Source organism: Streptomyces sp. NPDC050211, from assembly GCF_040656035.1.
Lineage (GTDB): Bacteria > Actinomycetota > Actinomycetes > Streptomycetales > Streptomycetaceae > Streptomyces.
Genome location: NZ_JBFALC010000018.1, coordinates 1 through 55602, shown reverse-complemented (window position 1 = coordinate 55602; position 55602 = coordinate 1). Strand labels below are relative to the sequence as shown.

At 70.4% G+C, this 55602-nt stretch carries 56 protein-coding genes (1 of these 56 only partly in view); 16 read left to right on the top strand and 40 right to left on the bottom strand.

Features of this window, described 5'->3' with window-relative positions:
* A protein-coding gene (locus AB0I98_RS20090) for a prolyl oligopeptidase family serine peptidase (protein WP_362943438.1) crosses the window boundary here: on the bottom strand, positions 1–643 show its beginning. The gene continues 1175 nt to the left of window position 1, outside the view; only the first 643 of its 1818 coding nucleotides appear in the window; the start codon lies at positions 641–643; its stop codon lies beyond the left edge, outside the window.
* Between the two features lie 133 nt (positions 644–776).
* On the opposite strand from AB0I98_RS20090, the gene AB0I98_RS20085 reads away from it, so the two are divergent.
* Positions 777–1565 carry an SURF1 family protein gene (locus AB0I98_RS20085; protein WP_362943436.1) on the top strand — a complete coding sequence of 263 codons (789 nt, stop codon included), beginning with the start codon at positions 777–779 and terminating at the stop codon, positions 1563–1565.
* A 12-nt stretch (positions 1566–1577) separates the two neighbouring features.
* On the opposite strand, the gene AB0I98_RS20080 is transcribed toward AB0I98_RS20085, so the two are convergent.
* The 4 genes from AB0I98_RS20080 to AB0I98_RS20065 all read right to left on the bottom strand — a co-directional run bounded on the left by AB0I98_RS20080 (position 1578) and on the right by AB0I98_RS20065 (position 6106).
* Positions 1578–2726 carry a hypothetical protein gene (locus AB0I98_RS20080; RefSeq protein ID WP_362943433.1) on the bottom strand — a complete coding sequence of 383 codons (1149 nt, stop codon included), beginning with the start codon at positions 2724–2726 and terminating at the stop codon, positions 1578–1580.
* Positions 2723–3322 (bottom strand): SigE family RNA polymerase sigma factor, encoded by a 600-nt coding sequence (locus AB0I98_RS20075; RefSeq protein ID WP_210580763.1) that lies wholly within the window; start codon positions 3320–3322, stop codon positions 2723–2725. Before AB0I98_RS20075 ends, AB0I98_RS20080 begins: the two co-directional genes overlap by 4 nt.
* Positions 3323–3779: 457 nt before the next feature.
* Positions 3780–4832, bottom strand: a complete 1053-nt coding sequence (locus AB0I98_RS20070) for an aspartate-semialdehyde dehydrogenase (protein WP_362943430.1) — start codon at positions 4830–4832, stop codon at positions 3780–3782.
* Entirely contained in the window at positions 4829–6106 is a 1278-nt protein-coding gene (locus AB0I98_RS20065) for an aspartate kinase (RefSeq protein WP_301982858.1), read from the bottom strand. Before AB0I98_RS20065 ends, AB0I98_RS20070 begins: the two co-directional genes overlap by 4 nt.
* A gap of 200 nt (positions 6107–6306) precedes the next feature.
* On the opposite strand from AB0I98_RS20065, the gene AB0I98_RS20060 reads away from it, so the two are divergent.
* Positions 6307–6993, top strand: coding sequence for a response regulator transcription factor (locus AB0I98_RS20060; protein WP_362943427.1), 687 nt, complete (start codon positions 6307–6309; stop codon positions 6991–6993).
* Entirely contained in the window at positions 6990–8378 is a 1389-nt protein-coding gene (locus AB0I98_RS20055) for a HAMP domain-containing sensor histidine kinase (protein WP_362943424.1), read from the top strand. Before AB0I98_RS20060 ends, AB0I98_RS20055 begins: the two co-directional genes overlap by 4 nt.
* On the opposite strand, the gene AB0I98_RS20050 is transcribed toward AB0I98_RS20055, so the two are convergent.
* Positions 8344–8841, bottom strand: coding sequence for an SgcJ/EcaC family oxidoreductase (locus AB0I98_RS20050; RefSeq protein ID WP_362943421.1), 498 nt, complete (start codon positions 8839–8841; stop codon positions 8344–8346). The genes AB0I98_RS20055 and AB0I98_RS20050 overlap by 35 nt on opposite strands.
* A 228-nt stretch (positions 8842–9069) precedes the next feature.
* Here AB0I98_RS20050 and AB0I98_RS20045 point away from each other — a divergent pair, with 228 nt between their 5' ends.
* Together AB0I98_RS20045 and AB0I98_RS20040 are read left to right on the top strand one after the other, a co-directional pair.
* Positions 9070–9804 (top strand): sulfite exporter TauE/SafE family protein, encoded by a 735-nt coding sequence (locus AB0I98_RS20045; RefSeq protein WP_362943418.1) that lies wholly within the window; start codon positions 9070–9072, stop codon positions 9802–9804.
* Between the two features lie 23 nt (positions 9805–9827).
* Positions 9828–10697, top strand: a complete 870-nt coding sequence (locus tag AB0I98_RS20040) for a PhzF family phenazine biosynthesis isomerase (RefSeq protein WP_362943415.1) — start codon at positions 9828–9830, stop codon at positions 10695–10697.
* Between the two features lie 40 nt (positions 10698–10737).
* Here the strand turns inward: AB0I98_RS20040 and AB0I98_RS20035 are convergent, their stop codons facing one another.
* From AB0I98_RS20035 to AB0I98_RS20025, 3 genes are all read right to left on the bottom strand, one after another.
* Positions 10738–11433 carry a DUF5063 domain-containing protein gene (locus AB0I98_RS20035; protein ID WP_362943412.1) on the bottom strand — a complete coding sequence of 232 codons (696 nt, stop codon included), beginning with the start codon at positions 11431–11433 and terminating at the stop codon, positions 10738–10740.
* On the bottom strand, positions 11426–12025 hold the full coding sequence (gene recR / locus AB0I98_RS20030; RefSeq protein WP_362943409.1) for a recombination mediator RecR: 600 nt from the start codon (positions 12023–12025) through the stop codon (positions 11426–11428). The genes AB0I98_RS20035 and recR overlap by 8 nt, the downstream gene beginning before the upstream one ends.
* Positions 12026–12115: 90 nt before the next feature.
* Entirely contained in the window at positions 12116–12460 is a 345-nt protein-coding gene (locus AB0I98_RS20025) for a YbaB/EbfC family nucleoid-associated protein (RefSeq protein WP_362943406.1), read from the bottom strand.
* A 270-nt stretch (positions 12461–12730) separates the two neighbouring features.
* Between AB0I98_RS20025 and AB0I98_RS20020 the strand changes: the two genes are divergently transcribed.
* Positions 12731–13483, top strand: coding sequence for an SLATT domain-containing protein (locus AB0I98_RS20020; RefSeq protein WP_362943403.1), 753 nt, complete (start codon positions 12731–12733; stop codon positions 13481–13483).
* A 126-nt stretch (positions 13484–13609) separates the two neighbouring features.
* Here AB0I98_RS20020 and AB0I98_RS20015 read toward each other — a convergent pair whose 3' ends face one another.
* The 5 genes from AB0I98_RS20015 to AB0I98_RS19995 all read right to left on the bottom strand — a co-directional run bounded on the left by AB0I98_RS20015 (position 13610) and on the right by AB0I98_RS19995 (position 19815).
* Positions 13610–15040 carry a M20/M25/M40 family metallo-hydrolase gene (locus tag AB0I98_RS20015; protein WP_362943401.1) on the bottom strand — a complete coding sequence of 477 codons (1431 nt, stop codon included), beginning with the start codon at positions 15038–15040 and terminating at the stop codon, positions 13610–13612.
* A gap of 100 nt (positions 15041–15140) precedes the next feature.
* A complete protein-coding gene (locus tag AB0I98_RS20010; protein ID WP_362943398.1) occupies positions 15141–16688 on the bottom strand; it encodes a substrate-binding domain-containing protein in 1548 nt (515 codons plus the stop codon).
* A 163-nt stretch (positions 16689–16851) separates the two neighbouring features.
* On the bottom strand, positions 16852–18675 hold the full coding sequence (locus tag AB0I98_RS20005; protein ID WP_362943395.1) for a serine/threonine-protein kinase: 1824 nt from the start codon (positions 18673–18675) through the stop codon (positions 16852–16854).
* Positions 18676–18757: 82 nt separating this feature from the next.
* On the bottom strand, positions 18758–19216 hold the full coding sequence (locus AB0I98_RS20000; protein ID WP_362943392.1) for a helix-turn-helix domain-containing protein: 459 nt from the start codon (positions 19214–19216) through the stop codon (positions 18758–18760).
* The gene (locus tag AB0I98_RS19995) at positions 19213–19815 is read right to left on the bottom strand and encodes a type 1 glutamine amidotransferase family protein (protein ID WP_362943389.1); all 603 of its coding nucleotides are present in this window, start codon (positions 19813–19815) and stop codon (positions 19213–19215) included. The genes AB0I98_RS20000 and AB0I98_RS19995 overlap by 4 nt, the downstream gene beginning before the upstream one ends.
* Positions 19816–20012: 197 nt before the next feature.
* Here AB0I98_RS19995 and AB0I98_RS19990 point away from each other — a divergent pair, with 197 nt between their 5' ends.
* The 4 genes from AB0I98_RS19990 to AB0I98_RS19975 all read left to right on the top strand — a co-directional run bounded on the left by AB0I98_RS19990 (position 20013) and on the right by AB0I98_RS19975 (position 25502).
* Positions 20013–21368 (top strand): aspartate aminotransferase family protein, encoded by a 1356-nt coding sequence (locus AB0I98_RS19990; RefSeq protein ID WP_362943386.1) that lies wholly within the window; start codon positions 20013–20015, stop codon positions 21366–21368.
* A gap of 196 nt (positions 21369–21564) precedes the next feature.
* Complete coding sequence (locus AB0I98_RS19985) at positions 21565–22266, top strand: GntR family transcriptional regulator (RefSeq protein ID WP_362943383.1); 702 nt, start codon at positions 21565–21567, stop codon at positions 22264–22266.
* A complete protein-coding gene (locus tag AB0I98_RS19980) occupies positions 22263–24761 on the top strand; it encodes a dolichyl-phosphate beta-glucosyltransferase (RefSeq protein WP_362943380.1) in 2499 nt (832 codons plus the stop codon). The genes AB0I98_RS19985 and AB0I98_RS19980 overlap by 4 nt, the downstream gene beginning before the upstream one ends.
* A gap of 90 nt (positions 24762–24851) precedes the next feature.
* On the top strand, positions 24852–25502 hold the full coding sequence (locus tag AB0I98_RS19975) for a hypothetical protein (protein ID WP_362943377.1): 651 nt from the start codon (positions 24852–24854) through the stop codon (positions 25500–25502).
* A gap of 9 nt (positions 25503–25511) precedes the next feature.
* Here AB0I98_RS19975 and AB0I98_RS19970 read toward each other — a convergent pair whose 3' ends face one another.
* The 6 genes from AB0I98_RS19970 to AB0I98_RS19945 all read right to left on the bottom strand — a co-directional run bounded on the left by AB0I98_RS19970 (position 25512) and on the right by AB0I98_RS19945 (position 29260).
* On the bottom strand, positions 25512–25802 hold the full coding sequence (locus AB0I98_RS19970) for a DUF3303 family protein (protein ID WP_362943374.1): 291 nt from the start codon (positions 25800–25802) through the stop codon (positions 25512–25514).
* 128 nt (positions 25803–25930) lie between these two features.
* Positions 25931–26335: a hypothetical protein gene (locus AB0I98_RS19965; protein ID WP_362943647.1), complete on the bottom strand. Its 405-nt coding sequence runs from the start codon at positions 26333–26335 to the stop codon at positions 25931–25933.
* Between the two features lie 5 nt (positions 26336–26340).
* Positions 26341–26604 carry a hypothetical protein gene (locus AB0I98_RS19960; protein WP_230396234.1) on the bottom strand — a complete coding sequence of 88 codons (264 nt, stop codon included), beginning with the start codon at positions 26602–26604 and terminating at the stop codon, positions 26341–26343.
* Between the two features lie 115 nt (positions 26605–26719).
* On the bottom strand, positions 26720–27133 hold the full coding sequence (locus AB0I98_RS19955) for a hypothetical protein (RefSeq protein WP_362943371.1): 414 nt from the start codon (positions 27131–27133) through the stop codon (positions 26720–26722).
* 560 nt (positions 27134–27693) lie between these two features.
* The gene (locus AB0I98_RS19950) at positions 27694–27909 is read right to left on the bottom strand and encodes a cold shock domain-containing protein (RefSeq protein WP_362943368.1); all 216 of its coding nucleotides are present in this window, start codon (positions 27907–27909) and stop codon (positions 27694–27696) included.
* Positions 27910–27976: 67 nt separating this feature from the next.
* Positions 27977–29260, bottom strand: coding sequence for an adenylosuccinate synthase (locus AB0I98_RS19945; protein WP_362943365.1), 1284 nt, complete (start codon positions 29258–29260; stop codon positions 27977–27979).
* 200 nt (positions 29261–29460) lie between these two features.
* On the opposite strand from AB0I98_RS19945, the gene AB0I98_RS19940 reads away from it, so the two are divergent.
* The 3 genes from AB0I98_RS19940 to AB0I98_RS19930 all read left to right on the top strand — a co-directional run bounded on the left by AB0I98_RS19940 (position 29461) and on the right by AB0I98_RS19930 (position 32532).
* Positions 29461–30357, top strand: a complete 897-nt coding sequence (locus AB0I98_RS19940) for a diacylglycerol kinase family protein (RefSeq protein WP_362943362.1) — start codon at positions 29461–29463, stop codon at positions 30355–30357.
* Positions 30358–30436: 79 nt separating this feature from the next.
* A complete protein-coding gene (locus AB0I98_RS19935) occupies positions 30437–30853 on the top strand; it encodes a DUF6086 family protein (protein WP_362943359.1) in 417 nt (138 codons plus the stop codon).
* A 167-nt stretch (positions 30854–31020) separates the two neighbouring features.
* Positions 31021–32532 carry an APC family permease gene (locus tag AB0I98_RS19930; RefSeq protein WP_362943356.1) on the top strand — a complete coding sequence of 504 codons (1512 nt, stop codon included), beginning with the start codon at positions 31021–31023 and terminating at the stop codon, positions 32530–32532.
* A gap of 9 nt (positions 32533–32541) precedes the next feature.
* On the opposite strand, the gene AB0I98_RS19925 is transcribed toward AB0I98_RS19930, so the two are convergent.
* Both AB0I98_RS19925 and AB0I98_RS19920 read right to left on the bottom strand, forming a co-directional pair.
* Positions 32542–33108 (bottom strand): hypothetical protein, encoded by a 567-nt coding sequence (locus AB0I98_RS19925; RefSeq protein WP_362943353.1) that lies wholly within the window; start codon positions 33106–33108, stop codon positions 32542–32544.
* 116 nt (positions 33109–33224) lie between these two features.
* Positions 33225–33731, bottom strand: a complete 507-nt coding sequence (locus AB0I98_RS19920) for a MarR family transcriptional regulator (protein ID WP_362943350.1) — start codon at positions 33729–33731, stop codon at positions 33225–33227.
* A gap of 74 nt (positions 33732–33805) precedes the next feature.
* On the opposite strand from AB0I98_RS19920, the gene AB0I98_RS19915 reads away from it, so the two are divergent.
* Entirely contained in the window at positions 33806–34726 is a 921-nt protein-coding gene (locus tag AB0I98_RS19915) for an ABC transporter ATP-binding protein (RefSeq protein ID WP_362943347.1), read from the top strand.
* On the top strand, positions 34723–36339 hold the full coding sequence (locus tag AB0I98_RS19910; protein WP_362943344.1) for an ABC transporter permease: 1617 nt from the start codon (positions 34723–34725) through the stop codon (positions 36337–36339). Before AB0I98_RS19915 ends, AB0I98_RS19910 begins: the two co-directional genes overlap by 4 nt.
* A gap of 9 nt (positions 36340–36348) precedes the next feature.
* Here AB0I98_RS19910 and AB0I98_RS19905 read toward each other — a convergent pair whose 3' ends face one another.
* From AB0I98_RS19905 to AB0I98_RS19890, 4 genes are all read right to left on the bottom strand, one after another.
* A complete protein-coding gene (locus AB0I98_RS19905) occupies positions 36349–36948 on the bottom strand; it encodes a Uma2 family endonuclease (RefSeq protein WP_362943341.1) in 600 nt (199 codons plus the stop codon).
* A gap of 87 nt (positions 36949–37035) precedes the next feature.
* Entirely contained in the window at positions 37036–38256 is a 1221-nt protein-coding gene (locus tag AB0I98_RS19900; RefSeq protein WP_362943338.1) for a cytochrome P450, read from the bottom strand.
* 146 nt (positions 38257–38402) lie between these two features.
* Positions 38403–38837 carry a VOC family protein gene (locus AB0I98_RS19895; RefSeq protein ID WP_362943335.1) on the bottom strand — a complete coding sequence of 145 codons (435 nt, stop codon included), beginning with the start codon at positions 38835–38837 and terminating at the stop codon, positions 38403–38405.
* Between the two features lie 15 nt (positions 38838–38852).
* The gene (locus tag AB0I98_RS19890; RefSeq protein WP_328360026.1) at positions 38853–39230 is read right to left on the bottom strand and encodes a MerR family transcriptional regulator; all 378 of its coding nucleotides are present in this window, start codon (positions 39228–39230) and stop codon (positions 38853–38855) included.
* Positions 39231–39346: 116 nt separating this feature from the next.
* Here AB0I98_RS19890 and AB0I98_RS19885 point away from each other — a divergent pair, with 116 nt between their 5' ends.
* Positions 39347–40420, top strand: a complete 1074-nt coding sequence (locus AB0I98_RS19885; protein WP_362943332.1) for an alkene reductase — start codon at positions 39347–39349, stop codon at positions 40418–40420.
* Positions 40421–40490: 70 nt separating this feature from the next.
* Here AB0I98_RS19885 and AB0I98_RS19880 read toward each other — a convergent pair whose 3' ends face one another.
* The 14 genes from AB0I98_RS19880 to AB0I98_RS19815 all read right to left on the bottom strand — a co-directional run bounded on the left by AB0I98_RS19880 (position 40491) and on the right by AB0I98_RS19815 (position 55364).
* On the bottom strand, positions 40491–41156 hold the full coding sequence (locus AB0I98_RS19880; protein ID WP_210580566.1) for a response regulator transcription factor: 666 nt from the start codon (positions 41154–41156) through the stop codon (positions 40491–40493).
* On the bottom strand, positions 41153–42493 hold the full coding sequence (locus AB0I98_RS19875) for a histidine kinase (RefSeq protein ID WP_362943329.1): 1341 nt from the start codon (positions 42491–42493) through the stop codon (positions 41153–41155). The genes AB0I98_RS19880 and AB0I98_RS19875 overlap by 4 nt, the downstream gene beginning before the upstream one ends.
* A gap of 123 nt (positions 42494–42616) precedes the next feature.
* Positions 42617–43291, bottom strand: a complete 675-nt coding sequence (locus AB0I98_RS19870; RefSeq protein WP_362943326.1) for a response regulator transcription factor — start codon at positions 43289–43291, stop codon at positions 42617–42619.
* Positions 43288–44673, bottom strand: coding sequence for a sensor histidine kinase (locus AB0I98_RS19865; RefSeq protein WP_362943644.1), 1386 nt, complete (start codon positions 44671–44673; stop codon positions 43288–43290). Before AB0I98_RS19865 ends, AB0I98_RS19870 begins: the two co-directional genes overlap by 4 nt.
* Positions 44674–44761: 88 nt before the next feature.
* Positions 44762–45940: an acyltransferase gene (locus AB0I98_RS19860; RefSeq protein WP_362943641.1), complete on the bottom strand. Its 1179-nt coding sequence runs from the start codon at positions 45938–45940 to the stop codon at positions 44762–44764.
* Positions 45941–46016: 76 nt separating this feature from the next.
* Complete coding sequence (locus AB0I98_RS19855) at positions 46017–47051, bottom strand: alpha/beta hydrolase (protein WP_362943318.1); 1035 nt, start codon at positions 47049–47051, stop codon at positions 46017–46019.
* A gap of 244 nt (positions 47052–47295) precedes the next feature.
* On the bottom strand, positions 47296–48252 hold the full coding sequence (locus AB0I98_RS19850) for an alpha/beta hydrolase (protein WP_362943315.1): 957 nt from the start codon (positions 48250–48252) through the stop codon (positions 47296–47298).
* Positions 48253–48483: 231 nt separating this feature from the next.
* Complete coding sequence (kynU, locus tag AB0I98_RS19845; protein ID WP_362943312.1) at positions 48484–49677, bottom strand: kynureninase; 1194 nt, start codon at positions 49675–49677, stop codon at positions 48484–48486.
* A complete protein-coding gene (locus tag AB0I98_RS19840; protein WP_362943309.1) occupies positions 49670–50509 on the bottom strand; it encodes a tryptophan 2,3-dioxygenase family protein in 840 nt (279 codons plus the stop codon). The genes kynU and AB0I98_RS19840 overlap by 8 nt, the downstream gene beginning before the upstream one ends.
* Before the next feature lie 148 nt (positions 50510–50657).
* Positions 50658–51071 carry a DUF3151 domain-containing protein gene (locus tag AB0I98_RS19835; RefSeq protein WP_362943306.1) on the bottom strand — a complete coding sequence of 138 codons (414 nt, stop codon included), beginning with the start codon at positions 51069–51071 and terminating at the stop codon, positions 50658–50660.
* A gap of 247 nt (positions 51072–51318) precedes the next feature.
* Positions 51319–52785 (bottom strand): MFS transporter, encoded by a 1467-nt coding sequence (locus AB0I98_RS19830; protein WP_362943303.1) that lies wholly within the window; start codon positions 52783–52785, stop codon positions 51319–51321.
* Between the two features lie 67 nt (positions 52786–52852).
* Positions 52853–53884, bottom strand: coding sequence for a class II fructose-bisphosphate aldolase (fbaA, locus tag AB0I98_RS19825; protein WP_362943300.1), 1032 nt, complete (start codon positions 53882–53884; stop codon positions 52853–52855).
* Positions 53885–54001: 117 nt separating this feature from the next.
* A complete protein-coding gene (pyrE, locus tag AB0I98_RS19820) occupies positions 54002–54553 on the bottom strand; it encodes an orotate phosphoribosyltransferase (RefSeq protein WP_362943297.1) in 552 nt (183 codons plus the stop codon).
* Between the two features lie 10 nt (positions 54554–54563).
* Entirely contained in the window at positions 54564–55364 is an 801-nt protein-coding gene (locus AB0I98_RS19815) for an aldose 1-epimerase (RefSeq protein ID WP_362943294.1), read from the bottom strand.
* Positions 55365–55602 lie beyond the last annotated feature (238 nt).

Here is a 55602-nt window from a genome sequence, read left to right as displayed (position 1 = left end):
GCTCGACGGTGCCGCCCTTGGTGTCGTCGAGCTCGGCGACCGCCGTGCCGTCGGGGCGTACCACACGCAGCGCCGAGTGCATCGCGTCGCCGTGCTCGGTGTGCTCGACGGCGATCAGTGAGCCGTCGCGCGAGAGGTCGCCGACGCCCGCCGACTCGCGGTGCCGGTAGATCTCCACCGGGTCCTCGCTCGCGCGCGCGAGATGGATCGTCGTACCGTCCTCGTCGGTCGAGCGGCCCACGACCGCCGTACGCCCGTCCCGGCCGAGAGCGAGGCCCGCCGGGTAGGACGGCTCCAGGCCGGGGACGGCGGTCTCGTCCGCTCCGCCGCCGAAGGGCTGGCGGCGCCAGACGCCGAACTCGTCGCCGTCCTTGTCGTCGAACCACCAGATCCACGCGCCGTCCGGGGAGAGCACACCGTCCGTCGTGCCGTTCGGCCGGTCGGTGACCTGGCGCTGCTCGTCCGTCGCACGGTCCCAGGCGTACAACTCGTACGTCCCCGTCGCGTTCGACACGAACAGGGAACGATCCGGTGCGTCCTCCGCCCAGTCGGGCAGCGACACCCGGGGCGCCCGGAAGCGCTTCTCCCAGTCCGGCATCTCTTCTTTCCGCTCCGGAGAGTCGGACCCGTTGCTCTCAGTCATGGATCCATACTGCCCGCTCCCTGTGACAATCCGCTGGCCAGCTCCCCAGCCTGTGGATAACTCCACGATCGCTCCACCGGAGGTACTGACCCCGCGCCCCTGCCCGCCGCAGCCGCCCCGTACCGTTGAGGGCGTGTACCGGTTCCTGCTGACCCCCCGCTGGTGGGGAATCAACCTCTTCGTGCTGCTCGCCATCCCCTTCTGCGTCTTCATGGGGTCCTGGCAGCTGAGCCGGTTCGAGGAGCGGGTGGACAGCCACCAGGTCGCGGAGGACAAGGCGGCCTCGGACAAGCAGCAGGCGGCCCGGCCGCTGGCCGAGTTGCTGCCCGTGGACAAGGAGACCTCCGGCGAGCAGACCACCGCGACCGGACGGTACGTCAAGCAACTCCTCGTGCCGGACCGGGAGCTGGACGGCAAGCGCGGCTTCTATGTGCTGACGTTGCTGCGCACCGACGACGGCAAGGCGCTGCCGGTCGTACGCGGCTGGCTGCCGGGTGACGCCGACGCCGCGAAGGCGCCCGCCGCGCCCTCCGGCGAGGTCACCGTCACCGGTGCGCTCCAGGCGTCCGAGACACCCGGGGACAACGGGGTCAGTGCGCGGGGCGGGCTGCCGGCCGGGCAGACCGCGGCGATCAGCGCGGCCTCGCTGATCAACCTCGTGCCGTACGACGTGTACGACGCCTGGGTCACCCTCAACACCGGTGACGCGGGGATGAAGACGGTGCCGGCGACCGCCGCGCAGGACACCGGGCTGGACCTGAAGGCCTTCCAGAACCTCGGCTACACCGGCGAGTGGTTCGTCTTCGCCGGGTTCGTGGTCTTCATGTGGTTCCGGCTGCTGCGCCGCGAGGTGGAGTCCATACGGGATGCGCAGCTGGGGCTGGTGGACGAGGAGCAAGAGCGGGATCCCGTTTCCGCGTAGCCCCTGCGGCGGCTACGACGCCGCCAGCAACCCCGTCCAGTACACCTTCCCCGCGCACGCGCCCGACACCGTCGCCGAGACCGTAGGTGCCGCGGGCTCTGCCGTGTAGGACACGACCACGCTGCCGTCCGCCGTGCCGTCCTCCGTCATCAGCTGGGTCGATGTGCCGGTGTCGGTGCCGGTGGTCGTCCCCGTGGTCGAACCGCTGGTGTCCGGGGAGTTCGTCGGGTCGGGCGTCGGTTCGCCCGTGCTGCCGCCGTTGCTGTCGCCGGCGGGCGGGCAGGTTTCCGAGGGCACCCAGGCGAACTTGACCTCGTACGCAGCGCCGGGCTTCAGCAGCAGCTCGGGGGCCTCGAGGGACGGGTCGGGCAGGGAGGCCGCCTCGTCTCCGGCGACGTGCCGCAGGGTGGAGATCTTGGTGGCGTCGGCGGCGCCCTGGGGGGTCGTGCCGACCGTGCCGGGGCTGGTGACCGTGCAGTCGGTGGTGGAGACGTTGGTGACGCGGAAGCTGCCGTAGACCGCGCCGACGGTGTCGGCGGCGGCGGTGGTCGGGATGTCGGCGCCGAGCTGCGCGGCGGTGCACAGGGGGGCGCCCACCGCGGTCGTGGCCGTGGGGTCGGCGCCCGTGGTGGCGCCGGTGGAGCCGGGCCCGGTGCTGTTGCCCTTCTCGTCCTCCTTCTTGCCGCCGTCCTCGCCCTGTTCCGCGGACTGGCCGCCGGTGCCGCCGGAGGTGCCCGACCCGCCGTCCGGGCCCTTCTCCTGCCCCGCGCCGCCTTGAGCCTGGGACGCGTGGCCGGCGTTGGAGGTGTTGGCGGCGGAGCCGGTGGCGTTGGAGACGTGCAGGGCGGCGGGGACCGCGGTGCCGATGAACAGGGCGGCCGCGGCCATCCCGACGAGGGCCTGGCGCTTGCGGGCCCGCCGTGCGGGCACCGCCCGCCGCAGGTGGTCCAGCGTGCCGTCGCGCGGCTCCATCTCCTGGACCGCGTCGTGCAGCATCCTGCGCAGTGCCAGCTCGTCCGAGTCGAGCCCGGGGAGGCTCTGGTCGTCGGGGCCGTGGTTCACAGTTCCGTTCCCAGCGTGCGATTGCTTCGGGTCGTGCGGGTCGGCCGACTCTGTCGGCTCGTGCCACTCATAGGGCTCGTGCGGTTTTCCGTCCGTCATGCCGGCGCCTCCATGGCGATGCGCAGCGCCGCGATGCCGCGCGAGCCGTAGGCCTTCACGGAGCCCAGCGATATGCCGAGCGTCGCGGCGACCTGCGCCTCGGTCATGTCGGCGAAGTAGCGCAGGACGAGGACCTCGCGCTGCCTGCGCTGGAGGCCCTTCATCGCCTTGATCAGCGAGTCCCGCTCCAGCTGGTCGTACGCGCCCTCTTCGGCGCTCGCCATGTCGGGCATCGGCTTCGACAGCAGCTTCAGGCCGAGGATGCGGCGGCGCAGGGCGGAACGCGAGAGGTTGACGACCGTCTGCCGCAGATAGGCGAGGGTCTTCTCGGGGTCGCGGACGCGTTTGCGTGCCGAGTGGACGCGGATGAAGGCCTCCTGGACGACGTCCTCGCAGGAGGCGGTGTCGTCGAGGAGGAGCGCCGCGAGGCCCAGCAGGGAGCGGTAGTGGGCGCGGTAGGTCTCGGTGAGGTGGTCGACGGTGGTACCGGCGGCCACTGTGTCGACTTCGTCGCCGTCACGCGGGCTGGGTATGCGGGCGGGCCGCGCTGCGGGCATGGGCGCGATCACCGGCATGCCGCCGGGCGTGCCGGGCATGCGGGGTCGGCGGGGACGCAGGACTGTGCCATGCGTCGCCGCGGTGAAATCGAGTACCTCTGCCACGCCAGTTGGACACGCGTCCCCCCATGAGGGTTGTACGTGCCGGGCGTCACGTTCACGCCAGGCGCCGTTCTCTCCTCAGGCAGCCCCACTGAAGGTGCCTCACAAGCCCTCATGCGTCCCGCTCTTCCCCTATGTCCCATATGAACCGAACGTCCCCACGCTCGACTCACGGCGTCCCCACGCCGACCACATCGCGTCTCCACGCCCCAGGGAGGGCGACCGCAAAGACGCTCCCCGCCCTCCGCACGGTTGCGGAGGGCGGGGAGGAAATCTTCGAACGCCGAAGGGGCCCGGTACAAGTGGTCCGGACCATCATCCAGCTCACATGTCGTACATAGATTCTACAAACGCTTTCTGCAACGCCAGAGCATTTTCCTGTGGGCGGAAGAAATCACCGGAACTCGGCCGCCACCAGCTCGGCGATCTGCGCGGTGTTGAGCGCGGCGCCCTTGCGCAAGTTGTCCCCGCAGACGAAGAGTTCGAGCGCCGTGGGGTCGTCCAGCGCCCGCCGCACGCGCCCCACCCAGGTCGGATCGGTGCCGACCACATCGGCGGGCGTGGGGAACTCCCCCGCGGCCGGGTTGTCGAAGAGCACGACACCGGGCGCCGTCGCCAGAAGTTCGCGGACGCCCTCGACGGTGACCTCGCCCTCGAAACGGGCGTGCACGGTCAGGGCGTGCGTGGTGATAACCGGCACCCTGACGCACGTCACGGCGACGGGCAGCCGCGGCAGTCCGAGGATCTTGCGGGACTCGTCCCGCACCTTCATCTCCTCCGACGACCAGCCGTCCTCCCGCAAGGACCCGGCCCACGGTACGACGTTCAGCGCTACCGGCTCCGGGAACGGCCCGGTGTCGTCGCCGACGGCCCGCCGTACGTCACCAGGGCTGGTCCCCAGCTCCGTACCCGCCACCAGGGACAGTTGCCGGCGCAGCGTCTCGACGCCGGTCCGCCCGGCCCCGCTGACCGCCTGATACGACGACACCACCAGCTCACGCAGCCCGTACTCGGCATGCAGCGCGCCCAGGGCGACGATCATCGACAGCGTCGTGCAGTTCGGGTTGGCGATGATCCCGCGCGGCCGGACACGTGCCGCGTGCGGATTGACCTCGGGCACGACGAGCGGCACATCGGGGTCCATCCGGAAGGCGCCCGAATTGTCCACCACCACGGCGCCCTTGGCGGCGGCGATGGGAGCCCACTGCGCCGCGACCTCGTCCGGTACGTCGAACATGGCGACGTCGACGCCGTCGAAGGCCTCCTCGGTGAGCGCCACCACCTCGACCTCCTCGCCGCGCACGGCCAGCTTGCGGCCGGCCGAGCGCTGCGAGGCGATCAGACGGATCTCGCCCCAGATGTCCGCGTGCTGGGACAGGATCTGGAGCATGACCGTGCCGACGGCTCCGGTCGCACCCACGACCGCGAGCGTCGGTCGTACGGTCATCGGCCGGTGCCTCCGTAGACAACGGCCTCGTCGCTGTCGGAGTCGAGCCCGAAGGCGGTGTGCACGGCGGTCACGGCCTCCTTGACGTCGTCGGCGCGGGTGACCACGGAGATACGGATCTCGGAGGTCGAGATCAGCTCGATGTTCACGCCGGCGTCGGACAGCGCCGTGAAGAAGTCGGCCGTGACGCCCGGGTTGGTCTTCATGCCGGCGCCGACGAGCGAGATCTTGCCGATCTGGTCGTCGTAGCGCAGCGATTCGTAGCCGATGCCGTGCTTGTTCTTCTCCAGGGCGTCGATGGCCTTGCGGCCGTCGGTCTTGGGGAGCGTGAACGAGATGTCCGTCAGGCCGGTGGAGGCGGCGGACACGTTCTGCACGATCATGTCGATGTTGATCTCGGCGTCCGAGATCGTGCGGAAGATCGCGGCGGCCTCGCCCGGCTTGTCCGGCACGCCGACAACCGTGATCTTGGCCTCGGAGGTGTCGTGCGCGACACCCGAGATGATGGCCTGCTCCACCTTGTTGTCCCCTTGCTCAATCGGCTCGCTGCTGACCCAGGTGCCCTGCAGTCCGCTGAAGCTGGACCGGACATGGATCGGGATGTTGTAGCGGCGGGCGTACTCCACACAGCGGTGGAGCAGCACCTTCGAGCCGGACGCGGCCAGCTCCAGCATGTCCTCGAAGGAGATCCAGTCGATCTTCTTCGCCTTCTTCACCACGCGCGGGTCGGCGGTGAACACGCCGTCGACGTCGGTGTAGATCTCGCACACCTCGGCGTCGAGGGCGGCGGCCAGGGCGACGGCCGTCGTGTCGGACCCACCGCGCCCCAGCGTGGTGATGTCCTTCTTGTCCTGGGAGACACCCTGGAACCCGGCCACGATGGCGATGTTGCCCTCGTCCAGCGCGGTCCGGATGCGGCCCGGCGTGACGTCGATGATCCGGGCTTTGTTGTGGACCGAGTCGGTGATGACGCCTGCCTGGCTGCCGGTGAACGACTGGGCCTCGTGCCCCAGGTTTTTGATCGCCATGGCCAGCAGTGCCATGGAGATCCGCTCTCCGGCGGTCAGCAGCATGTCGAACTCACGCCCGGCAGGCATCGGTGATACCTCTCCGGCGAGATCGATCAGCTCGTCCGTCGTGTCGCCCATCGCGGAAACGACGACGACCACCTGGTGGCCGTTCTTCTTCGCTTCCACGATCCGCTTGGCGACGCGCTTGATGCCCTCGGCATCGGCTACGGAGGAGCCTCCGTACTTCTGCACGACAAGGCCCACGTGCGCTCCTCGCTCAGTCCGTGTGTGTCGGCTCAGTTTACCGAGCGCCCGAATTTCCCCTCCGGAATACCGCATGGTGAGATCTCCGGCCGCTCGTTCTCGGACTGCACATGCCCTGCATACGGCGAAGGCACGCGGAAAAGTGCCACGGGTCACAAGCGGCCTCTGTGCATCAATTTTCAAGCACTAAGGTTCCGCCTGTGCAGGTACTTCTGGTGGAAGACGATGAGCCGGTGGCGGAGTCCCTCCGGCGCGGCCTGATCCGCTACGGCTTCGAGGTGGAGTGGGTGACCACGGGCGGCGCGGCGCTCGCGTACGAGGGGCCGTACGACGTCGTCCTCCTCGACCTCGGTCTGCCCGACACCGACGGCCTCGACGTCTGCAAGGCGCTGCGCGAGCGCGGCGACGTGCCGATCATCGTGATCAGCGCACGCAGCGACGAGACGGACCGGGTGGTCGGCCTGGAGCTGGGCGCCGACGACTATGTGTCCAAGCCGTTCGGGGTGCGGGAGGTCATCGCGCGGATACGGGCGGTGATGCGGCGCCTCCAGCCCCGTACGACCGCGGAGTCCGGCCCTGACCGCTACGGCCCGCGCCTGACGATCGACCGCAAGGCGGCCCGCGTCCGGCTGGACGGCGAGGAGGTGCCCCTCGCCCCCAAGGAGTACGACCTGCTGGCCTTCCTCACCGAGGAGCCCGGCGCGCTGATGTCGCGCGAGCAGATCATGGAGGCGGTCTGGGACGCGAACTGGTTCGGCCCGACCAAGACACTCGACGTGCATGTGGCGGCGCTGCGGCGGAAGTTCGCGGGCGCGATCACGATCGAGGCGGTACGGGGCGTCGGCTTCCGGCTGGAGATCGTGGACGGCGGTACGAGCGCACCATGATCCGTCAGCTCATCCGCAGTTACGTCGGTCTCACCGCCGTCGCCATCGCCCTGTTCACCGTGCCGGTGGCCTTCACGCTCACGGACCAGCTGCGGGGCGACACCGCGGACTCGGTCCGGCGGGAGGCCGACACCATGGCCCTGCTGCTCGGCAACGGAGACGCCCCGTCGTGCGCGGCGCTGGGCGAGATGGCGGCGGCGTACGCCGGCCAGACCGACGGCAAGGTCGAGGTGACCGGGAGCTGCGCCGAGACGGGTCTGCCGAAGCCGGCCCGGGACGCGGACCTGGCCAAGGTCCTGAAGACGGGCGAGCCCGCGACCGACTGGGGCTCCTCCTTCATCTGGGGCCCGGAACTGGTGATCACGGTGCCCGCGCAGGAGAGTGCGGTGCCCGGAGACGGGCGCAACAGGGGCGAGGTCATCGGCGCCGTACGCATCGTGTACCAGACCGACGCCCTGACCAGCCGGCTGTGGCAGATCTGGGGCTTCCGCGCGGGCCTCGCGGTCGCCGTCCTCGTCGTGGCCGCCGTGATCGGCGCCGCGGCGGCACGGCGCATCACCCGCCCCCTGCGCCAGCTCAACGACATGGCGCGCAAGTTCAGCGACGGCGACCTGACGGCGCGGTCGACGGTGACGGGACCGTCGGAGACACAGACGCTGGCGCGCACGCTCAACCAGGCGGGCGAGCGCCTCGACACCCTCATCGCCTCGCAGCGCATCTTCGTGGCCGACGCCTCCCATCAACTCCGCACGCCTCTCACGGCGTTGCGCCTGTCCCTGGACAACATCGCGGACGGCGTGGACGACGACTTCGTACGGGAGGACGTGGAGCAGGCGACGGCGGAGGTCGTCCGCATGAGCCGCCTGGTGAACGGCCTGCTGGTCCTCGCCCGGGCGGAGGCGAAGGTGTCGGCGGCCGAACCGCTGCCCCTGTGGGACATCGTCCGGGAACGCCTCTCGGTGTGGAGGCCGGCCGCCGACGAGCGCGGAGTCACCATCGCGCTCAGGGGGAGTGCCGACGACCGGCTGCTCGTCCTGTCCAGCCCCGGCCATCTGGACCAGGTCCTGGACAACGTGCTCTCGAACGCCCTGGAGGTCTCACCGGACGGCGGCACGATCACCGTACGGGTGGAGCAGCGGGGCGACGAAGTGGTGCTGTCCGTGTCGGACGGGGGCCCCGGCATGTCGGACGCGGAGAAGTCCCGCGCCTTCGACCGCTTCTGGCGGGGCCAGGGCCTCACCGGACGCGCGGGATCGGGCCTGGGGCTCGCCGTCGTCAAGCAACTGGTGACCGACGACGGCGGCACGGTGACCCTGAAGGACGCGCCCGGCGGCGGGCTGAGCGTGGAGATCAGCCTTCGGGCATCGCAGAAGAGTGGTGGTTGACGATCTTCCACTCTCCGTTGCGCTTCTCGTACTCGTACGTGTAGCGGGCCTTGACGACGCGCTTCTCGCCGGTCTCGTGGTCCGTCAGCGCGAACTGGTAAGTCCCCGTGTCGATGGCCGAGTTGGAGTCGAGAACGTTGACCACGGTCTGCATCTTCGTGCCGACCGGCTTGTTCGCCAGGAAGTGCTCGAAGTAGTCGACGATTCCGGCCCGGTCCGTACGGACCTTGTTGGAGACGGTGGGGAGCAGGACGGCGTCCTTGGCGTACAGGTCGGCGACCTTCTCCGCGTCACCCGTCTGCAGCGCGGCGTTCCACGTGTCGAACAGCGAGGCGACCTGCGCCTTGCTCGGCTTGCCGACCGCCACGGGCCCGGCCGTCGCGGCGCCGGCGGCGAAGGTGCCTGCGGCGACGACAGCGGCGGCGGTGACGACGGCGGCGCGTATACGGGTCTTGCGGGTCATCGCAACTCCAGTGCGTGTCAGGGGCCTTGTGCTTCCCTCCGCGTTCGCTGCGGTGGAAGTGACTCCAGACTCGCTTTCCGCCGGTTAGCGCCTATGCAGCCGACGTACAGGGGACAGCCAAGACGCGTGCAACCTACGTAGGGTCACCGGACGGTCATGTGCAGTCGCCATGCCGTCCGCCCATGTCAGGCGTTGACCCTTCTGTGCCCGGCCGCGAGGATCCCACCCATGACAGCCGATCTCCTGCTGGGCGCCGTCGTGCTGGTCGCCTCCTGCGTCCAGTGGCTCACCGGCATGGGGTTCGCGCTGGTCGCCGTACCCGCGCTCGTGCTGCTGCTCGGGCCGGGTGAGGGGGTGGCGCTGGTCAACTGTGCGGCCGGGGTCATCTGTGTCGTGGGGCTTGCCGTGGGGTGGCGGCGGGTGCGGGTGGGGGCGATGGTGCCGTTGTGTGCCGCGGCGGTGTGCACCGTGCCTGTGGGGACGTGGGTCACCCGTCAACTGCCCGAAGCCGCACTGATGTTGGTCATGGGCGGGCTGGTGACCGTCGCCGTCCTGCTCGTCATGCGGGGCGCCCGTGTGGCCGCGCTGCGGGGCACGGGAGGCGCGGTCGCGGCCGGTGCGGTGGGTGGGTTCATGAACTCGGCGGCCGGGGTGGGCGGGCCGCCTATGTCCCTGTATGCCGTCAACGCGGGGTGGGCCGTGCGGGACTTCGTGCCGAACGCGCTGTTCTACGGCGTTGTCGTCAACGCCTTCTCCGTGGCCGCGAACGGAGTGCCGCGGATGGATCGGGCGCAGTGGGCCGTCGTGGCTGTCGCGATGGTCGTGGGTGCGGTGGCCGGGTGGGGGCTCGCCGGGCGGGTGCCGGAGCGGCGGGTTCGGGCGCTCGTGCTGGTGCTGGCTCTGGCGGGTGGGGTCGGGGCGGTGGGGAAAGGGGTGTGGAGTTATTGGGGTGGCCTTCCGTAGCGCGTCTCGTTACCGTCGGCCAAATGGAGATCTTGCGCTATACGGCGTTCACGACCGACCCGGCCGGCGGCAACCCCGCGGGTGTCGTTCTCGATGCCACCGGGCTCGACGACGCGGCGATGCTGGCGGTGGCGGCTGAAGTGGGTTATTCGGAGACGGCGTTCATGGTGCCGGCGGACGATGGGGGGCTGGATGTGCGGTACTTCAGTCCGCTCGCCGAGGTGCCGTTCTGTGGTCATGCGACGATCGCGACGGCGGTCGCGTATGCGGAGCGGCATGGGCCGGGGTCCTTGGTGTTGCGCACGAAGGCGGGGACGGTGCGTGTCACGGCGGAACGGGCGGAGGACGGTTCCGTGGTGGCCTCGCTGACCAGTGTCGAGCCTCGTACGGCGGACTTGTCCGACGCCGATCAGGCCGAACTGCTCGACGCCCTGCGCTGGTCCGCCGAGGATCTCGATCCGGCGCTGCCGCCGCGCGTCGCCTATGCCGGGGCCTGGCATCCGGTGATCGCGGCCGGCACCCGCAGCCGCCTGGCGGACCTGGCGTACGACATGTCCGCGCTCAGCGCGCTCATGCGCCGCAAGGAGTGGACGACCGTCGATCTGGTCTGGCGGGAGTCGCCCACGGTGTTCCACGCCCGCAATCCCTTCCCGCCGGGTGGTGTCGTCGAGGACCCCGCCACCGGAGCGGCGGCTGCCGCGTTCGGTGGGTATCTCAGGGAGCTGCAACTCATCGCCGTACCGGCCGCCTTGACGATCCACCAGGGTGTGGACATGGGGCGGCCGAGCACGATCTGGGTGTCGGTGCCGGACGCCCCGAGCAGCGGCATCGGCGTCACCGGCGCCGCCGTACGCCTCGGAGCGGACCTCACGCCAGACCCCGCCCAGCAGTGAGGTTCCGGACCCTCGGCCCCTGACGCCGACGGCGCCCTGGCTACTTGGACTTTGCCTTGGACTTGGGCTTGGGCTTGGCCTTCGCCTTGCCCAGGCCCAGCGGGCCCGCGATCTCCTCCGCCATGACCTTCCCGGCCTCGAACTCGAGCGTGTCGTCGCCCATGGCCTGGTCCGTGTCGAGGCCGTCGAGTTCCTCGAGGGGCTGGTTCAGGCGCACGTGCGCCAGGACGGACTGCAGGGCCCGCAGGGTCGCCGAAGCGGTGGCGCCCCAGTTGGAGAAGTAGGAGAACTGCCACCACCACAGGGCCTCGGTGGTGCGGCCCGCGCGGTAGTGGGCCATGCCGTGGCGGAGGTCGGTGATGACGTCGGTGAGGTCGTCGGAGATACGGGCGGGGACCGGCGCCTTGCGGGGCTCGTACGGGTCGAAGACCTCCGAGTAGACGTCGACCGGCTCGAGGAGCCGGGCGAGGTTCTCGCGGAGGTCGTCCACGTCCGGCTCGGGGCCGGGGTCGGGCTCGTACCGGTCCTCGGGCACCAGGTCCTCGTGCGCGCCGAGGCGGCCCCCGGCGAGCAGCAGCTGGGAGACCTCCAGCAGGAGGAAGGGGATCGCCGATTCCGGCTCGTCGCCCTTCGCCACCTCGGTGACCGCAACGAGGAAGCTCTCTACCTGGTCCGCGATCTGGACCGCGAAGTCGTCCGGGTCCTGCGTGGTCGCGTGCAGCGTGGCGTCAGACATCTAGGAGTCGTCTCCCCTCGAAGGCGCGGCCGAGGGTCACCTCGTCCGCGTATTCCAGGTCGCCACCCACCGGGAGGCCGCTGGCCAGGCGGGTGACCTTGAGGCCCATGGGCTTGATCATGCGGGCGAGGTACGTGGCCGTGGCCTCGCCTTCCAGATTCGGGTCCGTGGCCAGGATCAGTTCCGTTACCGTCCCGTCGGCCAACCGCGCGAGAAGTTCTCGTATACGCAGGTCGTCCGGACCGACACCCTCGATCGGGCTGATCGCGCCGCCGAGGACGTGGTAGCGGCCGCGGAACTCACGGGTGCGCTCGATCGCGACGACGTCCTTCGGCTCCTCCACCACGCAGATGACGGCGGGGTCGCGGCGGGTGTCGCGGCAGATGTTGCAGTTCTCCTCCTGCGCGATGTTCCCGCAGATCGCGCAGAAGCGGACCTTGGCCTTGACCTCCATGAGGGCCTGCGCAAGGCGCCGGACATCCGTCGGTTCGGCCTGGAGGATGTGGAAGGCGATCCGCTGCGCGCTCTTGGGACCGACGCCGGGGAGCCGCCCCAGTTCGTCGATGAGGTCCTGGACCACGCCTTCGTACACGGACTGCCCGCCTTCCTGGTGTTCTCTCAGTTCGTACGGTAGTTGCCGGACGCCCGCCGCAGTAAGGCAGGTCCGGTCACAGAACAGGTGTCAGAACGGCAGGCCGGGGATACCGCTGCCGCCGCCCAGACCCTGCGCCAGCGGACCCAGCTTCTGCTGCTGGAGCGTCTGCGCGTTCTCGTTGGCCGCGTGGACGGCCGCGATGATCAGGTCGGCGAGCGTCTCGGTGTCTTCGGGGTCCACCGCCTTCGGGTCGATCTTGAGGGCGCGCAGCTCACCGGCGCCGGTGACGGTGGCCGTCACCAGGCCGCCGCCGGCCTGGCCGTCGACCTCCGTCTGCGCCAGTTCCTCCTGCGCTTGCGCCAGGTCCTGCTGCATCTTCTGGGCCTGCTGCAGCAGCTGCTGCATATTGGGCTGGCCACCACCGGGGATCACGATCAGCTCCTCTTCGGGTACGGGTTTTTCCCGCTCGTTTTTCCCGCTCGGCACGAGCCTACGTGGTCCGCGCAGCCGTCGCCCTAGCACTCTTTCGAGTGAGTCGGTCGTGAGTCCTATACCTGATCAAGGCCCACTTCCGGGCGGAAAAGAGACGAAAACCGGGTCTTCGCCACCCATTGGGCGGTAGGAAGGATGCGGCGCGTCAGCATCAGATCTCACGTGAGCGCCAGGCAGGCGTCACGCACCGTGATCAGTAGGGAGTGCCGGGTGGGTCAGCCGGAGATGCAGCCCGAGGGTCGGCCTCAGGACGGGCGCGGCAAGGAGGCCGCCGGGCTGCGGCCGGGCGATCTGGCCGGGCGGACGTTTCCGCTCGGGGACTGGGCGGAGCCGGCGGAGCGGCTGGACGAGCTGTACCGGTGGGTGGAGCGCGGGGCGCTGGACACCGCGTCCTGGTATCTCGCCGACCGGGTGTGGAAGCGGCGGGGGGCGCGGGGGCTGCGGGCGGGTGCCGCGGTGGGGGCGGTGGCGGGGGGTGCGTTGCCCTTGCTGGATCTGACGGGGGTGCTGGTCGGGGCGGCCGCGTGGGGGTATCTGGCGCTGCTGCTCGGGGCGGCGTGTGTGGCGGTCGACCGGTGCTTCGGGGTGACGTCCGGGTGGATAAGGGACGTCGCGACTGCGCAGGCTGTGCAGCGGCGGCTTCAGGTGCTGCAGTTCGACTGGGCCTCGGAGAGTGTGCGGGAGGTGCTGGGGCCGGCGGAGGGCACGGCGAGTGAGGCTGCGGAGCGGTGTCTGGGGGTGCTGCGGAGGTTCTCCGAGGACGTGACGGAGTTGGTGCGGGCGGAGACGGCGGACTGGATGGTGGAGTTCCGGACGGGGTCCGCGCCGATGGGGATTCAGTCGGCGGTGTCCGGAGGCGGTCGGGGGGAGGGGGCTGTGGTGCAGGGGCGGTTTCCCATGTCGCCGGGGGCTGGTGGTACACGGCCCAACATGCCTCGGCAGCGGCCGCCGGAACCAAGGTGACCCGGGGTTGGCGCGGGGGTGGGTGGGTCGCGCAGCCCGGCGCTGACGGGGTGCCGCCTGCGCCCACCCGTGCCGCCCCAGGCGGCACGCATGCCCGCAGCTTGGCGGGACGCCGCAGCTCAGCGGCTAGGCCTGCGGGGCCGGAAATGCCACCGGGCTCCTGAGTCCCGTCCTGTTCACCGCTCTCACCCCGAAGAACACGTTGTCCTTCGACAGGTCGACCTCGTGGGTCGTCACGTCGCCCACCGGGATCACGTGGGTCCACTCCGGGGATGTCGTCTCGCGCCAGACGACCTCGTAGCCGGCGAGGTCGGGTTCCGTGCCGCGCGTCCACACCAGCTCGGTCGAGTTGGCCAGGGTGGCGGTGAGGATCTTGGCGCCTCGAGGGGTGCCCGGGGCCTGGGCCAGGGTCCACAGGGTCGCCGCGTTCACCTTCGCCACCCTCGTGATGAACGGGAAGTCGCAGAACTCGGGCAGGTCGCCGTACTGCTTGCCCGTTTCGTCGATGCGTACGTCCTGGTGCTGATGGGCGTAGTCCTCGGTCGGCTCGGTGAAGCGGGCGGCGGGATAGGCGCGTTCGAGGAAGGGGATGTGGTCGCCGCCGCGGCGGTAGCGGTCCCGGCGGTAGATGACGCGGACGCGCATGCCGGTCGCGTCGTTCTCCGCCACGTCCCGCACGAAGCGGGCCAGCTGACGGGTCGCGGAGTCGTTCTCGCCGCCCACCGAGCGCCGGGTCGCCGCCTGCTCCGGCGTCTCCGAGGACGGCACGCCCTCCGCGAAGAGGCGGATGGTGTACGGGTCCACCGTGCCGTCGTCCGCCTTCGGGCTGCCGACGATGTCGTTGGTGAACATGCCCTGCACATCCGTCCCGGCCGCCCGGTACTGCTGCGCCATGTGCGCCGCCCCGTACAGGCCCTGCTCCTCCCCCGCCACCGCGGCGAACACGATCGTCGCGGCGGGCCTGCGCCTCGCCATCACCCGGGCCAGTTCCATCGCCACCGCCACCCCCGACGCGTCGTCGTCCGCGCCCGGCGAGTCCGAGGTGGCGTCCATGACGTCCGTGACGCGGGAGTCGTAGTGGCCCGAGACGACGTACACGCGCTCCGGCGTCACCGAGCCGCGCAGGGTCGCCACCACGTTGGTGATGCGGGTCGCGACCGGGATGCGGGGCGCCGGTTCCTGGACGTACGACTGGAGCTCCACCGTCATACGGCCGCCCGACTTCTCGGCGTACGTGCGCAGCTCCGCCGCGATCCAGTCCCGGGCCGCGCCGATGCCGCGATTCGGGTCGTCCTGGGTGGAGAGGGTGTGGCGGGTGCCGAAGGACGCCAGTTTGCGGACCGTCGCCTCGATGCGGGACTCGGATATCTCCCGTAGCAGGGCGCGTAGTTCGCGGCTCGGGCGCTGGGACGTCGCCGGGCCGCCGCCACCAGCCACCGGATCACCGGCCGCCGCGTCCCTCGCTGGCGCCGCCTCCGCCCCGCCCCCCGTCCCCACCACCGCCGCGCTCGCCGCCGTAGCGGTGAGGACCGTTCTTCTGGAGGGGCTGGGGCGCATGTCGTCTCCCGTGGCCGATGCGAACGAACCGTCACCCATGGTTGTGGACGCGTCAAGAACAGCGCAAGGGGGCCTGCGATACGGCGAGTTGAGAGGGGCCTCAGTCGTCGTCGCGGCAGAGCCGGTCCCCCGCCTCCGTCGAGCACGGCACATGGCCGTGGCTGCGGATGACGTTCTGGCCGTTCCCCCGGATGTAGTTGAGGAAGCTCCCGGCGAGGGAGCCGGCGGGCGGGGCGCCGTAGGTGTAGGCGTACTCCACGCCGCGATACGGGTAGGGGCTGCCGTCGTTCTCGATGGCCTCGACGTCGGCGAGGTCGCCGTTGAGGGCGACGAGCTTGACGCCCTTCTCGCCGTTCGCCTGGTTGAGTTCGCTGAAGCCGAGGGCGCCCGGGGTCGAGGCGACCTTCTTCAGCACGTCCGCCGTGGAGTTGAGCTCGCAGCGCACGGGGGCGGACTTGTCGACCGCGAGATCGCAGTCCAGGGAGGTGCTGGGCACGCCCTCCCACCTCCCGTCGAGCACCCGGTCCTGGAAGATCTGCCGGGTGCCGGAGTCGGCGTTCCGGCTGACCAGGACGACCCGCCGGTGCGGCAGCGAGGGGTCGAGCTCGTCCCAGTGGCCGAACTCCCCGGAGTAGAGGCGCCGGACCTGCGTGAGGGTCAGACCCTCCGGAAGGCCGAGGCCCTTGTTGGAGACCAGGGTGAAGACGGACAGGGCCATGGGGTCGGCCTCCAGCGTGGTGCCCGCCCGTGAGCTGCGGCCGTCGGAAAACGCGATCACGGACGCCTGGCTCTTCTTCGACTTGCCCTTCAGATCGGCGAGTTCACCGACGCCGGCCGAACTGCCGCGTGCTTCCACCGCGATCTCGGAACCCTCGCAGTCCCTCTCGTACACCTTGGCCAGTTCCTCCACCACGGGCGCGAAGGCGGTGGAGCCGGTGACCGTGAGCTTGCCCTTCTCGCAGCCCAGCGGGGGCGGGTTGTCGTCGCGGGCGATGATGATGGTCGAGAGGGTGAGGACGGAGGCGATGAGGGCGATGGTGATCACCCGGGCCTCCTGTCCGAACATGGGCGGCTTGTCGTCCGGCAGCGCGCCACGGTTGGGACGCACCTCACCGTCCCGGATGCCGCCGACGAGCTTGATCTCGCGGCCCACGTCACCGCCCGACAGCAGCACCAGCAGCTTGAAGTACTCGCCGCGGTTGAGCGGGACGCGCGGGAGGCGCAGCTTGTTGCCGTTCTCGTCGTAGCCGAAGCCCGAGTGCGGGGTGAAGTGGCTCATCAGGTGGTCGGTGCCTTGCGGCTGGGTGACCGACACACCGTGGATGGTCCGGTCGGTGAACTCCACGGTGAGGCCGTTGAGTTCACGACTCGTGTAGTCGTCGAGCCCGATGCTCTTCGAGCCGTCGTTCTCGATGCGCAGCAGGACGAGTGTCCCGTTGGCCATGTTGGGCGCGTCGAACGAACCGAGCCGGACGTTCGGGCGGCCCGACTGGACGTCGTCCCCTATCGGGTTGTCCATCTGGACGCGGTAACCGATCCGCTTACGCTGCGGTATGTGGCGCTCGTACCACACCATGGCGATCGCGGCCCCGATACCCATGACCGACGTCGCGACGGCAACGACATTCTCTGCGCTCAGCCACTCCACTGGGTGCCCCCGCAACTCCCAGAACCCGACAGTGTCCGGTCACTGTACGGTCGCGGGCTGTGATACTCCGTTTCCGTCCGCAGAAGTTCGCTTGAGATTCAACTACCGCGCGGGACCTTCAACGGGCAGGCACATAGGGGGACTTGGTCACGGGGGGACTTGGTCACTCCCGGGTGTAGGCCAGCTTCTCCCCGCTGCTCGCGTTCACCCGCTCCAGACGGCCGTCCGGCAGCAGCGTCAGCTCGGTGGCGGCGCCCGGGGTGCAGGAGGAGGCCGGCTCACCGACGGTGACGGTGGACGGGCCGATGTTCAACGGCCCCTCCGCGCCCGGCTCTTCGGCCAGCTGCGCCCGGAACACACAGTGATAGGCCGGGCCGTCGGCCACCAGCGAGAGCACCGTGTCACCCACCTCGCCCTGCTGGAGGGTGAGTCGACGGCTGTGGTTCCCGGCGTCGTTAGAGATGGTCGCGGACCACGTGCCCAGGAACGCCGTCGGAATCGCACCGCCGGCGGGCGCCGAGGGGGCCGGGGAGGACTCCGGCGCCGTCGTCGGCCCGGACGAGGCGGAGGCGCTCGCGCTCGGCGACGCGGTGGACGTGCCGTCACCCTTGCCGTCGTTCTTCTCGTCCCCCGAGCCGTTCATGAGCGCGTACACCGAACCGCCGGCGGCCAGCGCCACGACCAGCGCGATCACGACGAGCAGCACCGTGGAGCGGCCGCTTTGGCGCGGCGGTTCTTGGGGTGCGCCGGGCCCGTACGGCGGGGTCGCGCCGAGGCTGCCGTACGGGTTGTACTGCTGGCCGTACGGCGGCGCCCCGGCCCCCGACTGCGGCGGGTACCCGTACCCGGCCGGCTGCGGGTGCTGCTGGGGATAGCCGTACGCCGGGTGCGGCGCCGGGGCGGGCGGCGGGGCCTGGGGGCCCTGGCCCGAGACCATGGTGGGCAGGTGGTTCAAGGGGGCACCGCCACCCGGCTGTCCGGGCGGAGGCGGCGCCTGTACGGCCGTAGGAGCGTCGTCGTCCGCGGCCGACGCATGCTCCGGGGACGCCTCGACAGCCGCTGCGTCCTCAGGGTCTTCCGTCTCCAGCAACTGCACGGCGTGCCGCCCGAGTTGGGCCACCAGCGTGCCGGGCAGCCACGGATCCCGCGAGCGCCCGTCCGAGACGGTCGCGTCGGCGCCCGTACGCTCCAGGATCTCGTCGAGCGTCGGCCGCGCCGCCGGATCCTTGCGCAGACAATGCCGTACGAGATCGGCGATCCCCTCCGGTACGCCCTCCAGGTCGGGTTCCTCCTGGGCGATGCGGAACATCAGGGCGTGCACCCCGCTGTTGGTGGCGCCGAAGGGGAGGTTGCCGGTGGCGGCGTAGGCAAGGACGGAACCCAGGCAGAAGACGTCGCACGCCGGGGTGATCCGGTCGCCGCGCACCTGCTCGGGCGCCATGAAGCCGGGCGAGCCGACGAGCGCACCCGTCCGGGTCAGCCCGCCGTCGGTCACGGTCTCCAGGGCACGGGCGATTCCGAAGTCGATGACCCGGGGCCCGTCGATGGTGACCAGCACATTGGACGGCTTCAGATCCCGGTGGATGATCCCGGCCGCGTGAATGTCCTTCAGCGCATACGCGAGCCCGGCCGCGAGGATGCGCACGGACCGCTCGGGCAGCGCACCGTGATCACGGCCGACGACCTGCTGAAGGCTGGGCCCGGCGACATACCCGGTGGCGACCCAGGGCACCGCGGCCTCGGTGTCGGCGTCCAGCACCGGCGCGGTCCAGTCCCCGCCGACCTGCCGCGCGGCCTGCACCTCCTGCCGGAACCGCGCCCGGAACTCCTCCTGCGCGGCCAGCTCCTCCCGCACCAGCTTGACCGCGACGGTCCGCCCCCGGTCGGACCGGGCCACATACACCTGCCCCATCCCACCCGCACCCAGCCGCGCCAGCAGCCGATACGCCCCGATCCGCGGTGGATCCCCGGCCCCCAGTTTCTCCATCGCCGCGCCGCCCTCCCCCGATACGCGCTGTGCAATGGATCGAGGATAGTGCGGGGATACGGCGAGGTGAGCGGGGCGGTGTCTACGGTTCCGTAACAGGGAGCCCCACTTGCTCCAGGACCTTCGACAGCCGTTCCAGGGTTCGTACGGCGTCCAGGAGTTCGTCCTCCCCGAAGGCCTCCGCGAGCCTGTCCGCGAACACGGCGTGCCCGGGATTGATCCGGCGGACCGCCGCAAGCCCCTCCTCCGTCGGTGCGAGGAGCTTGGCGCGGCGGTGGGCGGGGTTGGGTCGGTACTCGGCGAGCCCTCGCTCCACCAGCAGATCGGCGATGCGCTGGACGCTCTGCCGCGTGATGCCCATCTCCCGTGCGATCCCGGAGACCGGCAACGGCTCCCGCAGTACCGCGCCGAGCACCTGCCACCAGGCGGCGGTGAGTCCGGCGGGACGCGCCAACTCCTCTGCCACGGCGAGGAATTGACCGTTCAGCCGGAAGACGCCGAGGGCGCTGCGGCTGAGCAGATCCTGACGCTCCCTGCTCACTCCGCCGCCCCCTGAAGGACGGCGTACGCCTCCGCGTCCGAGTCGTGGAACAGCCTGTACCAGGCGTCGAGCATCTCACCCTCGTACACCCCGAGCAGCCGGAAGATCTCCCGCGCGAAGGCGACGGGCTCGGTGGGACCGGCCGTGACGAGGTTGCCGTCGGTCACGGCGTCCGCGTCGACGTACCGGTCGCCGCCCTTGTATCCGGTGGCCGCGAGATAGAAGGAGACGGCGCTGGTGTGGTCGCGGTCGTCGAGCAGGCCCTCGCGGGCGAGCCCCGCGGTGCCTCCGCAGATCGCGGCGACGGGGACACCGGCGTCGAGGAACTCCCGCGCCTTGCGGGCGAACGGCGCGAGATCGTCGCTCGTGTCCCACAGATCGGCGCCCGGCAGGATCAGCAGCGAGCTGTCTTCGGGGCGTACGTCGTCCAGGGCGAGGTCGGGCTGGATGCGGAGCCCGCCGATGCTGGTGACGGGGTCGAGGGTGGGGCCGGCGGTGCGGATCGGGTACCCGGCGCGGGCGAGGTGGGCGGTCGCGTGGCCGGTCTCCCAGTCGGCGAGGGTGTTGTAGACGGCGAGGTGTACGGGCTGGTGGCTCATGGTTCCTCCTGGACTCGGACTCTTTGAGCTCTTTGAGATGATGACAGAATGCTGTCATAAATGCAGCATGCTGTCAATGTCTGAGCGGGAGACGGGAGGCGGGATCGGTCGTTGTCGACAACCTGTCGCGGAAAGCGTCATCCCACAGACAGGACGCCGATACCGCTTCCGCATCGCGGACATTTACGCTCGCCCGCATGACCCCTCAGCCAAATCCCGAGGTCGGCGCCGCCGTGAAGGCCGCGGACCGTGCGCATGTGTTCCACTCCTGGTCCGCGCAGGAGCTCATCGACCCGCTCGCCGTCGCCGGCGCGGAGGGGTCGTACTTCTGGGACTACGACGGCAAGCGCTACCTCGACTTCACCAGCGGGCTCGTCTACACGAACATCGGATACCAGCACCCGAAGGTCGTCGCCGCGATCCAGGAGCAGGCGGCGAGGATGACGACGTTCGCGCCCGCGTTCGCGGTCGAGGCGCGGTCGGAGGCGGCGCGGCTGATCGCAGAGCGGACGCCGGGTGACCTGGACAAGATCTTCTTCACCAACGGCGGGGCGGACGCGATCGAGCACGCGGCACGGATGGCCCGGCTGCACACGGGCCGGCCGAAGGTGCTGTCGGCGTACCGCTCCTACCACGGTGGTACGCAGCAGGCGGTGAACATCACGGGTGACCCGCGGCGCTGGGCGTCGGACGCCGGTTCCGCCGGGGTCGTGCACTTCTGGGCGCCGTTCCTGTACCGCTCCCGCTTCTACGCGGAGACGGAGGAGCAGGAGTGCGAGCGGGCTCTCGAGCACCTGGAGACGACGATCGCCTTCGAGGGGCCGTCGACCGTCGCCGCGATCATCCTGGAGACGATTCCGGGGACTGCGGGGATCATGGTGCCGCCGCCGGGCTATCTGGCGGGCGTCCGTGAGATCTGCGACAAGTACGGGATCGTCTTCGTGCTGGACGAGGTCATGGCCGGGTTCGGGCGGACGGGCGAGTGGTTCGCGTCGGACCTGTCCGGCGTCGTACCTGACCTGCTGACCTTCGCGAAGGGCGTGAACTCCGGGTATGTGCCGCTGGGCGGGGTCGCGATCTCCGGGGCGATCGCGGAGACCTTCGGTCAGCGGGCCTATCCGGGCGGACTGACCTACTCCGGGCATCCCCTGGCCTGCGCCGCCGCCGTCGCGACGATCAACGTGATGGCCGAGGAGGGCGTCATCGAGAACGCGGCGAAGCTCGGCACGGCCGTCGTGGAACCGGCGCTGCGGGAGCTGGCCGAGCGTCACGCGTGCGTGGGCGAGGTGCGGGGCGTCGGCATGTTCTGGGCGCTGGAACTCGTAAAGAACAAGGAGACCCGCGAGCCACTGGTCCCGTACAACGCGTCCGGCGCTGCGAACGCCCCCATGACCGCGCTCGGCTCCGCCGCGAAGGCCAACGGCATCTGGCCGTTCATCAACATGAACCGCACGCACGTCGTACCGCCGTGCAACGTGAGTGAGGCGGAATTGAAGGAGGGCCTCGCGGCACTGGACGCTGCGCTGACCGTGGCCGACGAGTTCGTGGAGTAAACGCGACTCCCAGCCGCACAGGCCTTTGAGGGGCGGGGGTCCAGGGGGCGGATCTCCTTGGCGGGGCCGAAAAACACCGCGGTTTTCGCTCCCCCCGCCGGGACGGCGACCCCTGCAAGCCGAACGCGTAAGGTGGCGTGCTCGTAGACATATGCGAGCACGCCACCCCATCGCGACGTAGGGAGACGCCCCGACCATGCCCGGCACCAGCGGCAACGGCGCCGTGACCCGCAGCACCCTGCGGCAGCAGATCGCCGAAGCGCTTCGCGACGAGGTGCTGGCGGGACGGCTGCAGCCGGGTCAGGAGTTCACGGTGAAGGAGATCGCCGAGCAGTACGGCGTCTCCGCCACCCCCGTACGCGAGGCCCTGGTCGATCTCTCCGCGCAGGGCCTCCTCGACGCCGACCAGCACCGCGGCTTCCACGTCCACGAGTACTCCGTAGCGGACTACCGCCGCATCCTCGAGGCCCGCAGCCTGGTCATCGCCGGCATGTTCCAGGCACTGGACAGCAATCACCGGGGCTACCAGAACCCCACGGACGCCCGCTTCGCCGCCGGCCTCGCCGGAGTGCGCCGCCGCGGCGAGGAGGCACAGCGCGCGGCAGCCGCGGGCGACCTCACCGTCCTGATCGGCTACGACCTGCGCTTCTGGAAGGAACTCGGCAACCTCTTCGGCAACCCCTACCTCGCCGACTTCCTGCACCGGCTGCGCGTCCAGTCCTGGGTCTGCGCGGTCCAGCACCTGCGCCGGGTGACCGACCTGCGCGGCCACCTCTGGTCCTGCCACACCGAGCTGGTCGACGCGCTGGCCCGACGCGACACGACGGAGGCACGCGCGATCGTCGCCTCGTACAACACGGACTCCCTGGCCCTCATCGAACGCCTGGCCGCCGGATGAAGGGCCCTGAAACGGCCGTGGACCTCTCCGTCGTCATCCCCGCCTACAACGAAGAACGGCGCCTCGGCCCCACCCTCGACGCCATCGCCGACTATCTCGGCGAGGACGAGGGCCGCTGGGGCGACTGGGAGATAATCGTCGCCGACGACGGCTCCACCGACGGCACCCGTGACCTCGTCACCGAGCGAACCAAGCGGGCCGAGGGAACCGAGCAAGCCGAGCAAGCCGAAGGAACCGAGCGCGCCCAGGGGACCGACGCCCCCGACACCCGCATCCGCCTCGTCACCGCCGACCGCAACCGCGGCAAGGGCGCCGCCCTCCGCCTCGGCGTCGCCGCCTCCCGTGGCCGCCGCGTGCTGGTTACGGACGCCGATCTGGCCGCGCCCATCGAGGAGTTGGAGCGGCTCGACAAGGCGCTCAGTGAGGGCTACGCCGCCGCGATCGGCTCCCGTTCCGTCCCCGGCGCGACGATCGGCGACCGCCAGCACCCGGTGCGCGAACTGCTCGGCCGCGCGGGCAACGTACTCATACGCAGGACCGCCGTCCCCGGCATCCGCGACACCCAGTGCGGTTTCAAGCTCTTCGACGGCGACCGCGCCCGCGAGGCCTTCGCCGACTCCCGACTCGACGGCTGGGGCATCGACGTCGAGGTCCTCCAGCACTTCCGCCGCGCCGACTGGCCGCTCGCCGAGGTCCCGGTCCGCTGGTCGCACCAGAGCGGCTCGAAGGTCGGCCCCCTCGACTACGGCCGCGTCCTCGCCGAACTCGCCCGCCTCAAGGCCCGCGCCCTCCGCCCGGCGGACCTCCTGGCCGTAGCCCTCTTCCTCCTCATGTCGGTGGCCCTCTACTCGGGCCGCCTGATCGACCCGAGCAACCGCTATCTGCCGGATTCGCTCCGGGACCAGAACCAGTGGGAGTGGTTCTTCGCGGTGACGGCCGACAACGTCGCCCACCTCCGCAACCCCCTCTTCACCGACCTCCAGGGCTTCCCCGACGGCGTGAACCTCATGGCCAACACGGTCATGCTCGGCCTGTCCGTCCCCTTCGCACCGCTGACCCTGCTCGCGGGCCCGGCGATCTCCCTGAGCGTGGTCATGACGCTGGGCCTCGCGGCCACCGCCGCCGCCTGGTACTGGCTGATCGTGAAACGGGTCGTACGGCAGCGCGCCGCGGCCTTCGTCGGCGCGTCCCTCGCGGCCTTCGCCCCGCCGATGGTCAGCCATGCCAACGCGCACCCGAACTTCATCATCCTGTTCATGATCCCGCTGATCATCGACCGCGCGCTGAGGCTCTGCTCCGGCACCCGGGTCACCCGGGACGGGATCGTGCTGGGCCTGATGGCGGCGTACCAGATCTACCTCGGCGAAGAGCCCCTGCTGCTCGCGGCGATGGGGATGCTGCTGTTCGCCGCCGCGTACGCAGTCGTACGACGGGATGTGGCGAAGGCGTCCTGGCGCCCGCTCGGCAAGGGCCTGCTGATCGGCGCCGCGACCTGTCTCCCCTTGGTCATCTACGCCCTGGCCTGGCAGTTCTACGGCCCGCAGAGCTACCACAGCGTCCTGCACGGCGACAACGCCGGCAACAGCCCGCTGGCCCTGCTCTCCTTCGCGGAACGCTCGCTCATCGCGGGCGACGCGGACACCGCGAACGCCCTCTCCCTCAACCCCACCGAGCAGAACGCCTTCTACGGCTGGCCGCTGGTCGCCCTCGCCTTCGCGATCGTCGTACGGCTGTGGGAGCACGCCCTGGTCAAGGCGCTGGCGTTCACGGCGGTAGCCGCGGCTTTCCTTTCCCTGGGCCCGGAGTTCCGTATCCCGCTGACGGACGTCGTCCTGCCCGGCCCCTGGGCGCTGCTCGCCGAGAAGCCGTTGTTCGAGTCGGTCATCGAGGGCCGCGTGGCGATGGTGTGCGCACCGGCGCTGGGCATGCTGGTGGCGCTGGCGGTGGACAGGCTGGCCGCCACCCGCGCCATGAGCACGCAGTTCGTCGGCTTCCTCGGCATCTGCCTCGCCCTGCTCCCCCTCGTCCCCGCCCCGCTGAAGGCGGTGGACCGGGCGGAGGTGCCGGCGTTCATCGCGGACGGGAGCTGGAAGTCGTACCTCGGAAAGGGCGAGTCGCTCGTCCCGGTCCCGCTGCCGGACCCCGGCAACGCGGAGGCCCTGCACTGGCAGACGGAAGCCGGCATGGGCTTCAAACTCCCCGGCGGCTACTTCAACGGCCCCTACGGCGAGGAGCGCGTCGGCATCTACGGCGCCTCTCCCCGCGACACCTCCAACCTCCTGCGGGAGGTGCGCTATACGGGCAAGATCCCGGAGATCGGTGCGAACTGGCGGACGCTGGCCCGGCACGACTTGGCCTTCTGGAAAGCGGGCGTGCTGGTGCTGGCGCCGCAGCAGAATGACGACAAGCTGCGCGAGACGGTGGAGAAGCTGGTGGGCAGCCCTGGTAAATGGACCGGCGGGGTGTGGGTATGGGATCTGCACGCGGGGAGCTGATGGGCACCACACCGACTACTGTCCTAGTCGTTTCAGAAGTCGCTAGTTACTCAGTTCTGGTCGTTTCTAGTCGTTACGAGGAGACCTCTTTTGGCCTGTGACCTGTGGCTGGTACCGCTCGTCGACGTGTTGTGCCACACGCCCGACAACCCGTTCGCCGAGGAACTCGCGCAATACAACAAGGTGCTGGCCGAGGCCGGGCTGCCGCCGGTGCCGGTGTACCAGTACATGCCGGGCCTGTCCGGCGACGTGGCCCCGGTGGCCGGCTTCGACTACGACGCGCTGCACTTCCTGCGCCGCGCGTACCTGCTCCAGGTCTGCGGACTGCCGGTGACGCCGGTCGACGCACTCGGCGGCGACTACGAACAGCTCCTGGAGATGTTCGAGACAACGGCCCAGCAGTCACACCTGGTCTGGCACTACGACCATGCGGGCGCATACGTCCCCGTGGACTTCCCGCACCCCCTCGCCAACGACGAACTCCTCGCGGGAGGCGGCCCGTTGGGCTCCTCACAGGCCCTTCTGCGCGAGCTGGAATTCGTAGCGCCGGTGATCGGCATCGATCCGGCCAACCCCCCGGCACCACCTCAGCCCCCACTGGCCCCCACCGAGCTGGAGGAACCCGCGGTCCCCGCCCCCTACGACCCCAGCCCCTTCGCCCGCGAGCGGCACGTGTGGCTGGGCCTGCACGCGGCGGCGACGCGCAGTCTGGCGCAGGGGTCGATGATCGTCTTCAGCTGAGGCCGGCACTCACCGGATCTGGGACAGGCCCTTCTGCAGGTCCTCGAGGTTCATCACCGGCTTGAACTCCACCTCGGCGCCGAGCCTCTCGAAGAGCGGCTCGGTGAGCGGTGGCAGCTGGGAGCTGTCCTGCATGTCGAAGACGATGAACATCGTGCGGACCCCGCGGTCGGGGGCGAAGTAGGAGGCCTCCGGCTTGAACGCCTCCATGATCTCCTGCATGACCTGAGGCATCTTGCCACTACGGATGACTTCGTTCGCCTTCTCCGTGTCGACATGGGCCTGAAGCAGCACGCGCATGAGGTACGCCTTTCTCTGATCGGTCCGTACGAGCTCACGCTATGAGCGATATGCGCACTTCGCCCGTCCACAGCTCCATCCGAGCGCGAGGAGGGGAGGGCACCCGGCGGGCGTCCTCCCCTCCATGGTCATCGCCGGCGCGGCAACCTGATGGTCCGCACGAGCGGCATCTCCGCGTACAGGTCGGGTTCGACGGTCAGCACATGACGCCCGTCCGGCCAGTCCGGCGTCGGCCGGGACAGGTGGATCGCATGGCCGAGCCGCCACTCCACCCCGTCACGCAACAGCGCGCCCACGGTGGACGCCCCGGAGAAGTCCAACTCGACGATCTCCACGGCGGGCAGCGCTCCCACATGCTCGGCGAGCCCCTTGCGCATGCCGTCAGCAGCGGCCAGGCACAGCGCCGGAACGTACACGTGCCGGGTGGGCCCGTGCTCGGTGTTCGCGACGAAGTGCGAGGCGAGAGAGTTCCCCGAACCCAGCGCCAGCAGGGCCGACTCGTCGAAGACGACGCCCGTCGAACCCGCCGCCATCGCACTCACAGGCTCTCCACCGGTCGGCCGGCCTCGAGGTCCTGCCAGACCTTCTCGACCCGGTCGTGATCCTCGTCCGTGAACGTCACGCCGAAATGTGTCTCGCAGTACGCCTTCGTCTCCTCGTACCGCTTGCGCAGCTCCTCCTTGGTGGGGGTGGCCCCCGCCAGCTCGGCGATCAGATCGCGCATGGTCATCCCGCGCTCGCGAGCGAGCACCATGAGGCGGTCACGGACAGCGGGGTCGACCTTGACGGTGGTGTCAGCCATGACGGCAGTATACCTGCGGTATACCGTATCGGCCCGCTCAAGCAGTGCGGTCATTTCGTTCCTTTCGGTTGGATCGCCCGGCTCTACGGATGTACGGCCGGGAGTCTGTATGGGCCTACGCGGACACCGGCCACCCACGCCGCAAGCGGTCCTCCACCAGCGCACGCGCCGAGCGCACCGGCTGCGGCGGCCAGCCGTACACCAGCGCCGCCCGCGCCTGATCACTGCTGACGCCCCGCGCCCACCACGCCTCGACAAGCGGCGCGAGCCGTAGTGCCTCGGCGGCGTCGAGGGTGAGCCGGGAATCGATCCGCCCGAGGGAGATGAGCAGTTGCGCGGCGAGTGCGGTCTGCCTGCCCCTCCGCGCCTGCCGATCCCGGACTTTTTCGGTTTCACCCGTTGGTGGCCCGACTTCGCATGGACCGTCGAACACCTCGTGAACGACGGGGACTTGACCCGCACCCCCGCCCCCGCGAACCACCGGCCGCGCATCCCGCCGTTCCTCCAGCTCACACAAGGCGGCGGCCATACGCGCCCGCCTCTCCGGGCACTGCGCGGAGAACGCGCGCAGGGCGACGCGGGCGCCGCCAGGGAGGGTCAATAGGTACGTCAGTGCGCTCACCAGGCACCGGGAGGTGCGCCGGTCGCGGAGAAGGGCGGCGAAGAAGCCTGAAATGACGCGCGCAGGCGTCGTACGATGAAAACGCATCCGGAGGGTCGTCTCCTGGTGTCGAGCCCCCGGGTGTTGGCGCACCGCGGGGGCATTTCTGTTGGCGTGACTCTACGGGTACGCAGAGCGACGAATGCAAGCCGAAACCACCTTTTCCCAGGCGGAAGTTGATGTTCTTCACCCCTCAGAGTGAAGAGCGGTGCGCAGCAGGAGCGTGTGTACGAGGTGGTCGGCGCCCGTCGGGCGGTAGCGCCAACTCAAGGGCCAGGTCAGGTCATTGAGGGCCGGGATCGGGATGTACGAGATCCGGTCCGGACCGGCGGTGAAGCGGGTGACGCCGTCGATCCTGAGGACGTCGAACTGGACGCCTGCCTTGCGGAGTTGGACGCCGGTCGCGGCGAGCCAGCTAATCCCGGGATTCAGTCGGCGACGACAACCCGGACGGCGCGGTACTGATAGCCGTCCTGCTCAACGGCCTCCCATTCCAAGGTGACCTTCTGGCCCGGGGCGAGAGAGCGGAAGCCCGGCATCTCCACGGTGGAGAAGTGGGTCCAGCAACCCCCGGGGGTCTCCCTGGAGTCGAGGACTCCCCAGCCCTGTTCGTCGTCCCACTCGGTGACGGTCGCTTCGATCATGGAGTCATCGTCCTTGGGCCGGTCAGGGATGTCCATGACCGGCCCACTCGGAGATCGAAGACGCGGTTTACAGGAACGAGTTGATCTCGATCGTCTCGTCGCGGCCGGGGCCCACGCCGATCGCGGAGATCGGGGCGCCGGACATGTCCTCCAGGGCCTTGACGTAGTCCTGCGCGTTCTTCGGGAGGTCGGCGAAGGTCTTGGCCTTCGAGATGTCCTCCGACCAGCCGGGCAGCATTTCGTAGACGGGCTTGGCGTGGTGGAAGTCGGACTGGGAGTACGGGAGTTCGTCGACGCGGCGGCCGTCGATCTCGTACGCCACGCAGACCGGGATCTGCTCCCAGCCGGTGAGGACGTCCAGCTTGGTGAGGAAGAAGTCCGTCAGGCCGTTGACGCGGGTGGCGTACCGGGCGATGACCGCGTCGAACCAGCCGCAGCGGCGGTCACGGCCGGTCGTGACGCCCCGCTCGCCGCCGATGCGGCGCAGCGCCTCGCCGTCCGCGTCGAAGAGCTCGGTCGGGAACGGGCCCGCGCCGACGCGGGTCGTGTACGCCTTGAGGATGCCGATGACGCGGCTGATCTTCGTCGGGCCGACGCCGGCGCCCGTGCAGGCGCCGCCCGCGGTCGGGTTGGACGAGGTGACGAAGGGGTACGTGCCGTGGTCGATGTCCAGCAGCGTGCCCTGGCCGCCCTCGAAGAGGACGACCTTGTCGTCCTCCAGGGCCTGGTTCAGGACCAGGACCGTGTCGGTGACGTACGGCGCCAACTTGTCGGCGTAGGTCAGCAGCTCCTCGACCACCTGGTCGACGGCGATCGCGCGCCGGTTGTACAGCTTGGTGAGGATCTGGTTCTTGACGTCGAGGGCCGCTTCGACCTTCTGGGTGAGGATCGACTCGTCGTAGAGGTCCTGGACACGGATGCCGACGCGGTTGATCTTGTCCGCGTAGGTGGGGCCGATACCGCGGCCGGTGGTGCCGATCTTCCGCTTACCGAGGAAGCGTTCCGTCACCTTGTCGACGGTGACGTTGTACGGCGTGATGATGTGAGCGTTGCCGCTGAGCAGGAGCTTGGACGTGTCGACGCCTCGCTCGTTCAGCCCGCTCAGCTCGGAGAGCAGGACCGACGGGTCGACGACGACGCCGTTGCCGATGACCGGGGTGCACCCCGGGGACAGGATTCCGGAAGGAAGGAGGTGCAGGGCGTACTTCTGATCGCCCACGACTACCGTGTGGCCGGCGTTGTTGCCGCCCTGGTAGCGCACTACGTAGTCGACCGACCCGCCTAGCAGGTCCGTCGCCTTTCCCTTGCCTTCGTCACCCCACTGAGCACCGAGCAGCACAAGTGCGGGCACGCGCGTACACCCCTTCCGGGCGGGGCATGTCCAAGGTCAGAGGCGTACGCGACATTGACTGTGCGTCGCACAGCCTGTTTCGTACACCGGCGACCTTCGTTGGCCGCAACCGTCGGACCGGATGCCCCGGAATAGACGAAGCCCCTGGCGCAATAGCGCAAGGGGCTCTTGCACAAAGATGCTACCCGAGGAAGCGAGGCATGACCGAGGTGGCGACTTCTCCGACGTCCGCACAGCTGCTGGTGGTGGTCGACCCGATCGCCCGTCGGACGGACGGAGAGTCCGTACGGATCGCGAAAGACGTGCTCAGCGCGGGCGCCGCGACCAAGGTGTGTCTGCCGGAAGGGCCGGAGGAATTCGCCCGGGCGCTGGCGCGGCGGGGGTCGCGGCGGCCCGTGGTCGTCGGGGACGACCGGGCGCTGCTGCGGGCGGTGTCCCTGCTGCACCGGCAGCGGGAGCTGGGCGGATGTGCGCTGTCGGTGGTTCCGGTGGGCGGTGTGCTCTCGCTGGCCCGGTCGCTCGGGGTGCCCACGGGGGCGGTGGCGGCGGCGCGGGCCGTGCTGGACGGGGCGGAGCGGCGGCTGGATCTGCTCGTCGACGACAGCGACGGTGTGGTGCTCGGCGCGCTGCGGATTCCGCCGCTTGCCCTGCGGGAGCCCCGGGATCATCCGGCGGGGGCGTCGGCCATGTCCTCCGTGCATCCCTGGCTGCGGACCTGCCAGTCCTTCGTACGGACCCTGGCCACCCGCCCCGGCCGGACGATCCCGTCCGCCCCCACCGCCGGGCCCGCGCGGCTGCGCGTGGAGGTCGACGGGGTGACGCTCGTGGATCTCGACCAGCCGGTGGAGGCCGTGTCCGTCATGCCGGGCCGTGCGGGGTCGGCCGAGGTCGAGGTACGGCCCGCTTCGGTGGGCGCGGAGGCGTCGCCGTTGCGTGCGGTCGGGCGCGCGGTGACGGTGTCCGGTGCGGACTTCCGGTACCGGGCGGACGCGGTGGTGAGCGGTCCGGTACGGACACGGACGTGGACGGTGCTGGAGGGGGCGTGGGGGCTGACGTTGCCGGTGACGGGGACGGGGACGGGGACGGGGCGCGGGTAATCCGGGTGCCTGCTCCCCTGTGCCGCGGCTAATGTGCCTCCGGCCGAGATCCACCCGGTCGACAGCCAGGAGGCCTGCCATGAGCCAGTACTTCGACATGGGCGAAGAGACCCTGTGGAACCCGTCGAACGGGGCCGCTCAGCTGTTCGTGCGGCAGGTGAGGCTGTACGAGGACCTGCTGGGCATCCCGTCGGGCATCGGCCCGATGGAGAACGACGAGTGCCAGGTCGATCCGGCCGCCTTTGAGACGTTCGTGACCGCCCTGCTGACCTGGCGCGACCGGACGCAGCACCGCATCATCGACGCGCTCGCCGCCGGTTTCATCGCCACGGTGCTGGCCCTGGCCGACCGGGCCCGCGTCGACGTGCGCTGGCCGGAACCCCGCGTCGGCCTCGAGGGCCGGACGGACATCCAGGTACCGGCGCCTCCACAGCAGGACTGGGCGGGAGCGGCTCGCGCACGGGCCCGGGAACTGGACCGAGCCATGGCCCGCTGACCCGCGCTCCAGGCAACGCCTTCGACGGCCCCTTCGACGGCCCTCTAAAGGTCTGGTTGACAAACATTTAACCGGTCGTACCCCTTGAGCGACTCATCGTTCGTGCAGCATCCTCCTCCATCAGGGCGCGGCGTCACGCGCCGGACGAGGCCGGAAGGGGTCGCGCGATGGCGGTACAGGAGGGCGTCGCCTCCGAGGAGACGAGCGGCGGGGCGGGTACGGTTCACCGGCTGAAGCCCAACGCCGTGGGCCTGCTCGGCGTGGTCTTCATGGCGGTCGCGACCGCCGCGCCGATCACCGCGATGACGGGCAATGTGCCCTTCATGGTCTCGTCCGGCAATGGCATCGGCGCCCCGGCGAGCTACCTCGTCGCAATGGTCGTACTGGCAATCTTTTCCGTCGGCTTCACCTCGATGGCGAAGCACATCACCTCGACGGGCGCCTTCTACGGCTTCATCTCCTACGGCCTCGGCCGCTCCGTCGGTCTCGCCTCGGGACTGCTCGCGACGTTCGCGTACGTCGTCTTCGAGCCGGCGCTGATCGGCATCTTCTCGACCTTCGCGACGACGACCCTGGAGGACCAGACGGGACTGAGCGTGCCCTGGTGGGCGTTCGCGATCCTGATGCTCGCGATCAACGCGATGGGTACCTGGTTCGGGGTGTCCGTCGCGGAGAAACTGCTGGTCGTGCTGCTGGCCACCGAGGTGACGATCCTCGCCGCGATGGCGATCTCGGTCGCCCTGCACGGCGGCGGTCCCGACGGCTTCACCTTCGGCCCCGTCAACCCGGTCAACGCCTTCCAGGGCACCAGCGCCGGCCTCGGCCTCTTCTTCGCCTTCTGGTCGTGGGTCGGCTTCGAGTCGACCGCGATGTACGGCGAGGAGTCCCGCGACCCGAAGAAGATCATCCCCAAGGCGACGATGATCTCGGTCCTCGGTGTCGGCGTCTTCTACGTGTTCGTCTCCTGGATGGCCATCACGGGCAACGGCGAGAAGGAAGCCGTGGCGGCGGCCTCGTCCGCGAATCCGCTCGCCATGTTCTTCAACCCCACCGAGCAGTACGTCGGCCACTGGGCGGTCGTCGTCATGCAGTGGCTGATGATCACCGGCTCGCTGGCCTGCGGCATGGCCTTCCACAACTGCGCCGCCCGCTACATGTACGCGCTGGGCCGCGAGGGTGTCCTGCCGTCCCTGAAGAACACCATCGGCCGCACCCACGCCCGGCACGGCTCCCCGCACATCGCGGGCCTCGTCCAGACGGTGGTCAGCGGCGTGCTGCTCGCCGCGTTCTGGATCGCGGGCAAGGACCCGTACACCGGTACGTACGTCCTGCTCGCCATCCTCGGCACGATGGCGATCCTCGTCGTCCAGGCGGTGTGCTCGTTCGCGGTGCTGTGGTACTTCCGCTCCCACCACCCCGAGAGCCGCCACTGGTTCCGCACCTTCACCGCCCCGCTCGTCGGCGGCGTCGCGATGCTCGCCGTAGTGGTGCTGCTGGTGTCCAACATGGGCGTGGCGGCCGGGCCCGAGTCCGGTTCGCTGGTGCTGAGGGCGACCCCCTGGCTGGTCGCACTGATCGCCGTGGCGGGCGTCGGCTGTGCCCAGTACCTCAAGCGCCGGTCGCCGGAGCGGTACGCGCTGCTGGGGCGGACGGTGCTGGAGGAGACGAAGGAGCGGTAGCGCTTCGGATCAGGCGCCGGGGTCGGCAGGAGCCGGTGCGGGCTGGATCACGGGCGGCTGGCTCGCCGGGGGGACCGGCGGCTGGAAGGCGGGCGACGGCTGCGACTCCACCAGGACCAGCGCGCTGGAGGGAACGGTCGACCGGACTTCGTAGAGCTCCAGGAGCGCGGCATACAGGTGCTCCGCGCTCTCGTGCGCGTCGTACGCCCTGACCAGCCGCGCTCGCCACTCGAGGTTCTGCCAGGCGTAGCGCCTGCGCAGGTTCGTGGAGTGCCGTGCGTCGGCGCGCAGGAAGGTCGAACCCGCCGAGAACCCGGCCGCCAGCAGGGCGAGGACGGCCGCCGGCACGCGCGCGCCGGCGGAGGCCAGCCCGACGGAGCCCGAGATGCCAGCCAGCACGGCGCCGGGAAAGCCGAGGCCGAGGTACGTCGCATGCCACAGCTTGGCGCGGCGCTGCGCGCGCCGGGCACCGATCTGCGCCTCGCTGATGACCTTGTCGACCTCGGCACGCAGGGCTGCCAGCCGCGCGTCGGCCGCGGTGGTCGGCGCGATGGGCCCGGAACTGCTGTCCGGCACGAATCCCCCTGTCCCGCAACGGAGTTGAGCACGCAACCCGAGTGTACGAGGCGCCTGCTCACCGGGAACAGAGGCGAACCGCGCACTCCCCGGAGCTTCGGTCCGCGCGCCGTGCGTCACCCCTGGCCGAACGTCTTCTCGCGGTGCACCCGCCAGCGCTCCATCATGGCCAGGATCTCGCCCTCGATGAACTCGAAGAAGGCGAGCGTCTCGGCCATGCGCCGGCCGGCCGGCGTGTCGACGCCGAGGCTGTTGACGCCTTCGCGCAGGGCAGCTTCCCAGCGCTTGATGATGGCCTCGCGGTTGGTCAGGGCCTCGTACCACTGGTCGCCGTGCACCCGGTAGCGCTCGCGGCGCGAACCGGGCTCCCGCTCGCGCGACACCATGTGCGTCTGGGCCAGGTAGCGGACCGCGCCGGAGACCGCGGCGGGGCTGATCTGCAGCTGTTCGCCCAGTTCGGCGGAGGTCATCGCCCCCGAGTCGGAGGAGAGCAGCGCCGCGAAGACCCGGGCGGGCATGCGCTGCATCCCGGCCTCGACGAGCTGCGCCGCGAAGGACTCGACGAACTTCGACACGGCTTCCGCGTCGCGACCACCCTCCACTGATTCCGTTGATCCCGTCATGGTCAACATCCTATCGGGGGTTTTAACGCTTCCTTAACTTCACAAATTTCTGAAAGAAGCGTACGTTCTGAAACATGACCAAGGCAATCACCGTCTCCGGACTGCACAAGTCGTTCGGCAAGACCCATGCCCTCGACGGTCTCGACCTGGACGTCGAGACCGGTGAGGTCCACGGCTTCCTGGGCCCCAACGGCGCCGGCAAGTCCACCACCATCCGCGTCCTGCTCGGCCTGCTCCGCGCCGACGCGGGCGCCGCGCAGGTGCTCGGCCGCGATCCGTGGGCGGACGCGGTGGAGGTGCACCGCCGGATCGCGTACGTCCCCGGCGACGTGACCCTGTGGCGCAACCTCTCCGGCGGCGAGGTCATCGACCTCTACGGCAAGCTCCGCGGCGGCCTCGACAAGCAGCGCCGCGCCGACCTGATCGAACGGTTCGAACTGGACCCGACGAAGAAGGGACGGACGTACTCGAAGGGCAATCGGCAGAAGGTCGCCCTGGTCGCCGCGTTCGCCTCGGACGTCGACCTGCTGATCCTGGACGAGCCGACCTCGGGGCTCGACCCGCTGATGGAGGAGGTCTTCCAGCGGTGTGTGGAGGAGGAGCGGGAGCGCGGCCGGACCGTCCTGCTGTCCTCGCACATCCTGAGCGAGGTCGAGGAGTTGTGTGACCGGGTGAGCATCATCCGCAAGGGACAGACCGTGGAGAGCGGCTCGCTCGCCGATCTGCGGCATCTGACGCGGACGAGCGTGACGGCCGAACTCGCGGGCACCCCCAACGGGTTGTCCCACCTCCCGGGCGTCCACGACCTCGACGTACAGGGACGGCGGGTCAGGCTCCAGGTCGACACCGACAAGCTGGACGCCGTACTGCGCTCGCTGAGCGAGTCGGGCGTACGGTCCCTGACCTCGACGCCGCCCACGCTGGAGGAACTGTTCCTCCGCCACTACCAGGACGACGTCACGGACGTCACGAGTGAAGAGGCGGCGGCCCGATGACCACACTCGTTGCCGACCGCCGCTTCGCGCCGAGGGTCGGCGGAAAGCGCCAACTGGCGGGCACCAGCGCCCTGTTGAGGTTCAACCTGCGGCGCGACCGCGTCACCGTCCCGGTCTGGGTGGCCGTGACGGCGTTGATGGTCGTCTCCATGCCGAACTCGCTCAAGACCGTCTACTCCACGCCCGCCGAACGCGCCGACATCGCCCAGCAGATGCTGACGAACAACTCGCTGCGCGCGATGTACGGCCCGCTCTTCGACGACTCGCTCGGCGGCCTCACCGCCTGGCGCATCGGTGTCTACGCGGCCGTACTCGCCGGGATCATGAGCCTGATCATCGTCGTACGGCACACCCGTGACGAGGAGGAGAGCGGGCGCCAGGAACTCGTCTCGTCGGCGATGGTGGGCCGGCGTGCCCCGCTGACGGCGGCCCTGCTGACCGCGCTCGTCGCCAACGGCGTGGTCGCGCTGCTGGTCGCGGGCGGCCTCGCCGGACAGGGCGGGTCCGGGGCGCTGGCGTTCGGGCTCGGTATCGCGGGCGTCGGGATGGTGTTCGCCACGATGGCGGCGATCGTCGCGCAGCTCACCGAGAGCGGGCGGCTCGCGAAGGGGCTGACCGGCGGGCTGATCGGGGCGGCGTTCGTACTGCGGGCGGCGGGTGACTCGGCCACGACGGACGGGTCCTCGGCGCTCACCTGGATCTCGCCGATCGGCTGGCTGGAGAACCTGCGGGCCTTCGCCGGCGAACGGTGGTGGGTGCTGCTGCTGTTCGCCGCCGCGACGGTGATCCAGGGGGCCGTAGCGTACGAACTCGCCGGGCGGCGTGACGTCGGCAGCGGCTTCGTACCGACCCGGCCCGGGCCGGCCGAGGGGCGGCTGGGCACGGCGGGCGCGCTGGCCTGGCGGCTGCAGCGGGGCAGCGTGCTCGGCTGGGGACTCGGGTTCCTCGCGGGCGGGGCCGCGTTCGGCGGGGTCACCAAGGGGGCGGCTGACCTGGTCGGCGACAACGACAACACCCGCGAGATCATCGAGCGGATGGGCGGCCAGTCCGGCATCACGGACGCGTTCCTGGCCACCATGGTCGGCATGTTCGGCCTGGTCGCCGCGCTGTACATCGTCTCCTCCGTGCTCCGCCTGCACGGCGAGGAGACCTCCCAGCGGGCCGAGCCGGTACTGGCGGGCGCGGTCGGACGGCTGCGGTGGGCCGCCGGGCACCTGGTCGTCGCGTTCGGCGGGACGGTGCTGCTGATGCTCCTGGCCGGGCTGGGCCTCGGCCTCGGCTACGGCGCCGAGTTCGGCCCCATCCTCGGGGCCTGCCTGGTCCAGGTCCCGGCGGTCTGGGCACTGGGCGGACTGGCGGTCCTGCTGTACGGGCTGTCCCCGCAGGTGGCTCCGGCCGCGTGGGGTGCGGCGGGGGTCGTGCTCTTCCTGGGGTGGATCGGTCCCGCACTGGATCTGCCGCAGACGGTGCTGGACATCTCGCCGTTCGGTCATCTGCCGAAGCTGCCGGGTGGGGAGATGGCTTGGGGGCCGGTGGGGGTCCTTGCGGGGGTCGCGGGGATGCTGGTGGCTGGGGGGCTGACGGGGTTGCGCCGGCGGGACATGAGTACGTGACGGTGGGAGTCAGTCGACGTACTGCTTGAGCTTCTCGGTGTCGAGTTCGATGCCGAGGGGCTCGGGGAGTACAAGCGGGTTCCCGAAATGCACTCTGCGGCAGTTGCCGTACCCGACCTGTTCCGGATCGCTGAAGAGTTTGACCGTGCCCGCGTCCCGGTCGATCAACAGGTAGAACGGGATGCCTGCGGCACCATAGGCATCGGGCTTCTCCTGGCGGTCGCGCCGGTCGATGTCGGAGTCGAAGGACGTGACCTCGAGTACCAGGAGCACACCGCTCGCATCGGCCCACTGACCATGCCCGGCGAAGTGGCCCTCGGGCGCGATCACCGCATCGGGAATGGCCCGGCCCTCGCGGTACTTCTCCACGATCAGCCCTTGCCCTTGGTACACATCCAGATCAGGCCTCGCCCGCATGCAGCGCTTGCTCAGCCACGCGACAACGCTGTTGTGATCGCCATCGCCCGACATCTTGACCCCGATCCGTCCGTTGATGAACTCCAACCTGACGGTGTCGTCGGTCTCCTTGGCCGCGAACGCGGCGATCCTCTCGAAGTCTTCCACCGACATCTGGGGCGTCTGCAACGCGCGCTCTGCCATAACCGTCATGGTGCCTCCCTTCGCAGGCAGACACCAGCGTGACCGCTGGCCCGTGAACGCCGACCGGCTTCACTCGATGATCATCCGAACGGGTGATCAGCCGATCTCCACGCTCAGCCCCTCCAGCCCCCGGATCACAAAGTTCGGCTTCCGCTCCGGCTCCGCCGCGAGACGCAGCGTCGGCGCCTTCTCCAGCAACGCCGTCATGGATGCCGCCAGTTCGATACGGGCCAGCGGTGCGCCGATGCAGTAGTGGATGCCGGCGCTGAAGGAGATGTGGGGGTTGTCCTTGCGGGTGAGGTCGAGGTGGTCGGGGGCGGAGAAGACCTCGGGGTCGTGGTTGGCGGAGCCGAAGAGCATGGCGATCTCCGCGCCCCTGGGAATCGTCGTGCCGTCGATCTCGATCTCGTCCAGGACCCAGCGTTCGAAGAGCTGGAGCGGGGTGTCGTAGCGCATCAGTTCTTCGATGGCGGTCGGGACGAGGGAGTGGTCGGCTCGGAGGCCCGCCAGCTGGCCGGGGTTGCGGAACAGGGCCCACCAGCCGTTGACCGTGGCGTTCACCGTCGCCTCGTGGCCGGCGTTCAGGAGGAGGACGGCGGTCGAGATCATCTCCTGTTCGGTGAGGCGGTCGCCCTCGTCGTGGGCCTCGATGAGCCCGGAGATCAGGTCGTCGCGGGGCTCCTTGCGGCGGGCCGCGATCAGTTCGCGCAGGTACTCCGTGAACTCGACCGACGCCCGCACCGCCTTCGCCGCCGTCTCCTGGGACGGGTTCAGCTCGTACATCCCGCAGATGTCCGCCGACCAGGGCCGCAGCGGGGCACGGTCCGACTCCGGGATGCCCAGCATCTCGGCGATGACGGCCACGGGGAGCGGCTCGGCCACGTCCGCGAGCAGATCACCGCCGCCGCGCTCCACCAGCGCGTCGACCAGCTCTCCGGCGAGGTTGGCCACATACGGCTTGAGCTGCTCGACCGTACGCGGTGTGAACGCCTTCGACACCAGGCGCCGGATCCGGGTGTGGTCCGGGGGTTCGAGGTCCAGCATCCCGTGGTCGTTCAGCACATGGAACGGCTCGTGCTCCGGCGGTGGCGCCGTCCGCCCGAAGTCCTCGTGCGTGAAGCGGTGCTGGTACGTGCGGCCCAGCCGCCGGTCCCGCAGCAGCGCCGAGACGTCCGCGTGGTGCGGGACCAGCCACTGGTCGGTGGGCTCGTAACGGATCACCCGGCCCCGCGCACGCAGCTCGGCGTAGGCGGGGTACGGGTCGGCGAGGAACGCCGGGTCCCATGGGTCGAAGGCGAGGTCGGAAGCAGCTGGCATGAACGGACGCTAAGCGCTTCGCGGGACGGGCCGCAACAGTCGTCGTTCGTCTGCGGGTCCGTTGTGGCTGGTCGCGCAGTTCCCCGCGCCCCTTCGGGGCGCTGCCGAACCGCCGTCGACTTCAGTCCCCCACTGACCGGCGCCTCTCACTTACCGCCGAAATCCGGGAGGGTGAGCGAGCCGTCCTCGGCCAGGGGGAAGCCGGGGTTGTGGGCGACTTCCCAGGCGTGGCCGTCCGGGTCGATGAAGGCGCCGGAGTAGAAGCCGATGGGGTTCACGGCGGCGGGCTTGGTGATCGTGCCGCCGGACCGCTCCACCGCTCCGAGTAGCGCGTCTACCTCCGCGTCGGAGCGGACGTTGTGCGCGAGCGCGATTCCGCCGAAACCGGCGCTCGGCCCCGGCTCCAGCCCGCAGTCGCGCGCCAGCTTGTCCCGGCTCCACAGGACCAGTCCGAGGCCGCCGGCCTGGAAGAAGACCGTCTCCTCGACCTCCTGGCCCCGCCAGCCCAGGGCCTCGTAGAAGGCCTTGGCCCGGGCGAGATCGGAAACACCCAGCGTGATCAACGTGATGCGCTGTTCCATGCCCTCACGGTACGTTCAGCCGGCCAAGGGTGCCCGCAGTCTCTCTCGATGCGCTCGGGCGGTGACGATCAGCCCGTCCAGTGCGTCCCGGGTGCGGGCGAGGTCCGCGATGTGCTCGGAGAGCCGGTCGCGCTCCTGGGCCATCCGCTCCAGCGCGGCGTCGGAGTTCTTCTCGCTGGGCGCATAGCGGCACGGGAGCAGTTCCGCGATGGTGCGGCTGGACAGGCCCGCGGCGTACAACCGCTGGATGAACATGACCCGGTCGACGTGATCCTCGGTGTAGTGCCGCTGCCCGCTGGGACTGCGGACGCTGGCGAGCAGTCCCTGTTCTTCGTAGTACCGCAGGGACCGGACGCTGACTCCGGCCCGTGACGCGAGCTCCCCGATGCGCATGCCGTCCTCCCGGCTGTGACCTGCGACACAAGTCTTGCCTCTCACATGGATGTGAGGTTTTAGCGTAACTGCCGTGCCCGAGACCCGGGTACCGCAGATCACGATGGAGTCCTGACGTGACGACCCTTTTCGACCGCCATCAGCTCGGTGACCTGACGTTGCCCAACCGGGTGGTGATGGCCCCGATGTCGCGGGTCCGCGCCGCTGCCGGCGGTCTGGCGACGCCCTCGATGGCGTCCTACTACGCCCAGCGTGCGACGGCCGGGCTGATCGTGACCGAGGGCGTGCAGCCGAGCCTGATCGGACAGTCCAATCCGGGCACCCCGGGACTGCACACCGATGAACAGGTCACCGCGTGGCGCCAGGTGACCGCCGCCGTGCACGCCAACGGCGGACGGCTCTTCGCCCAGCTCATGCACGGCGGACGGGTCTCCCATCCCGACACCACCGGGATGCAGCCAGTCGGGCCCTCGGCCGTCCCCGCCGTCGGCGACGTGTTCACCCCGACCGGGCCCCAGCCCGCGCCGATGCCGCGCGCCTTGACGACCGCCGAGGTGCCCGAGCACGCCCAGTCGTACGCCCGGGCCGCTCGCCGCGCCATCGACGCCGGCTTCGACGGTGTCGAGCTGCACGGCGCCAACGGCTACCTGATCTCCCAGTTCCTCTCCACCAACGCCAACCTGCGCACGGACCGCTACGGAGGCTCGACGGCCAACCGGATCCGGTTCGCCGTCGAGGCGGTATCGGCGACCGTCGAGGCCGTCGGCGCGGCCAGGACCGGCATCCGCCTCTCCCCGGGCGGGACCTTCTGGGGAGTCGAGGAGACCGATGTCGCCGATCTCTACGCCGAGTTGCTGCCCGAGCTGGCCCGCCTGGAGCTGGCCTACATCCATCTCGAGGCCACCGCCGATGAAGACGTATTGGTCGGTCTGCGCCGCGCGTGGCCCGGCACCCTCATCATGAATCCGGTGCTTCCGATGGGGCCCAAGCAGACCGGCCGGACCGAGGCCGACCGCTGGCTCGGGCTGGGCGCCGAACTCATCAGCTTCGGCCGCGCTTTCATCGCCAACCCCGACCTGGTCGAACGGCTGCGCACCGGCCTCCCGATCGCCCCCGTCGACGAGGCCACCTACTACCAGGGCGGTGACTCGGGATACCTGACCTACCCGGCGTATCAGCACGCGGTCTGACGCCCCCCGGCGCTGGGCCGAAGGCGCCGCCGGCCGTTCCCGCGGCCGGCTCAGGCGAAGCCGGCACCGCCTAGCCCGGCGTCACCAGCCGCGCCTCGTACGCGAACACCGCTGCCTGTGTGCGGTCCCTGAGGCCGAGCTTTACCAGGATCCGGCTGACGTGGGTCTTGATGGTCGACTCCGCCACCACCAGGCGCTCGGCGATCTCCGCGTTCGACAGGCCCTGCGCGATCAGGACCAGGACCTCCGTCTCCCGTTCGGTCAGTTCGCCGTACGCCGCGTGGGCGGTGGACATGGCGCGCGGGGCCTCCGACAGCTTGGAGAACTCGGTGATCAGGCGCTTGGTGACGGAGGGGGCGAGGAGGGCCTCACCGGACGCCACCACCCGTACGCCGTCGGCGAGTTGGCGGGCCGACGCGTCCTTGAGGAGGAAGCCGGAGGCTCCTGCCCGCAGCGCCTGGTAGACGTATTCGTCCAGGTCGAAGGTCGTCAGCACCAGCACCTTCGCCGCGTCGTCCGCCGCGACGATCTCCCGGGTCGCCTCGATGCCGTTCAGCTCGGGCATGCGGATGTCCATCAGCACGACGTCCGGGGAGAGTTCGCGGACGCGGTCCACCGCCTCCCTTCCGTTGACTGCCTCGCCGACGACCTCGATGTCCGGCATCGCGTTCAGCAGGACCGAGAAGCCCTCGCGGACCATCATCTGGTCGTCCGCGATCAGCACACGGATGGTCATGCGTCACCTTCGATCACCGCGGTGACCGGCAGGAACACTGACACCTCATAGCCGCCGTCGTCCGTGCGGGTCGCCGTCATCTCGCCGTTCAGCATGGAGACGCGCTCCCGCATGCCGGTGATGCCGTGGCCTGCGCCGGGTGAGGGCTTGACGAGGGCGGGGGCGGGCGGCGGGCCGTTGACTATGCGCAGGCCGAGGCCGCCGAGGACGTAGGCGATCTCTACGCGGGCGCTCGCGCCGGGGGCGTGTCTGAGTGTGTTGCTCAGTGCCTCCTGGACTATTCGGTACGCCGACAGCTCGACGCCCTGCGGGAGTTCGCGCACCGCGCCGATCACCGTTTTCTCCACGCTCAGGCCCGTGTCCCGCACGTTCGCCAGCAGTGCGTCGAGGTCGCCGAGGGTGGGCTGCGGGGCGTCCGGGGCCTCGTAGCCCTCTGCCCGGACGACGCCCAGGACGCGGCGGAGTTCGGTGAGGGCCGCCACCGCGTTCTCCCTGATGGTGGCGAAGGCGCGCTCCAGCTCCGGCGGCGGGTTCTCCACCCGGTAGGGTGCGGCCTCCGCCTGGATGGCGACGACCGACATGTGGTGGGCGACCACGTCGTGCAGCTCCCGGGCGATCGTGGTGCGCTCCTCCAGCAGCGTGCGCTTGGAGCGCTCGTGCGCGGTCACCGTCTGCTGGGCGGTCACCTCCTGACGGGCCTCACGGCGGATGTGCCAGACGGTGACGCCCAGCAGGAGCAGGGCGGTGAAGAACAGCATCGGCATGAGGTCCGAGCCGCTGTATCCGTATGGCCCGCCACCGACGCTCTCCGCCATCAGCCCGTACAGCGCGGTCAGCACCCACATCCAGGCGGCCGTGCGCGGCCGGGTGCGCAACGCGACGACGTACAGCACCACCACATGGCAGGTGAAGCTGCCGGGCTGCCACGGCCAGCCGTCCCCGGTCTGGCCGAGCACGGCGGTGACCGGGGTCACGGCCATGGACAGCCAGAACGCGCCGACCGGACGGGCCATGGTCAGCAGGACCGGGGCCAGCACGCACAGGCCCACGAGCGGGTTGCTGTCGGCCGTGCCGACGAGCAGTGCTATCAGCCCGGCCCCGGTGATCAGGGCGTGCGGCAGCCAGCCCGCGTACTCACGGATACGGCCGGGCAGTCGCCGGACGATCGGGCCGCCCTCGCTCCTGCGGGGCAGTGGGCGGTAGGCGAACGCGTCGTGGATCAGGTCCTGGCGCAGCCCGCGCAGGGCGTCCACGGCCAGTCGGAACTCCGGACTGCGGGGCTTGTACGCATCGAACTCGCCGCCCGGCGGCGTCGGCGTCTGGGTCGTCTCGGTCACGTATAAGACGGTAGAGGTCAACAGGGGTCCCGGTCGTCACCAGTGAGAGGGGTCCTTCGGGGTCCATCTCAGGTATTACGGGTAACCCCAGCTCGGGGGGCGGGAGCGGCCGGCGGACGCCGGTCAGTATCCCGAGGGCCTCACCAGCCCCGACTCGTACGCGAACACGGCCGCCTGCGTCCGGTCGCGCAGGCCCAGCTTCACCAGGATGCGGCCCACGTGCGTCTTCACGGTCTGCTCGGCGACGACCAGGCGCTCGGCGATCTCCGCGTTCGACAGGCCCTGCGCGATCAGCGCCAGCACTTCCGTCTCCCGCTCGGTCAGGTCGCCGACGCGGGTCTTGAGCGGGGCGCGCGGCTTGTCGCCGAGACGGGAGAACTCGGCGATCAGCCGCCGGGTGATACCGGGCGCGAGCAGCGCGTCGCCGGCCGCCACCACCCGGATCGCCTCGGCGAGCTTGTCGGCGGAGGCGTCCTTCAGCAGGAACCCGGACGCGCCGGCACGCAGCGCCTCGTACACGTACTCGTCCAGGTCGAAGGTGGTGAGCACGAGCACCTTGATGTGCGGGGTCACTCCGACAATGCGGCGGGTGGCCTCGATGCCGCTGAGCTCGGGCATGCGGATGTCCATCAGCACGACGTCCGGGGCGAGTTCGGCGACCTTGGCGACCGCGTCCATGCCGTCCACCGCCTGGCCGATCACGTCGATGTCGGGCTGGGTGTTGAGCAGCACGGTGAAGCCCTGCCGGACCATCTGCTGGTCGTCGGCGATGAGTACGCGGATGGTGCCGCTCGTCATGGGTTCTCTTCTCCGGTGGTGGGTCGGGGCGCCTCGGTCTCGAAGACGCCGGGGCCGAACACGGGCGTGACGGAGCCGTCCGGCTCGACGGGCCCCATGTCGTCGGAGTCCGCGGTGCCGTCTCTCGGGAGGAACGCCGAGACCGAGAAACCGCCGTGCAGGGTCGGGGTGGCGGTGACGTGGCCGCCGAGCATCGTGGCGCGCTCACGCATGCCGAGCAAGCCGTGGCCCGTGCCCGGTGAGGGCGGGACCGGGCCCTCCGGACGGGAGTTGATCACACCGAGGTACAGACCGCGGGGGAAGTGGGTGATCTCGACGCGCACCGCTGAGCCCGGGGCGTGCCGCAGCGCGTTGCTCAGCGCCTCCTGGATGATCCGGTACGCCGACAGTTCCACGCCCGGCGGATACGGAGGCGCCGTGCCCCTGATGTCGGTGGCGACCCTCAGCCCGGCGGCACGTGTGTTCTCGATCAGGGCGTCCAGGCGGTCGAGCGTGGGCTGGGGGGACTGCGGGGCGGAGCCAGTGCCGGGTTCGCCCAGGCCGTAGGGGTCGTCGGGGTTCTCGGAGCGCAGGACGCCCAGGACCCGGCGGAGTTCGGTGAGAGCCTCCAGGGCGTTCTGCCGGATGCCGTCGAGGTTCTCCTTCAGCTCCTCGGACGGGTTCTCGACGAGGTGCGGGGCGACCTGGGCCTGGATGGAGATCACCGACATATGGTGCGCGACCACGTCGTGCAGTTCACGGGCGATCCGGTTGCGCTCCTCCAGCAGCGTGCGGCGGGCCCGCTCCTCCGCGGTTCTCGTCTCCTGCTCCACGAGTCGGGTGCGGGCCTCGCGCCTGCCGCGCAGCGCGATACCGACCACGACGGTCACGGCGAAGAGCGCGATCGCCACCGTGCCCGTGCCGGAGTACCCGGCGGTCGCATCGACGCGCCACACGCCCACCTGGAGAACAACGGTGGCCAGGCCCGTCACCACCAGGGCCGCGATCACCTTGCGCGCGGGCACGCGCAGAGCGAGCAGGAGGAACACGAGGGAGTGGGCGAGGACAGCGGGGGTGCTCCACGGCCAGCTGGGGTCAGGGCCTTTGGCATCCGCCAGGTGCGGGCCGACGGTCAGGGCGGTGGTGACGGTGGCGGCGAGGGACAGGGCCCAGGCGGGCGTCGGGCGCCACAAGGCCAGTACGACTGCCGCGCCTTGCGTGAGGCCGAGCACCAGTCCCTGTCCCGTGGACAGGCCGTAGCTGTCGCTGATATCGGCGCCGCCGGCCAGGGAGATGCCCAGAGCGATCCAGAAGACGAGGAGGTAGGTCAGCCAGCGCAGCCAGCGGTACTTGGGCAGGTGAGGGGAGGTAGGGGAGGGGGACGTGCCGAGGGCTTTGCGCAGGCGGTGGAGACGGGTGGGTGCGGATGCGGGTGAGTGCTGCGGCTCCTTTGCCGGTGGGTCGTTCTCCGCGCCGTTCACGCCGTCAACCCTAGGCACGGTGAGGGGCCTTTCCTTGCGAGGTTCGGGGGTGGGGGTGGGAACGGATCACTCGGGACGGGCGGGGTCGGCGGCGGCCCGAAGACTGTTCGTACGCGCGGAACGCCGTCCAGCAAGCCGTCAGGGCCAGGGCGAAGAGGGGGAGCCAGGCGCAACGGTAGGCGATCCAGGTCAGGTTGTCGGGGCGGGTGTGCAGGCCGGGGAGGTGACCGGCCAGGAGGGACGTGGCGGTGGTCGCCATGAGGGCTGTCTGGTGCCAGAGAAAGATCGTCATGGCCGAGAGGTTGACCAGGGCTACGGCTGCCCAGGCAAGGGGGCGGCGCATCGTGCGGCGCAGGTGGTCGCGCAGGAGCAGGGCCAGGCCGCACTGGGCCAGGCCGAAGGTGACGGCGGCCAGGGTCGGCGGGTTGAGGTTCGAGATGCCGGCTCCCGGTACGCCCACCATCGACGCCGGATAGCCCGCCCAGGCGATGAGCGCCGCCGTCGCCGCCGCACCGCCGGTGAGGAGGACCCACCCGGCACGGCGACGGTCCAGCTCTCCTCGGGTCCAGGCGGCGCCCAGGGTGTACGGGACCAGCCAGCCCGCCGCCACGTTCACCCAGCCGAGCCAGGACGGGCCGCCCAGTCCGAAGCGCAGTAGGTCCACATGGAGGACGACGGCCAGCGGCCAGAGCGGGTTGAGCCGGGTCAGCAGTGGAGTCGCCGCCGTCAGCGCCGCGAAGACCACCAGGAACCACAGCGGGGACAGGGCCAGCTTGACCAGTGTGCGGACCGTGCCGAACTCCGCACCCGTCAGGAGGAGGGCGAACGCGGCCACCGCCCACAGGGTGAGGACGGCCGCCACCGGTTTGAACAGCCGGGACAGTCGGGCGATCAGCCACTGCCCGTACGTCGTGCCACGGGCGCGTGCCGAGGTGTAGCCACGGGTCGCCACATGGCCGCCGACCAGGAAGAACACGGCGAGCGTCTGAAAGGCCCAGGAGATCGGGGCCAGCCAGGGCATGTGCTGCAGCGGGCTGGCGGCGCGCAGCGAGCCGTCGTGCGCGACCAGAGCCGTCACCAGCCAGTGGCCGAGCACTATGCCGAGGATCGCGAAGGCGCGCAGGGCGTCGACCGCGCGGTCCCGGTCCGCGGGGGTCGCGGCGTCAACTCGGGCGGCGCCCTTCCGCATCTCCTTCCGCATGTCCGTCCGTATGACCGTCCATATGTCCTTGCGTATGCGCTCGCCTGGGCCGGGCAGGTTCAGCTCACGCACGGGTCACCTCCGAAGCCGCTCCGAGGACGATCCGGGCCAGGTTGGCCAAGGAGGCCGAGCCCGGTGCGAAGTAGTCGCTGTGGCCGCCGTCGCCCGCCGCGAAGACACGGGCGCCGAAGGCCGGGGACACCGGGTCGGTGCCGAAGCCGACGGTGGTGCCGAACAGGTCGGCGCTGACGTGCGGAACATTCGCCACCCAGTCGTCCGCGCCGCGCGCCGCCCACACACGGGCGCCTGTGCGCAGGTCGGCGGCCGTGTCGGCACCCGTGCCCGGGCTGCCGACGAGGGCGATGTCATCGACGTCCAGGCCGGCGGCGGCCCGGCCGCAGACCACGGAGCCGTACGAGTGGCAGAGCAGGGAGACCTGCGCGTCACGGCCGACGACGCCGCGCAGCTGCCGTATGAACTCCCGCAGTTCCGGGGCCGCTTCCTCGGCTCGGCCGGTCGTGGTGACCGTCGCGCTCACCGTGCCGGGCGTCTTGTAGCCGAGCCAGGCCACGACCGCGGTGCGGGGGCCGGTCGGGGAGTCCTGGGCGAGTTGGTGCCGTAGCGCGAGGGCCGTCGCGCGGAAGCGGTCGTAGGTGTCGAGTGAGGTGTCCGAGCCCGGGACCAGCACCGCTATGCGGTCGGCGTGGGCCAGGTCGCCGAAGACCTCCGTCGCCCGGCCCGCCCCACGGCCGTCGAAGGCGAGGAGGTGGCGGGAGGGGGCGGCGAGGGAGCGGTCCGCCGCGGCGCGACCGGTGTCCCCGTGAGCGGCCGCCATCCGGGACGCCTCCACCGCGTTCGCCCGGTTGGCCTCGTACGCCTCGCCCAGCGTGGCCGAGGTCACCGGAGCGATGGCCGCGGGCTGCGGCGCGGGGATCTCGGGTCGCGCGGCGCCGGACAGGGGGAACACCACGGCGGCGGTGATGAGAGCGGCCAGGACGGTGCGGCGCCATCTGAGGGCGAGGTGCCGCCGAGTACGCGGCCGTTGGTCCCCCGAACCGCTGCGACCGCTCTCCGTCGCCGCCCTCTCGTCCAGCCCCATGGTCGTCTCCCCTTCCAGTCCGCCCGGCCATCGGGCCTGTCTGGATGGGAAGTTACGGATCAGCGGTTGTCGTCCGCGTCACGCCAGGGAGCTCACCTGCGACGTAGCTCTCAGGTATTACGGGTATGAAGGGGCCGCCGACGACGCGACGCGGCGAAGGACAGCGACGCGCGTCGCGTCGGCACACAGTCTCGCCAGCGGCGCACGGTGCTCGCTCAGGGCGCCGCGGCCCCGAAAGGCGGTGTCACCAGGCCAGTTGCGCGATCTCCTCCGCCACCACCGCGCACGCGTCCGCCGCCGGGTCGATCAGGGGGAAGTGGCCGACGTCCTCCAGGAGCGTCAGGCCCACCACTTCGCCCGCCTTCGCCGCCGCGTCCGCGTAGGACTCGGCGACCGCCTGCGGGACGACGATGTCGGTACGCCCCTGGACGAGGGTGGTGGCGATGCCGGTGGGGAGGAGGAGCGCCGGGTCGGCGTACGGCTGGCGGGCCGCGAACTCGTCCTCGCCGCCCAGGAGTTGACGTACCGCGCCACCGCAGACGTCCAGCTTCTCGGCGACCGCGAAGTCGGCGATCGGGGCGAGGGCGACCACACCGCGCAGGGGCGCGGGGCGGGCCGTGTACCAGGGGGCGTCGGCCGGCAGAAGGTGACGGGCCGCCACCCACAGGGCCAGGTGACCGCCCGCGGAATGGCCCGTGACGACCATGCGGCGCGCGTCGGCCTGCGGGAGGATCTCTCGTACGAGCGCGGGGAGCGCGTCCACCGCGGCCGCCACGTCATCGAAGGTGTCCGGCCAGCGACCCGCGACCGGTACGGCCCTCTCGCCCTCAGCCGGATCGCCCTGCACGCCCGCGACAGCACCGCCCTGAACCCCCGCGCCCGGATCGGCGGTCCCCTCCGTCTCCCGCCCACCGCGCCGGTACTCGACATTGGCCACGGCGAAGCCCCGACGGGCCAGGAAGTCCGCGAACGGGGTCACGTGACGGCGGTCGTACGGTGTCCGCCAGGCGCCGCCGTGCAGGACGACGATCAGCGGCGCGAGGACGCCCGGGATGGCCGGTTCGGGCGTGCGCGGGGCGTAGAAGTCGATCACCTGGTCGGGGTGGTCGCCGTAGGCCGCTGTGGCGTCGGGGTCGACGGGCGGGTGCGAGAAGGCCGACTCCTCTTCGGCGGCGGCTCGTGCTGCGACGTCGTCCGGCATGCTCCAACCTCTCAGCTACGGAACAAAATTGGCGGACCAGGAGAGAAATCGGCCGTTGGCGGGGACGGTATCAGCCCGGTGACGTGCGCCGACAAGGGGATGTCACGCTCGGTGAGGGTGAACGGTTCTGCAGCGCCGCCGCGCCCTCGCACCACAGCGTGCACGCCCCATGACGGCGCCCGCCGGACTCACCGACGACCGAGCCGAGCCGAGCCGACCCGACCCGCCTCGTCACGCAGCCCCGGCCACCGTCTCCCCCAGCACCCGAGCCGCCCGCTCCACATCCCCGAACCCGACATACAGCGGCGTGAACCCGAACCGCAGCACGTCAGGCGCGCGGAAGTCGCCGACGACGCCCCGCTCGACGAGCCGCTTCATGACATCCCCGGCGTCATCGCAACGCAGCGCGACCTGGCTCCCCCGTTCCGCATGCGCGCTCGGCGTCAGGGACTCGACCCGGCCCTCGGGGACGTACGCCGTCACGCACTCCAGGAAGAAGTCCGTCAGAGCGAGGGACTTGGCGCGAACGGACTCGACCGAGACGCCCTCCCACACCTCCAGCGCCGCCTCCAGCGCCAGCATCGAGAGGATGTCCGGCGTCCCGACCCGCCCCCGCAGCGCGCCCGCCGCCGGTTCGTACGCCGGCCGCATGCCGAAGGGCTCGGCGTGGGAGTTCCAGCCGGGCAGCGGAGAGTCGAAACGGTCCTGCAGGTCACGGCGCACATAGAGGTACGCCGGTGAACCCGGGCCCCCGTTCAGGTACTTGTACGTGCAGCCAACCGCCAGGTCCACCCCGTGCTCGTCGAGCCCCACCGGCAGGGCGCCCGCGCTGTGGCACAGGTCCCAGACGGAGACGGCGCCGGCCGCGCGGATCGCGGACGTCAGGGACGGCAGGTCGTGCAGCCGGCCCGTGCGGTAGTCGACGTGGTTCAGCAGCACCGCGGCCGTACGGTCGCCCAGGACCCCCGGTACGTCCGCCGGCGCCACCGGCCGCAGCGTGCAGCCCGTCATCCGGGCGGCGGACTCGGCGATGTAGCCGTCCGTGGGGAACGTCGTCGCGTCAACGACGATCTCGTCCCGACCCACACGCGCCATCCGTACAGCCGCCACAAGTGCCTTGAAAACATTGACACTTGTCGAGTCACCCACCACGATCTGCCCCGCCGCCGCCCCGACCAGCGGAGCGATCAGGTCGCCGATCCGCTCGGGCGCGGTCCACCAGCCGCTCTCCTCCCAGGAACGGATGCGCAGCTCACCCCACTGCCGGCGGACGACGTCCTCCACCCGGCCGGGGACGTGCGCGGGCAGCGCGCCCAGCGAGTTGCCGTCCAGGTACACCACATCGTCGAGCACGAACCGCGAACGCACCCCGGCCAGCTCGTCGGCGGCGTCCAGCTTCTCGGCCCTGACCACTTGCTCAGACATGAGACCTCGCCGTCCACAGCTCGGGAAACACGTTCTTCTGCGCGCGCTTCTCCAGCCAGGCGACCCCGGCGGAGCCGCCCGTGCCGGCCTTGGCCCCCATCGCCCGACGCGTGGCGACCAAGTGATCGTTCCGCCAGCGCCACACCAGCTCGGCGACATCGGTCAACGCCTCGCCCAGCCGGGCCACTTCATCATCCGGCTCGCCGGCGTAGACGGCCGTCCAGGCGGCCTCCACCTCAGGCGACGGCTCGTATCGCAGTGCTATGTCACGTTGCACCACGGCCGCCGGAATCGCGTGCCCGCGCCGCGCGAGGAACCGCAGGACCTCGTCGTACAGGCTCGGCTCGTGCAGTGCCTTCTCCAGCTCGGCGTGGACTCGGGGCGCCCCGCGGTGCGGGACCAGCATGGACGCGGACTTCTCGCCGAGCAGGAACTCCATGCGCCGGTACATGGCCGACTGGAAGCCGGAGCCCTCGCCGAGAGCGCTTCGATACGAGTTGAACTGGGCCGGGGTGAGCTGTCCGAGCGGCTTCCAGGAGGCGTTCAGCGCCTCCAGCTCCCGTACCGAACGCTTCAGCGCATCGATCGCCACCGGTACCCGGTCCTCGCGCAGGGCGTGCGCGGCGGTTTCCCACTCATGGACGATGACGGTGAACCACAGCTCCATCACCTGGGTCGTGACCAGGAAGACCATCTCTCCGGGATCGTCGGAGAGGGTGTGCTGGAGGTGGGTGAGCACGTCCGCCTTGACGTAGTCCTCGTACGGCGTCGTGCCTGCGAAGTCGAGATGCGGGGTCTCGGGCTCGTTCGTCTCGTGAGCCTCTTGGGACATCGCTGTCTCCTGTTGTAACTCCGGGTAGCGGTCCGCCCCTGCCGTTATCGACACGGGGGCCCCGGTCCCCACCCGAATCCTCAGGGGTGTCCCCCGGAAAGTGCAAGGCCCGACTGGATCACAGCCGGACCCGCACTCGAGGCTCCGCCTAGCCCAGCGTCTGGGCCGCCGTGGGCGAGGAGTCCTTCAGGAACTGTGAGCAGCGCTCGTACTCCTCCTGCTCGCCGATCGACCCGGCGGCGCGGGCGAGGGCGTGCAGGGCGCGCAGGAAGCCGCGATTCGGCTCGTGCTCCCAAGGCACCGGGCCGTGGCCCTTCCAGCCGTTGCGGCGCAGGGAGTCCAGGCCGCGGTGGTAGCCCGTACGGGCATAGGCGTACGACTCCACGACGCTGCCCCGCTCGAACGCGTCGTCCGCGAGTTGGGCCCAGGCGAGCGAGGAGGTGGGGTACTTCGCGGCCACGTCCGCGGGGGCCGTGCCGTTCGCGAGCAGTTCGCGTGGCTCGGGGTCGTCGGGGAGGTGCGTCGGGGGCGGGCCCCCGAGGAGGTTTTCATGGATCGTCATGGGTTCCAGTCTGGGGCATGGCGCGCCACTGGGGGTGCCGCGGTCGGCCGTCGGCTGTCTGCGGGCCGGTGGGGGCTGGTCGCGCAGTTCCCCGCGCCCCTTTCGGGGCGCTGAGCGAGCCGCTTCTTCACAGGTTCCCCCTGGAAGTGCCGCGCCGGGTTGTCTGTCGTCTGCGGCTGCGTCGTGGCTGGTCGCGCCCACGCGGCGGAGCCGCATATCGATACAGCCCCGCGCCCCTATCGGGGCGCTATGCGATCCGTTTCTTTACCGGCTCCCCCTCCAGCGGGGGCGCCGTGATCGCCCCGTGCGTACGGCATTCCGGGCGGCGGCAGTCCGGTGGCAACCGCCTTACCGTCGTGAAAGCCAGGGCCGACCCCGCGACCAGCACGACTGCGCAGATGATCATCGCGCGGCCGAAGGCGTCGTTGAAGGCGGTTGGTGAGCGGTAGGCGTCTTCTCCCATTCCGGCGAGCAGGGGGAGTGCCGCGACGGCGATGAGGCCGGCTGCCCTTGCCGCCGCGTTGTTGATGCCGCTGGCCAGGCCTGCGCGGGAGGCGTCCACGGAGCCGAGGACCGTGGCTGTCAGGGGGGCGACCAGGGTGACGAGGCCGAGGCCGAAGACGAGGACGCCGGGCAGGACGTCGGCGGCGTAGGAGGCGTCGGGGCCGACGCGCAGCATCAGGAGCAAGCCGGCGGCGCACACGAGGGGGCCGACGGTGAGGGGGATGCGGGGGCCGATGCGTTCGCCGAGTTCGCCGGAGCGGGCGGAGAGCAGGAGCATCAGGACGGTCGTGGGCAGCAGAGCTGTGCCGGCGGCTAGGGCGGAGTAGCCGGCGACGACCTGGAGCTGGAGGACGGCCAGGAAGAAGAAGCCGCCGAGGGCCGCGTACACGCACACGGTGACCAGGTTGACCGCGGTGAACTGGCGGGACGCGAAGATCCCGAGCGGCATCATCGGATCGGGCCGCCGTTTCTCGACGTACACGAAGGCGATCCCGGCGGCGACGCCCGCGATCGCGGTGACGGTGACGACGAGGGAGCCGCTCCGGGCCTCGATCAGCGCGTATGTCACCAGGGCCAGGGACAGCGCGCCGAGCGTCGCGCCGAGGACGTCGAAGCGGCCGTGCTTGCGGCCGTCCCCGGACTCGGGGACGTGGCGCAGGGCGATGGGGGCGCAGAGCAGCGCCAGCGGGACGTTGAGGAGGAATACCCAGCGCCAGCCGGGGCCGTCGACCAGCCAGCCGCCGAGGAAGGGGCCGACGGCCGCGCCGATGCCGCCGAAGCCGGACCACAGGCCGACGGCCCGGCCCCGGTCGTCGGGGTGGAAGGAGGCCTGGATGAGGGCGAGGGAGCCGGGTGTGAGGAGCGCGCCGCCGATGCCCTGGAGGGCCCGCGCGGCGATGAGGAAGCCGGCGTTCGGGGCGAGCCCGCACAGCAGCGAGGCCACGGCGAACCAGATGACGCCGATGACGAAGATCTTGCGGCGGCCGTACGTGTCACCCAGGGAGCCGCCGAGGAGGATGAGCCCGGCGAGCGTGAGCATGTACGCGTTGACCGTCCACTGGAGGGCGGACAGGTTCGCGTCGAGGTCTTCGCCGATCCGGGGGAGGGCGACGTTGACGACGGTCGAGTCCAGCAGGGCCATGCTGGAGCCGAGGACGGTGGTGAGCAGGATCCACTTGCCCTGCGGGGAGGCGATCCGGACGTCGGGCATGCCCACAGGTATACAGCGAGCCCGGCGCCGTAGACAGGCGCCGGGCTCATTGCGGACGGACGTACGACTACTTGATCTTCGTGCCAGTGGAGCGCAGGTTCCCGCAGGCCTCGAGGACGCGCTTGGCCATGCTCGCCTCGGCCAGCTTGCCCCAGGTGCGCGGGTCGTAGGTCTTCTTGGAGCCGACCTCGCCGTCGACCTTGAGGACGCCGTCGTAGTTCTTGAACATGTGGTCGGCGACGGGACGCGTGAAGGCGTACTGCGTGTCCGTGTCGATGTTCATCTTGACGACGCCGTTCTCCAGCGCGGTCGCGATCTCCTCGGCGGTGGAGCCGGAGCCGCCGTGGAAGACGAAGTCGAAGGGCTGGGAGCCGGCCGGCTGACCGTACTTCGCGGCGACGCCGTCGTTCAGCTCCTTCAGGAGCTCGGGGCGGAGCACGACGTTGCCCGGCTTGTACACGCCGTGGACGTTGCCGAAGGAGGCGGCGAGCAGGTAGCGCCCCTTCTCACCGAGGCCGAGCGCCTCGGCCGTGCGCATGGCGTCGTCGACCGTCGTGTAGAGCGAGTCGTTGATCTCGTGCGAGACGCCGTCCTCCTCGCCACCGGTCGGGGTGATCTCCACCTCGAGGATGATCTTCGCGGCGCGGGCGCGCTCGAGGAGCTCCTGCGCGATGGAGAGGTTGTCGGCGAGGGTCTCGGCGGAACCGTCCCACATGTGCGACTGGAACAGCGGGTTCTCACCGCGCGCGACGCGCTCCTCGGAGACGGCGATCAGCGGACGGACGTACCCGTCGAGTTTATCCTTCGGGCAGTGGTCCGTGTGCAGGGCGACGGTGATGTCGTACTTCTTGGCGACGATGTGCGCGAACTCGGCCAGGGCCACCGCACCGGTCACCATGTCCTTGCTGTGCTGACCGCCCAGGAACTCGGCGCCACCCGTCGAGATCTGGATGATGCCGTCGCTCTCCGCCTCCGCGAAACCGCGCAGGGCCGCGTGCAGGGTCTGGGACGAGGTCACGTTGATGGCCGGGTAGGCGAACCTGCCTGCCTTCGCCCGGTCGAGCATCTCGTAGTAGACCTCGGGGGTTGCGATGGGCATCTGTCCGCTCCTTGATTGTGCGGGTGGCGTTCTGCTGGATTTACGGCCCTGACCTAGGGGGCGACGTCATCGTCGGCCCCATCTTTCCAGACAGGACCGGATGATCGGGACGCCCCGTCAGTCCAGTCCCAGCTCGTCCTTCGAGTAGGCGTAGCGGTACGGCACCCCCGCGCCCTCCTGGATCTTCTCGGCGGCGCCGGTCGCCCGGTCGACGATCGTCGCGACGGCGACGACCTCGGCACCGGCCTCGCGCACGGCCTCGACGGCGGTGAGCGGGGAGCCGCCGGTGGTGGAGGTGTCCTCGACGACGAGAACGCGGCGGCCGGCGATGTCCGGCCCCTCGACCCGCCGCTGCAGCCCGTGCGCCTTGGCGGCCTTGCGGACGACGAAGGCGTCCAGCGTCCGCCCGTGCGCGGCGGCGGCGTGCAGCATGGCCGCGGCGACCGGGTCGGCGCCCATGGTGAGGCCGCCGACCGCGTCGAAGTCGAGGTCGGAGGTGAGGTCGAGCAGCACCTGCCCGACCAGCGGGGCGGCCTCGCCGTCGAGGGTGATCCGGCGCAGGTCGACGTAGTAGTCGGCCTCGATACCCGAGGAGAGGGTCACCTTGCCGTGCACCACGGCCTTGTCCTTGATCTGCCGCAGCAGCGCGTCGCGTACGTCCGTCGTCATGTCTGCCAGCTTAGACAGCTCTCAGGCTGCGCCAGCTCCAGGTGGTCGAGGCCTCCAGCGGCTCCAGCGGGGTCACGAGGCGGGGCAGGCTGTTGAGCCCGTCCGGCGGCCCGGTCTGCGGCTCGACGCATACGGCCGCCTCCTGCTCGTCGTACACGACGACCCACTCCTCGCCGCTCCTGACGGTCAGCTCCAGCCGCTCCGGCCAGGTGAGGGTGACGTCGACGCCGCCGGGCATGCCGAAGCAGTCGTCCCAGGGCCCGGGCTTCGGCTCGATCCGGTTACCGGTCGGCAGATGATCGTCGCCGCGCTCCTCCTGCCAGGTGGGGGCGAAGTCGAGGACGACGCCCTCGCTCTCACCGAGCTTCCGGTTGAACCACGGGTGCCAGCCGATCTGCGCCGGGAAGGACGACTCGTACGTCTCCACGGACATGGTGAGGATGAGGGAGTCCTCGGCGAGGGCGACGACCTGGGTGACCCGGCCGGGGTAGGGCCAGGGGTCGATTAGGTCGTACGTGATGACGGCCTCGTTCGCCGTCCTGCGGGCGGTGCGCCAGGCGCCGTCGCGGGCGGTGCCGTGGATGGCGTGCGGCGGGGAGTTGAGCGGCAGCTGGTGGACCGTGGCCCCGTCCCGGAACCGTCCGTCCCGGATCCGCCCGCACCACGGCACCATCGGAAAGCACCCGAACCGCTCCCCCTGCCGCAGCAGTTGATCCCCACCGACCCGCAGCCCACCGACCCGCCCGCCGTTCCCCGGCTGCACGGTCACCTCCGCGTCACCCGCGGTCAGCGTGATGTCTTCACTACTCACGGCACGACCCTACTGGGCGGATCAAGAGGCCGTCCGGTACCTCTCGACGCCGGTCCGCGCATTCCAGCCAGTCCGGCGTTCGAGAACGAGCACGGCCATCCCCAACCCCCACCCACCCGCTGGGGGCGCCTCGCTTCTCAGCGCCGGTCCGCGCATCCCAGCCCGTCCGGCGTTTGAGGACGAGGCCGTTCAGGCCGAAGCGGGGGTCTGGGGGCGGCAGCCCCCAGGGATGGGACGG

Excerpts from the sequence above, each read along its gene's own strand:
- AB0I98_RS20045 (WP_362943418.1), top strand. The coding sequence starts at position 9,070 with ATGACAGCCGATCTCCTGCTGGGCGCCGTCGTGCTGGTCGCCTCCTGC.
- AB0I98_RS19940 (WP_362943362.1), top strand. The coding sequence starts at position 29,461 with ATGACCGAGGTGGCGACTTCTCCGACGTCCGCACAGCTGCTGGTGGTG.
- AB0I98_RS20055 (WP_362943424.1), top strand. The coding sequence starts at position 6,990 with ATGATCCGTCAGCTCATCCGCAGTTACGTCGGTCTCACCGCCGTCGCC.
- AB0I98_RS19850 (WP_362943315.1), bottom strand. The coding sequence starts at position 48,252 with ATGCCGGACGACGTCGCAGCACGAGCCGCCGCCGAAGAGGAGTCGGCC.
- AB0I98_RS19970 (WP_362943374.1), bottom strand. The coding sequence starts at position 25,802 with ATGCGCGTGCTGCTTCAGGCCCATGTCGACACGGAGAAGGCGAACGAA.
- AB0I98_RS19860 (WP_362943641.1), bottom strand. The coding sequence starts at position 45,940 with ATGCGGAAGGGCGCCGCCCGAGTTGACGCCGCGACCCCCGCGGACCGG.
- fbaA (WP_362943300.1), bottom strand. The coding sequence starts at position 53,884 with ATGCCCATCGCAACCCCCGAGGTCTACTACGAGATGCTCGACCGGGCG.
- AB0I98_RS20080 (WP_362943433.1), bottom strand. The coding sequence starts at position 2,726 with ATGACGGACGGAAAACCGCACGAGCCCTATGAGTGGCACGAGCCGACA.
- AB0I98_RS19840 (WP_362943309.1), bottom strand. The coding sequence starts at position 50,509 with ATGTCCCAAGAGGCTCACGAGACGAACGAGCCCGAGACCCCGCATCTC.
- AB0I98_RS19955 (WP_362943371.1), bottom strand. The coding sequence starts at position 27,133 with ATGGCCGCCGCCTTGTGTGAGCTGGAGGAACGGCGGGATGCGCGGCCG.
- AB0I98_RS20035 (WP_362943412.1), bottom strand. The coding sequence starts at position 11,433 with ATGTCTGACGCCACGCTGCACGCGACCACGCAGGACCCGGACGACTTC.
- AB0I98_RS19890 (WP_328360026.1), bottom strand. The coding sequence starts at position 39,230 with ATGCGCATCGGGGAGCTCGCGTCACGGGCCGGAGTCAGCGTCCGGTCC.
- AB0I98_RS19965 (WP_362943647.1), bottom strand. The coding sequence starts at position 26,335 with ATGGCGGCGGGTTCGACGGGCGTCGTCTTCGACGAGTCGGCCCTGCTG.
- AB0I98_RS20070 (WP_362943430.1), bottom strand. The coding sequence starts at position 4,832 with ATGACCGTACGACCGACGCTCGCGGTCGTGGGTGCGACCGGAGCCGTC.
- AB0I98_RS19990 (WP_362943386.1), top strand. The coding sequence starts at position 20,013 with ATGACCCCTCAGCCAAATCCCGAGGTCGGCGCCGCCGTGAAGGCCGCG.
- AB0I98_RS20040 (WP_362943415.1), top strand. The coding sequence starts at position 9,828 with ATGGAGATCTTGCGCTATACGGCGTTCACGACCGACCCGGCCGGCGGC.
- AB0I98_RS19935 (WP_362943359.1), top strand. The coding sequence starts at position 30,437 with ATGAGCCAGTACTTCGACATGGGCGAAGAGACCCTGTGGAACCCGTCG.
- AB0I98_RS19985 (WP_362943383.1), top strand. The coding sequence starts at position 21,565 with ATGCCCGGCACCAGCGGCAACGGCGCCGTGACCCGCAGCACCCTGCGG.
- AB0I98_RS19900 (WP_362943338.1), bottom strand. The coding sequence starts at position 38,256 with ATGCCAGCTGCTTCCGACCTCGCCTTCGACCCATGGGACCCGGCGTTC.
- kynU (WP_362943312.1), bottom strand. The coding sequence starts at position 49,677 with ATGTCTGAGCAAGTGGTCAGGGCCGAGAAGCTGGACGCCGCCGACGAG.
- AB0I98_RS19870 (WP_362943326.1), bottom strand. The coding sequence starts at position 43,291 with ATGACGAGCGGCACCATCCGCGTACTCATCGCCGACGACCAGCAGATG.
- AB0I98_RS20015 (WP_362943401.1), bottom strand. The coding sequence starts at position 15,040 with ATGCGCCCCAGCCCCTCCAGAAGAACGGTCCTCACCGCTACGGCGGCG.
- AB0I98_RS19950 (WP_362943368.1), bottom strand. The coding sequence starts at position 27,909 with ATGATCGAAGCGACCGTCACCGAGTGGGACGACGAACAGGGCTGGGGA.
- AB0I98_RS19880 (WP_210580566.1), bottom strand. The coding sequence starts at position 41,156 with ATGACCATCCGTGTGCTGATCGCGGACGACCAGATGATGGTCCGCGAG.
- AB0I98_RS20005 (WP_362943395.1), bottom strand. The coding sequence starts at position 18,675 with ATGGAGAAACTGGGGGCCGGGGATCCACCGCGGATCGGGGCGTATCGG.
- AB0I98_RS19995 (WP_362943389.1), bottom strand. The coding sequence starts at position 19,815 with ATGAGCCACCAGCCCGTACACCTCGCCGTCTACAACACCCTCGCCGAC.
- AB0I98_RS19830 (WP_362943303.1), bottom strand. The coding sequence starts at position 52,785 with ATGCCCGACGTCCGGATCGCCTCCCCGCAGGGCAAGTGGATCCTGCTC.
- pyrE (WP_362943297.1), bottom strand. The coding sequence starts at position 54,553 with ATGACGACGGACGTACGCGACGCGCTGCTGCGGCAGATCAAGGACAAG.
- AB0I98_RS20050 (WP_362943421.1), bottom strand. The coding sequence starts at position 8,841 with ATGACCCGCAAGACCCGTATACGCGCCGCCGTCGTCACCGCCGCCGCT.
- AB0I98_RS19920 (WP_362943350.1), bottom strand. The coding sequence starts at position 33,731 with ATGACGGGATCAACGGAATCAGTGGAGGGTGGTCGCGACGCGGAAGCC.
- AB0I98_RS19905 (WP_362943341.1), bottom strand. The coding sequence starts at position 36,948 with ATGACGGTTATGGCAGAGCGCGCGTTGCAGACGCCCCAGATGTCGGTG.
- AB0I98_RS19895 (WP_362943335.1), bottom strand. The coding sequence starts at position 38,837 with ATGGAACAGCGCATCACGTTGATCACGCTGGGTGTTTCCGATCTCGCC.
- AB0I98_RS19855 (WP_362943318.1), bottom strand. The coding sequence starts at position 47,051 with ATGGGGCTGGACGAGAGGGCGGCGACGGAGAGCGGTCGCAGCGGTTCG.
- AB0I98_RS19980 (WP_362943380.1), top strand. The coding sequence starts at position 22,263 with ATGAAGGGCCCTGAAACGGCCGTGGACCTCTCCGTCGTCATCCCCGCC.
- AB0I98_RS19930 (WP_362943356.1), top strand. The coding sequence starts at position 31,021 with ATGGCGGTACAGGAGGGCGTCGCCTCCGAGGAGACGAGCGGCGGGGCG.
- AB0I98_RS19960 (WP_230396234.1), bottom strand. The coding sequence starts at position 26,604 with ATGGCTGACACCACCGTCAAGGTCGACCCCGCTGTCCGTGACCGCCTC.
- AB0I98_RS19835 (WP_362943306.1), bottom strand. The coding sequence starts at position 51,071 with ATGACGATCCATGAAAACCTCCTCGGGGGCCCGCCCCCGACGCACCTC.
- AB0I98_RS20075 (WP_210580763.1), bottom strand. The coding sequence starts at position 3,322 with ATGCCCGGCACGCCCGGCGGCATGCCGGTGATCGCGCCCATGCCCGCA.
- AB0I98_RS19915 (WP_362943347.1), top strand. The coding sequence starts at position 33,806 with ATGACCAAGGCAATCACCGTCTCCGGACTGCACAAGTCGTTCGGCAAG.
- AB0I98_RS19910 (WP_362943344.1), top strand. The coding sequence starts at position 34,723 with ATGACCACACTCGTTGCCGACCGCCGCTTCGCGCCGAGGGTCGGCGGA.